Below are 55947 nucleotides of genomic sequence, written 5' to 3' on the forward strand. Positions count from 1 at the left end.
AGCACCCAGACTTTCGAGCCGACCCGGGGCACCCAGTACGAAGCCGGTCTGAAGTATCAGCCGCCCGGCTGGAATGCCATGTTCACCGCATCGGTTTTCCAGATCACGCAGACCAATGTTCCGAAATCCCTGGGGACGGGGAAGGGGTACCGTCAGATCGGCGAGGTGACGAACAAGGGGCTTGAACTCGAAGCGGTGGCGAGCCTGGCCTCGGGCTGGGATATTCAGGCCGGCTTCACCTGGCTCGACAGCGAGGTGACCAAGAGCACCGAGCTGGATCTTCACCACCGCCCGACCATGGTGCCCGAGGTGACCGCGGCGCTCTGGACCCGCTACACCTTCCAGGCCGGCTTCGCTGAAGGGCTGGGGCTTGGGGCCGGCGTGCGCTATGTCGGCAGCACCTATGGCAATGACACCAACACCCTGAAGGTGCCGTCCTACACCCTGTATGACGCGGCGGTCAGCTATGACCTGGGTCGGGCGTCGCCGACGCTCACCGGTGTCGAACTGGCGGTCAATGCCTCCAACCTGTTCGACGAGACCTATGTCTCGGGCTGCGAGGTCGACAGGCAGTGCTATTGGGGCCAGGGCCGCACGGTGCTGGGGACCCTGAAGTATAAGTGGTGATCGCCATGCGGGGCGTTGGGCTGCGCCTGCTGGCGGCGGGGCCGGGGGGCTATCTGGTGGCGGCGTTGGCCGCCACCCTTGCCGTCCGGCTGCTGCCGGGGCCGGCGATCGAGACGGTGCTGGCCGGCAGCATGGGCAGTTTCCTGGTCTGGGTGGCGGTGGTGATCCGGGTGTTCGCCGTCGACGACCCCCGCCGCGCCCTGGCCGAGGTGGCGGTGCTGGCCGGGCTGATCGCCGCGGCGGGGGGCTGGCGATGAGCTTCCGTCAGAAGATGTCCTGGCTTCATACCTGGGCCGGGCTGGTGGTCGGCTGGCTGCTGTTCGCGATCTTCCTGACCGGTACGGCCTGCTATTTCCGGCCCGAAATCTCGGCCTGGATGCACCGGCTGGCGCCGATCGCTCTGCCCGATCAACCGAGCCAGGCGCGCCTGGCGGCGGCATGGCTTCAGGCCGAAGCGCCCGATGCGGTCAGCTGGCTGATCGATTTCTCCGACGGGCGGGAACCGGTGCTGAAGGTCGCCGCCGGCCGGCCGCACGGCTATGTCGCCCAGAGGCTCGATCCGATGACCGGCGCGCCCGAGGCCGGGCCCGAGACGGTCGGCGGCGACTTCCTGTTCTATGTTCATTTCACCCTGATCATGTCCGACTGGGGCCGGATCCTGGGCCGCTATCTGGTCGGGATCTGCGCGATGATCATGGGGGTGGCGATCGTGACCGGGGTGATCGTCCACAAGCGGATCTTCAAGGACGCCTTCACCTTCCGCCCCCGTGCGGCCGCCCAGCGTGCCTGGCTGGACGGTCACAACCTGCTGGGCGTGATGTCGCTGCCCTTCCATCTGATGATCACCTGGAGCGGGCTGATCACCTTGATGCTGCTCTATATGCCCTGGGCGGTGGATGCCGGCTATCCGGGTGGACGGGCTGGTTATGCCGCCGATCTGGACGGGATCGCGGCGGCGGGGGCGCCTGCCGGACCGGCGCAGCCCGCAGCACTCACCGATCTGGGGCAGGTGGTGGCGGCGGCCAGTGCCGCATGGTCGGCCGATGGCCGCGACATCCGGGTCGGGCGGGTCGAGGTCGACCGGCCGGGCACCACGGCCGCACGGCTGACCCTGACACCCCAGGATGCCGACCAGCTTGCCCGTCTGCCGGAGGCGCTGGTCTTCGACGGCACCACCGGCCGGTTGATCGCGGATGGCCGCGGGCAAGGCGGGGCGGCGGCCGCCGTTCATCACACGCTGTACGGCCTGCATCTGGCGCGCTTCGCCGGGCTGCCGCTGCGCTGGCTGTTCTTCGCGGCCGGTCTTGCCGGCACGGCGATGATCGCAACCGGGCTGGTGCTCTGGTCGGTCAAACGCCGGCCGAAGACCGGCGCGGCGGGCCGCGGGCGCGGCCACCGGCTGGTCGATGCGCTCAATATCGGCTGTCTGGTCGGCCTGCCGGCGGCGATCGCCGGCCAGTTCCTGGCCAACCGCCTGTTGCCGGCCGATATCGCCGGCCGTGCGGTGCTGGAACCCGCCGCCTTCTATCTGGTCTGGCTGGCTTTTCTGCTGGCGGGGGCGTGGCGGTCCGACGGGTCAGGCTGGATGCGGGCGCTGCTCGCCGCGGCGCTGCTCTGGGCAGCGGTGCCGGTGGCGGATGTGCTGGTGACGGGCCGGGATCCGCTCGGTGCTCTGGCGGCCGGCGACCGGGTGTTCTGGGGCCTGCAGCTCGCCTGCCTCGTCATGGCGCTGGCGCTCGGCCGGCTGGCGATGATCCTCAGGGCACGCAGCCGGCGGGGAGGGGCGGCATGATCACACTGGTGATCCTCGCCATCGGCATCTCCGCCGCCACGGCACTCGCCCTCGCCATGACGCGCCATCACGAGCAATGCTACGGCCGCAATGCGGCGGCCCGACGGCAGCCGGTCCGGCGTCGCCTGGAAGGCTGGGGGCTGATCCTGATTGCAGCCGGCCTTGCCGTCTTTACCGACGGCTGGGGCCGCGGTCTGGTTCTGGTCGCGGGCGTGGTCGGCCTTGCCGCGCCGCTGGCAGCCGGTCTCTTCGCCTGGCGCCCGGCCTGGGCGGGGCGGGTGATCGCAGCCGGTTGGCTGGCCGTCGTGGCCGGGCTTTGCGGTCTGGTCTTCGGCTTTGCCTGACGCCTGACGCCGGACGTGAAACGGCCCGCCTCTCCATCCCGGAAAGGCGGGCCGTTCGGTCATCAGACGTCGTCAGTACCGGATCAGCGCACGCCGACCTGGCGGGCGTCGATGCCCTGGCCGTTCAGGTATTCGCTGAGTTCACCGGTCTCGAACATTTCCGAGACGATGTCGCAGCCGCCCACGAACTCGCCCTTCACATAGAGCTGCGGGATGGTCGGCCAGTTCGAGTACTGCTTGATACCCTCGCGGATCCCGCCATCGGCAAGGACGTTCACGTCGCGGAAGGGCACGCCCATGTAGTTCAGCACCTGAACCACCTTGGCGGAGAAGCCGCACATCGGCCGGTCGGCGGTGCCCTTCATGAACAGCACCACGGGCTCGGCGTCGATATGGGACTGGATCTCGGCGAAAACCGGATTGGACTGGTCGGTCATGATATCCTCGGACCTTGAAGGCATTCATTCCTGGACGCCGGCCCTCTGGCGCGGCCGGCGGCCCGCCTCAATCGGCGGGGGCGGAGGTCTGGAGGGCAAGGGCATGGAGCACGCCGCCCATGCGGCCCTGCAGCGCCTGATAGACCATCTGGTGCTGCTGCACGCGCGTCTTGCCCTTGAAGGCCGAAGAGACCACCCGCGCCGCATAATGATCACCGTCGCCGGCGAGGTCTTCGACCAGCACCTCGGCATCCGGCAGGGCGTCCTTGATCAGGCGCTCGATCTCGTTCTGGTCCATCGGCATCCGCGTCTCTCCCGTCACACGCGATCTTTGTGTCGCTGAACCGCGCCCCGGGGTCGCCGGAGCGCGGTCCCGCCGGTGATCAGGCCGGCGTCGACATCAACCCCGGCAGCCATCCCTCGTGGGCGCTGCGCAGCGTCTCCAAGGATATCGTGCCGGCCCCGGTCAGAGTCAATTCGGTGCCGCCGGTCACGCCGATCTGAGCGGCCGGCACGCCGGTCACCCAGGCCTGGGCGATGACGGCATCGGCCGCGGCCGCCGGGGCGGCGATCACATAGCGGCCCTGATCCTCGCCGAAGGCCCAGGCGAGCGGCGCCTGGAAGGCCGGCGGATCGATCTTCGCACCGATGCCCGAGGCCAGCGCCATCTCGGCCAGCGCCACCATCAGGCCGCCGTCGGAGACGTCGTGGACGGTGCTGATCAGCCCTTCCGAGATCAGCGTGCGGACAAAATCGCCGTTGCGGCGCTCCACCGACAGATCGACCGGCGGGGTTTCGCCGTCCTCGCGGCCCAGAACCTCGCGCAGATAGAGCGACTGGCCCAGATGGCCGCGGGTTTCGCCGATCACGATGATCGCGTGATCCTGGCCCTTGAAGGCGATGTCGGCCCGGCGCGAGACGTCGGCGATCAGGCCCACGCCGCCCACGGCCGGGGTCGGCAGGATGCCGGTGCCCTGGGTTTCGTTGTAGAGCGAGACATTGCCCGAGACGACCGGGAAGTTCAGCGCCCGGCAGGCTTCGGCCATGCCCTGGATGCAGCCGACCAGCTGGCCCATGATCTCGGGCTTTTCGGGGTTGCCGAAATTCAGGCAGTCGGTGATGGCCAGCGGCTTCGCACCCGTGGCGGTCAGGTTGCGCCAGGTCTCGGCGATCGCCTGACGGCCACCCTGATAGGGATCGGCATAGCAGTAGCGCGGCGTGACGTCGGTGGTGATCGCCACCGCCTTCTGGGTGCCGTGGATGCGCACCACCGCCGCATCGCCGCCGGGGCGGCCGACGGTGTCGCCCATCACCATGTGGTCGTACTGTTCCCAGATCCAGCGCCGGGAGGCGAGATCGGGCGAGCCCATCAGCTTTTCCAGCGTCGGCAGCACGGTGTCCAGATCGTCGCGGCCGCGGGGCAGCACGATCGGCCGGCGCTGGGGCGTGGGCGTCCACGGGCGGTCATATTCCGGGCTGCCATTGGCCAGCGGCTTGATCGGCAGATCGCCGGCCACGGCATCGTGGAACTTCAGCACCATGCGGCCGGTATCGGTCACCTTGCCGATGACGGCGAAATCCAGCTCCCACTTCTCGAAAACCCGCCGGGCCTCGTCCTCGCGGCCGGGCTTCAGCACCATGAGCATGCGCTCCTGGCTTTCCGACAGCATCAGCTCGTAGGGCGTCATGCCCACTTCGCGGGTCGGCACCTTGTCGAGCCACAGCTCGATGCCGGCATCGCCCTTGTCGGCCATCTCGAACGACGACGAGGTCAGGCCCGCTGCACCCATGTCCTGGATGGCGACGATGGCGTCCGACTTCATCAGCTCCAGGCAGGCCTCGATCAGCAGCTTTTCGGTGAAGGGGTCGCCCACCTGCACCGTCGGCCGCTTCTGCTCGGCATCCTCGCCGAATTCGGCCGAGGCCATCGAGGCGCCGTGGATGCCGTCGCGGCCGGTCTTGGAGCCGACATAGACCACCGGGTTGCCGATGCCGGCGGCGGCCGAATAGAAGATCTTGTCGGCATCCGCCAGGCCCACGCACATGGCGTTGACCAGGATGTTGCCGTTATAGGCCGGGTGGAAATCGGTCTCACCACCCACCGTCGGCACGCCGACGCAGTTGCCGTAGCCGCCGATGCCCGACACCACGCCCGAAATCAGGTGCTTCATCTTCGGATGCGACGGATCGCCGAAGCGCAGTGCGTTCATCATCGCGATCGGCCGCGCACCCATGGTGAACACGTCGCGCAGAATGCCGCCCACACCCGTCGCCGCGCCCTGATAGGGCTCGATATAGGACGGGTGGTTGTGGCTCTCCATCTTGAAGATGATCGCCTGGCCGTCGCCGATATCGACGACACCGGCATTCTCGCCGGGGCCGCAGATCACCCAGGGGGCGGTGGTCGGCAGGGTCTTCAGCCACTTCTTCGACGACTTGTACGAGCAGTGCTCGCTCCACATCGCCGAGAAGATGCCGAGTTCGACCAGGTTGGGCTCGCGGCCCATGATCTGGCGGATCCGCTTGTATTCGTCGCGGGTCAGCCCGTGCTCGGCGACGATCTCGGGGGTGATCTTGGTTTCGGCCGTCATCGGTCGCGATTCCCGTCAGTCTCGGAAACTTGGGGCCCGGCCATGCCGGGCTTCGGAGGCTGGAACTCCGGGGCGGTTCAGGAGAGCCCGCCCAGCAGCGAGCGGAACATCTGAGCCCCGTCGGTGCCGCCCAGCGCCGGGTCGGCCAGACGTTCGGGATGCGGCATCAGCCCCATCACATTGCGCGCCTCGTTGTAGACGCCGGCAATGTTGCGGGCCGAGCCGTTGGGGTTCGCCGCCCCGGTCGGGTTGCCGCCGGCATCGACATAGCGGAAGGCGACCAGGCCTTCGCCCTCGATCCGCGCCAGCGTCTCGTCGTCGGCGAAATAATTGCCCTGGTGATGGGCGACCGGGAACCGCACGACCGCGCCCTGCTCATAGCCCGCGGTGAAGGGCGTGTCGTTGCGCTCCACCTTCAGCAGCACGTCGCGGCAGACGAATTTCAGGCCGGCATTGGTCATCAGCGCGCCCGGCAGCAGCCCGGCCTCGATGGCGATCTGGAAGCCGTTGCAGATGGCGAGCACCCGGGTGCCCTTTGCGGCGGCGGCCTTCACCTGCGCCATGATCGGCGAATTCGCGGCGATCGCGCCCGAGCGCAGATAGTCGCCATAGGAAAAACCACCCGGAAGGACGATCAGATCGACCTTGGGCAGTTCATCGGCACGGTGCCAGACCATGTGCGGCGCACGGCCCAGCGCCGCCTCGACGGAAACGGCCACGTCGCGGTCGCAGTTCGAGCCGGGAAAGACGATGACGGCGGCATCCACGGGCTTGGATTCCCTGATTTCGGATCGGGTCGGCAGGGGCTGAAACATCGCCGGCCCGGGCGGGTGGCCCGGGCCGGCGGCGGGATCAGTCCGCGATCTCGATCGCGTAGTTCTCGACCACGGTGTTGGCGAGCAGGCGCTCGCACATCTCGGCGACGCGGCTGCGGGCGGTCGCCGCATCGGCGGCGTCGACGTCCAGCTCGATATACTTGCCGAGACGAACCTCGCCCGCTTCGGCATAGCCGAGGCCGTGGAGCGCGTTGGCGATGGCCTTGCCCTGCGGGTCGAGCACGCCGGGCTTCAGGGTCACGTGAACGCGGGCCTTCATCATGCGTCCTCCTCGGTCGGGGTCTCGGCCGTGTCGCGACCCGGATCCTCGGGCAGGATGCCGAGCCGGCGGGCGACCTCCTGATAGGCTTCCTCGACGCGGCCCATATCGCGGCGGAACCGGTCCTTGTCGAGCTTCTCGTTGGTCTTGACGTCCCAGAGCCGGCAGTTGTCGGGGCTGATCTCGTCGGCCAGGATGATCATGTCCTGGTCCTCGTCGAAGACCCGGCCGAATTCCAGCTTGAAGTCGACCAGCTTGAGGCCGATGCCGAGGAACAGGCCCGACAGGAAGTCGTTGACCCGGATCGACATGTTCAGGATTTCGTCGATCTCGGGGATCGTGGCCCAGCCGAAGGCGGTGATGTGCTCTTCGGTCACCATCGGATCGTTCAGATGGTCGGCCTTGTAGTAGTATTCGACGATCGAGCGCGGCAGCCGCTCACCCTCTTCGAGGCCGAGGCGGGTGGCGAGCGAACCGGCGGCGACGTTGCGGACCACCACCTCGATCGGGATGATCTCGACCTGCCGCACCAGCTGCTCACGCATGTTCAGGCGCTTGATGAAGTGGGTCGGCACGCCGATTTCGGCCAGCCGGGTCATCAGGTATTCGGAGATGCGGTTGTTCAGCACCCCCTTGCCGGTGATGACACCCTTCTTCTTGTTGTTGAAGGCGGTCGCGTCGTCCTTGAAGTACTGGATCACGGTGCCGGGCTCCGGACCCTCGAACAGGATCTTGGCCTTGCCTTCGTAGATGCGCCTGCGGCGGGACATGGGCGTCCTCCGGGGAGTTCGGACGGGCGGTACGCCGTCGACGGGTCCGCACAGCCGGGGATCGACCCGGGAGCGTCGGATCTCGACGAGCTGAGCCCAGGTCCGTGAGCAAATCGGGTCCATGAGCAAATCAGTCGGGCCGGGCCGACTGGGCGGTCGGTCCGGCGCGCGCGAAACATAGACAATCCGCTCCGCCAAGACAACGGCTTCCGACGCGACCCGGCCATGCGGTTTCGCCCGCTGCGCGAGCCTGGCAGGCCTGCCCCGGCAGGCCCGGCGGACTCTGCGCTCGCGATTGTCATGCTGCAGGTGCACACTGCCGTTTAGCAGATGCAACCACGGAGTCGCTTCAGATGACCACCACCGCCGTCCCCGGGCCGCTGGCCGGCCGCAAGGGCCTGATCGCCGGCATCGCCAACGAGCATTCGATCGCCTGGGGCTGCGCGAAGGCGTTTCGGGCGCTGGGCGCGGATCTGGCCATCACCTATCTGAACGACAAGGCGCGCCCGCATGTCGAGCCGCTGGCGCGCGAGGTGGATGCCCAGCTGCTGCTGCCGCTGGATCTGCGGGTCGACGGCGCAGTGGAAGCGGTGTTCGAACAGGTCGAGGCCGATTGGGGCCAGCTCGATTTCCTGGTCCATTCGATCGCCTTTGCGCCGGTCGAGGATCTGCACGGCCGGCTGACCGACTGTTCCAAGGCGGGTTTTCTGCAGGCGATGGACGTGTCCTGCTGGTCGTTCATCCGCATGGCGAAACTGGCCGAGCCGCTGATGAAACAAGGCGGCACCCTGGTCTGCATGAGCTATTTCGGCGCCCAGATGGTGGTCGACCATTACAACGTCATGGGCCCGGTCAAGGCGGCGCTTGAATGCGCGGTCCGTTATCTGGCGGCTGAACTCGGGCCCAAGGGCATCCGCGTCCATGCGGTGTCGCCCGGGCCGCTGGCCACCCGCGCGGCCTCGGGGCTGACCGGGTTCGACGATCTTCTGGCCAAGGCCCATGAAAAGGCGCCGATCTCGTCGCTGCTGTCGATCGAGGATGTGGGGGCCGCGACCGCGCATCTCGCCACCGACGCCGCCCGGCTGATGACCGGCCAGACCCTGTTCGTCGATGGCGGCTACCATATCATCGACTGAGCGGCCATATGATCGGGAGGATACCGGCCGGTTGCGCTAGGCATGGCCGCCCGCTGCTGGTATGAGAGGGGGCGACGGGGCCGTCGCGCCGCGAGATGGCAAACGCTGCCGCGGCAGACTGGCCGGAGCCGGGTCCGCACCACCGATCAGGTTTTGCAGGAGTAGTCCAGCGATGAGCACCTTCGACAACCGCGAGCGCGCCGAAGAAAACCGCTTCGCCCACGACCAGGAACTGGCCTTCAAGGCCCGCGTGAAGCGCGCCCGGCTGCTCGCCGCCTGGGCCGGGCCGCAGATCGGCCGCACCGACATCGCCGCCTATGGCGACGAGCTGATCGATGCCGACATGAAGGAGCCGGGCGACGAGGACATCATCGCCCGTCTGCTGGCCGATTTCGCCGCCGCGAATGTCGAGACCTCGCGCCATGTCGTCGAGATCCAGCTTCAGCGCCTGGGCGAGGAAGCCAAGGCGGCGGTGCTCGCCCAGGGCTGATCGCCCGGGCACCGAGACCGACTTCAGCGAACCCGCCCGGGCCCGGCCCTGGCGGGTTTTCTGCATTCGGGGAGAGGGGCTGCGTCAGATGGTGAGCAGGGCGAAGTCTTCCGAAAGCCCTTCCTCGGGATAGCCCCACTGGCGGGCGACCACGCGGGTCCGGCCGACCCGGTAATCGACATCGTGATGGGTGTGGCCATGCAGCCAGAGCGCCGGCTCATGCGCCTGCATCAGATCGGTCATGTCCGAGACGAAGGCGGGGGAGAGGGGGCTGCCCGCGAAGCGTTCGGCCACCGAAGCCGCCGCGGGCCCGTGATGGGTGACGACCACGGTCGCCGACGGATCCGAGGCGGCGAGTTCCCGCGCCAGCCAGGCCCGGAAATCCAGATGCAGGCCGCGGGCATCTTCCGGGCTGAACGGGCGGTCGCCCTCGCGGATGCGCTGATGGTCGTAGAGCACCTGGCCCGCCAGATCCATGGCCGTGCCGGCGGCGGCATCGCCATAGAGCCGGTAATCGGTCCAGGCCGTGCCGCCCAGAATGCGGACCCGGCGGTCCCGGGCGTCGATGTCGATCGCATCACCGTCCAGCACGCGCAGATTGCCGGCGGCCGTCGCCGCCCGGCGCATGTCCCGGATCAGCGGCGCCCGGTCATGGCCGTAGAATTCGTGATTGCCCGGGATATAGAGCACCGGCAGATCGCCGAAATTCCGGCCGGCCCAGTCGATCCCGCCGGTACCGTTGGCGATGTCGCCGGCCAGGATCACGAGATCGGCCCCGGCATCCCGTGCGGCATCGGCCGTCCGGCGCCCCAGATCGTCGATCGCCGCCAGGGCGGCCTCCGGTTCCAGGCCGGCGCGTTCCAGCCGTCGGCGCCTGACGTCGAGATGAAGGTCCGAGAGAAGGGCGAGGCGGAGATCGGTCATGGGGGGAGAACTCGCATGGGGTCGATGATGGCATATCATAACATGACGCGGCGGACGGGCCGATGACACAGCCTGTACGGGACGGGAATTCGCGGATCGTTCGAAAGAATTGACGCCTTGATCCCGTATGATAGCGTGTGCGGAGAGAGTTACCTTTCCCGAGTGCCCCGCCTCATGGACACCTTCAATCTCCAGACTTTCGAAACCTTGGTCGAGACTCACGACTACGGGTTTCACAAGAGCATCCCGATCGAGACCCTGGCCGAGTGGCTGGAGATGGAGTATCGCGAGGCGCTCGAGACCGCCAAGCGGATCGAGGCGCTGACCGACTGGCAGCTGGTGATCGGCCGCCGTGGCCAGAAGACCCGGCTGGTGAAGCGCGATGCCGCCGCGATCGCGGCCGAGCCGCAGACGGTCGCCGCTTCTGACGCGGCAGCGCCGGCCCAGCCCTTCTATGCCGTCCGCACCCGCACCGGCGGCCCCCGCACGACCGAGACGGTCGAGGTCTATTTCCCGATCCGCCTCGGCCAGAACGTCGCGCTGCGCCTGCCGGCCGATGTGACGCGCGAGGAGCTGGACCGTTTCGCGCTGTTTCTGAAGAGCCTGCCGGTCCGCGAACCTCTCAACGACGACTGACGCATGAAAAAACCCCGCAGCAGCTGCCGCGGGGTTTTCTCTGACGTCTGGTGTCGTGGTCGGGATCAGGCCCGCCCGAACACCCGCCGGAAGATCGTGTCGACCTGCGCCATGTGATAGCCCAGATCGAACAGCCCTTCGATCTCGGCGTCGGAGAGGCGGGCGGTGACCTCGGGGTCGGCCTTCAGCAGGTCGATGAACTGGCCCTCGCCGCGCCAGACCGGCATGGCGTTGCGCTGCACCAGGCGATAGGCGTCCTCGCGGCTGACGCCCTTCTGGGTGAGGGCGAGCAGCACGCGCTGCGAGTGGACCAGGCCGCCCAGCGCATCCAGATTGGCCATCATCCGCTCAGGGTAAACCACCAGCTTGTCGACCACGCCGGCCAGGCGGTTGAGCGCAAAATCGAGCACGATGGTGGCGTCGGGGCCGATCATCCGCTCCACCGAGGAATGCGAGATGTCGCGCTCGTGCCAGAGCGCCACATTCTCCATCGCCGGGGTGATATAGCCGCGCACCACGCGGGCCAGACCGGTCAGGTTTTCGGTCAGCACCGGGTTGCGCTTGTGCGGCATCGCCGACGAGCCCTTCTGCCCGGGCGAGAAATACTCTTCCGCCTCGTAGACCTCGGACCGCTGCAGATGGCGGATTTCAACCGCCAGCCGCTCGACCGAGCTTGCCACCACGCCCAGCACCGCGAAGAACATCGCATGGCGGTCGCGCGGGATCACCTGGGTCGAAACCGGCTCGGGCTTCAGGCCCAGCTTTTCGGCCACATGCTCTTCGACCCGGGGGTCGATATTGGCGAAGGTGCCGACGGCGCCCGAGATGGCGCAGGTCGCGATCTCGTCACGCGCCGCCACCAGCCGGGCGCGGGCGCGCTGGAATTCGGCATGATAGCCGGCAAGCTTCAGGCCGAACGTCACCGGCTCGGCATGGATGCCGTGGCTGCGGCCGATAGTGGGGGTGTCCTTGTATTCGAAGGCGCGGCGTTCCAGTGCGGCCAGCACCTTGTCGACATCCTCGATCAGCAGATCGGCGGCCTGCTTCAGCTGCACGGCGAGGCAGGTATCCAGCACGTCCGACGAGGTCATGCCCTGATGCACGAAGCGGGCTTCCTCGCCCACATGCTCGGCCAGGCTGGTCAGGAAGGCGATGACGTCGTGCTTCACCTCGCGCTCGATCTCGTCGATGCGCGGAATGTCGAAGGCGCCGCGCTCCCACACCGCCTTCGCGGCTTCCTTGGGGATCACCCCCAGCTCGGCCTGGGCGTCGCAGGCATGGGCTTCGATCTCGAACCAGATGCGGAACTTGTTCTCCGGTTCCCAGATCCGGACCATCTCGGGGCGGGAATAGCGCGGGATCATCGCTGGGCTGTCCTTCGCAGGCGAAACACACGCGAACCGGAGCCGTCCGGCCGCTTCGGGCAGGGTTATAGCCCGTGGCGCCCGCCGGGCAAAGGGCAGATGACCGGGGGCGGGGCCGCGGCGCGCGCAAAGCTGCTGCGCCGGGCGCCGTCGTGGCTTAGTCTGGGTGGCGGTGGCCGTCATGAACATGTCTTGAAGCAGATGGCCTTACGAGGTCGACAAGGCCACACGGCCGCCCAATATCCAGAAAAGCACCGTATGCACCGGTGTGGCGGGCAGGCTGTCGGGTGAGAGCAGGCTGTGGGTGAGAGGTAGGGGGGCATGACGGAAGCGACCGCGCAACGCCTGCGCAACGCGCTGGGCTGGCTGGGTTTCCCGCTCGCCGGCATGCTCTGCGGCCTCATCTTCGGCATTCTGGAAGGCAAGGACGACACCTGGATCGCCATGGTCTATGGCTCCGGCGTGGGCGGGGTGATGATCGCCTTCGCCATGGGGCGGTTGTTCCCCAGGGTCAGCCGCTGGCTGCGCGCCCAGGCGGCACCGATCTATGTCGGCGGCACCATGCTGGTCTGGTCGGCGCTGTCCTTCGTCTCTTACGCCGTGATGGGGCTGCTGCTGATGGTGGCGGATCAGTGGTTCGGGATCCTGGCCGGCCATCAGGATCACGGTCCGGTGATGTGGCTGGTGCTGCGTTTCGACGTGCTGCTCTTCTCCATGGGCGTGTCGGCCGTGGGCGGCCTGCTGTTCCGGATCCGCGACCTGATCGGCACGCGGGTGTTCCTGGCCCTGCTGGTCGGCCGCTATCATCGCCCGACGCGTGAGGAACGCATCTTCCTGCTGGTCGATGTCGCCGGCTGGACCAGCACCGCCGAACGGCTGGGCGAGCTGGGGGCGACCGATTATCTGGGCCAGATCCTGTTCACCATGGGCTCACCCGTGCGCCGCAACCGGGGCGCCATCGACCGCTATGTCGGCGACCAGGCGATCATCTCCTGGAACATCAGCTGCGGGGCGCGTCAGGCCGCGCGTCAGGCGGCCCGGGCGATCACCTGCACCTTCGACATTCTGGAGGCGGTGGAGCGGGCCGGGCCGGACTTCATCCGCCGTTTCGGAGAGGCGCCGCGGGTCCGGGCGGTGATGCATGTCGGCACCGTGGTGGTGGCCGAACTGGGCGACGCCAAGCACGAGATCGCCTTCATCGGCGACACGATGAACACCGCCGCCCGGCTTGAAGGCCTGGCCAAGACACTGAAAGTGCCGGTGCTGGTGTCGGAAGCGGTGCTGGCGCTGGCGCCGCTGCCGGCCGGGGTCGATTCCCGGCCGTTGGGCGCGCATATGCTGCGCGGCCGGACCGAGACGGTCGATGTCTATGAACTCTCTCGTCCGGCACAGCGCCCGGCCCGTGCACCTACCGAGCCGCCGGCAAGGGCGGTGCCGCAGCTGGCGGTCGACGTTACCCCGGCGGAGTGAGGCCTGCTTCAGCGCAGGCGAAATTCAGAGCAACCCCAGGGCCTTGAAGCTTTTATAGCTGCGCCGGCCGATGATGATGTGGTCGTGAACCGAGATGCCCAGATGGCGCGCGGCCTCGACCAAGCGGCGGGTCAGGTCGATATCGGCGGGCGAGGGGGTGGGATCGCCCGACGGGTGGTTGTGGACCAGAATCAGCGACGAGGCGGCGTGTTCCAGCGCCCGCTTCACCACCTCGCGCGCATAGACCGGCGTGTGATCCACCGTGCCCTGCTGCTGGACCTCGTCGGCAATCAGCCGGTTCTTGCGGTCCAGGAACAGCACGCGGAACTGCTCTACCCTGAGATGGCCCAGATCGGCCATCAGATAGTCCATCAGCGCCTGCCACGAGGCGAAGAGCGGCCGGTCGATGACCTCTTCGCGCATGGAGCGGATCTTCAGCCCCTCGGCCAGCTTGATCTGCGCCAGCACCGCCGGGCCCACGCCCTCTACCGCCTTCAGCCGGGCCGGCTCGGCATGCAGCACGTCGCCCAGGCTGCCGAAGGTCTGAAGCAGGCGCTTGGCGATCGGCTTCACGTCGCCGCGCGGAATGGCGGCGGCGATCAGCAGTTCCAGCAGTTCATAATCGGCCAGTGCATCGGCACCCCGCTCCAGCAGCCGGTCGCGCAGGCGCTGGCGATGGCCGTGGTAATGGGGCTTCGCGGTGCCGTTTTCAGGCGAACCTTCCGGTGCCGGCCGGACGACCCGGCCCGAGGCCTCGTCCAGGCCGGGCGCCGATCTTCGCACCGGGCCCGCCTCCTGCCACCAGGGCATGGATTCCACGTCCAGCACCGGCGGTTGCGGTGCGGCCGAGGCTGCCTCGGGCGCCTCTTCGGCGGGCCGCGCCGCCGCGCGCGCGATCATGTCGGCGGCGCGGGCGAAACCGGTCACCGGCGCCGCGGCGGTCTGGTTCGGGTCGGGGCGGCGCCGGTCGGTCATCGCGATCGTGGATCCCCTGCGGGTGCCGTGGTCAGGCGGCGATGTCGGTGCGATAGGGCGGCCGGTCGAGGCCGAGGGGGGAGCCGGTGAAGATTTCGTAGCCGGTCTCCGTCACCGCCACCGTGTGCTCGAACTGGGCCGAGAGCTGGCGGTCGCGAGTGACGGCGGTCCAGCCGTCGGACAGGATCTTCACGTCGGGCCGGCCCAGATTGACCATGGGCTCGATGGTGAAGAACATGCCTGGCTTCAGCTCTTCGCCGTCGCCGCGGCGGCCGTAATGCAGCACGTTGGGCTGATCGTGGAAGACCCGGCCGATGCCGTGGCCGCAGAAATCCCGCACCACGGAGCATTTCTGCTTTTCCACGAAGCTCTGGATGGCATGGCCGATATCGCCGAAGGTGGCGCCCGGCTTCACCGCCGCGATGCCCAGCATCATCGAGTCATAGGTGATCTCGATCAGCCGCTCCGCCTTGCGGGAGATCTTGCCGACAGGGAACATGCGGCTGGTATCGCCGAACCAGCCGTCCAGGATGACGGTAATGTCGATGTTGATGATGTCGCCTTCGACCAGCGCCTTCTGATCGGTCGGGATGCCGTGGCAGACCACGTGGTTGACCGAGGTGCAGATCGACTTGGGGAAGCCCCGGTAGTTCAGCGGCGCCGGGATGGCGCCATGATCGAGGATGAAGTCGTGGCACAACTGGTCGAGGCGTTCGGTCGTCACTCCCGGTTGTACATGCGGAGTGATGAAGTCGAGGACGTCGGCGGCCAGACGGCCCGCCTTGCGCATGCCCTCGAAATCCTCGGGCGCGTGGATCTTGATCATCGTTTCCTGCTTTCCCCCGGCGTCATCCGCCGGACCGAACCGGGTGTTCTGCGCGACCGGGTGTTCTGCGCGATGGCTGCTTTGACTGCATAGATATTACACCAGCGGCCATCCGGCAATCGCGGGACATGCGCGTTTTCGTGACATGGGTCATCTGCCGCTTGCAGAACCGGCGACCGGCAGCAGCCCCGTGAAGCCGATGCCCCGGGGCGTGGCCTCGAAGCCGAGTGCCAGAACGCCGACCCCGGCCGCGCGGGCGGCCTCCAGTGCCGCGGCATAGGCCGGGTCGATATCGGCCGCGACGTCGACGCGTGTCGCATCACCGCGCATCACCGCATAGATCAGCATGGCCCGGGCGGCGCCGCTCTCTGCCAGCGCCGCCAGTTCCGCCAGATGGCGGGCGCCGCGGGCGGTGCGGGCGTCGGGAAACTCCCCCAGCCCCGGCCGGCGTGACAGCGTGACCGATTTGACCTCGACATAGACCGGCAGGCCGCCCGACCCCGGGGCCGGGTCGACCACAAGGTCGACGCGTGAGGCCTGGCCATAGCGCACCTCGCGGCGGAGCGTCGCGCCGTCACCGCCGAGGCCCGGAACCAGCCCGGCGCGGATCACATCCGCAACCAGCCCGTTGGCGCGGCCGGTGTCGACGACCACATGGGCGCCGCCTGCCACGTCGACCAGCACCCAGGACAGCGGCAGCTTGCGCTTCGGATCGGCCGATCGCTGCAGCCAGATCCGGGAGCCGGGCCCGGCAAGGCCTGCCATGCTGCCGGGGTTGGCGACATGGGCGGTGGTCTCCGTGCCGTCCTCGAAGACGATATCGGCCAAAAAACGCTTGTAGCGCCGCACAAGGCGTGCGGGTTCCAGCGGCGGCGTGAAGACGAGGCCGGGATGGTCGGTATCGGGAAGGGCCGCCATCGGCCGGGGCAGGGTGTCGGTCATGGCGTCAGACTAGGCGCGGGCCTGCCATGGCGCAAGCGGTCGCCGGATGGCCTGCGGACTGGAAGCCTGCGGCGACCGCGGTCATAATCGCGGCCGAACGCCATCGATCGGTCGGATGTGTGACGGGGACGAGCATGAACAGGCGCGGTTCGGGAACACAGATGCCGCGGCGCGCCGTGGTGACCGGGGCGGGCGGCATGCTCGGCCGGCACGTGGTCGCGCGGCTGACGCAGGATCCCGGCTGGGCGGTCACCGCCTTCATCCGCCCCGAAACCCCGGCAGAGGCGCGCGGCTGGCTGGAGGCCCGGGGCGTGCAGCTGATCGAGGCGCCGCTGACCGATGCCCATGCCATGGCGGCGCAGACGCCCGATGATACCGATGTCTATCTGCATCTGGCGGCCGATACCTCCACCGACCCGCGCGACAGGGCCCGGCAGTGGCAGACGAATGTGGCGGGCACCGCGGCGGTGGCCGAGGCGGTGCTGCTGACCCGCGTCCGTCGGCTGGTCCATGTCTCCTCGGCCTCGGTCTACGGCTTCGATCGCCGGCGGGTCGACGAGCATTGCCCCAAGGTCGGGGCCGATCATCCCGTGGGTTACGTGGCGAGCAAGGCGGCTGCGGAAGAGGCGGTGCAGGATGCGATCGCCCGCGGCGTGGATGCGGTGATCCTGAACCCGGGCCATATGCTGGGCGCCTGGGACCGGCATAACTGGGCCGGGCTGATCCGGCTGGCCGCCCGCGGCCGGCTGCCGGCGATCCCGCCCGGCGGCGGCAGTTTTGCAGGCGCCGCCGCGGTCGCCGATGCCGTGATCGCCGCCGCCGATCGCGCGATGATCGGTGAGAACTATCTTCTGGGCGGGCCCGAGGCGAGCTTTCAGGAGCTGATCCGCCGGGCCGGCGACATTCTGGGCCGGCGGCTGACCGACCGGGTGGCGCCGCCCCGGCTGCTGATGGCGGTGGCACAGACGCTCGGCCTGGTCTCGCCGCTGACCGGCCTGCGCCCGACCATCACGCCCGATGCGGCGCGGATCACCTGCCACATGGTCGCGATCGACAGCGACCGGGCGAAGCGCGACCTGGGATATGCGCCGCCGCCGCTCGACAGCATCCTGCGCGAGACCATCGACTGGCTGATCCAGGCCGGCGAGATCGACGCGCCATCTTCAAGCACGGGACCCGTCCGATGACCGAGACCACCCCCACCTCGTCCATTGCCGCCGACACCAGCCCCGCCACAGGGGGCGGCTCCCGCACCGCCGCGGTGCTGGTCATCGGCAACGAGATCCTGTCGGGCCGGACCCAGGACGTGAATGTGCGGATGATCGCAACCAAACTCGCCCCGGCCGGCATCCGGGTGATCGAGGTGCGGGTGGTGCCCGATGTCGAGGCCGAAATCGTCGACGCCATCCATGCGCTGGAGGCGAAGGCCGATTACGTCTTCACCACCGGCGGCATCGGCCCCACCCATGACGACCTCACCGCCGAGGCGGTTTCCAAGGCCATGGGCGTGCGGCTGGTCCGCCATCCTGAGGCCGAGCGCCGGCTTCAGGCCTATTACCCGCCCGACAAGCTGACCGAGGCGCGGCTGCGCATGGCCAACACGGCCGAGGGCGCGACGCTGATCGACAATCCGGTCTCGATCGCCCCCGGCTTCCGGATCGGCAAGGTTCACGTCCTGGCGGGTGTGCCGCAGATCGCGGCCGCGATGATGGACAATGTCGTGCCCACGCTTGAAGGCGGTGCGGTCACCCGCGCCGTCACCCTGGTGGTCGACGGCGCCGAAGGCGAGATCGCCCAGCGTCTGGGCGAGGTTCAGGACCGCCATCCGACCGTCGAAATCGGCTCCTACCCCGCCTTCCGCGGCGGCAAGCCCTCGGTCAGCCTGGTGCTGCGCGGCACCGACGATGCCGAGCTCGATGCCGCCGAGGCCGATCTTTCCACGGTGTTGGGCGAGATGGCCGTTCCCGTCCTCTTCCGGGAAGGGTAACGAGATGGCACCCGGAGGTACTGGACAGTGAAAGCCATTCCCGGTATTGGTGCTTCCGCAGCGCACGGGTTACAATGTGCCTACCCTCGCGCGCGGACGTGGCGAAACCGGTAGACGCAGCGGACTTAAAATCCGCTTCCGTGAAGGAGTGCGGGTTCAAGTCCCGCCGTCCGCACCACTCTTCCTGACGGCATGCAAATTGCGACATCCCGCCCCGACCGGTTTCAGAATATCGGGGACGTGACATCATGGATGTGCAGGCGCGGGGTGCGGGCGGGTTGTCCGCCCAGCTTTACAGGCAGATAGGCAGCGCGGAACTGCTCGCGCGACAGACCGGGCAGGCGGCAGGATCTGCAGCCCCCGCGGCAGGATCTGCCGCCCCGGCGGCGCCCCCGGCACAATCTGCCGGGCGGGCATCTTCTGCGGGATTGATGGCGCCGGCCGCAGGCGGGGCGAATGCCACCAGCCAGACGCTGTTCAATGCTCAGATGATCGGTCAGTCGGACGAGCCGGAGCTGGCCGCGGCCGACGAGGCTGCGGAGACACCCGAGACCGCAGGCGCGTCGTCCGGGGAGGTGACCGCCTCTGACGACGATAACGGCTGGTCGGCGGCGGAGCAGGCCTTCATGGACTTCATGTCCATGACCCCTGCCGAACGCTATCGCCAGATGTTCCTGGCCGATGAGGGCCTGACCGAGGAAGACCTGGCGGCGATGTCGCCCGAGGATCGGGCGAAGATCGAAACCAAGATCCGGGAGCGGATCGACGCGGCCGTCAAGGATCAGGCGACCGAGGGCGTGGGTGACACGGCGTCCGCCGAGGCCGGCGCTGCACCGCAGGCGCCGGCAGCAGCGGCTGCGCCGCCGCCGCCGCAGGTTGCCGGCGCTGATGCCGTACCGGGGACCGGTGCCCCGGGCGACGCCCTCGGTTTCGGTGACGGCAGCGACCTGGATGAGATGATCCGGCTCGCTACGCGGGCCTGATCGCGGGCCCGGCGCGGTTGTGGGCCTGGCGCGGTTGATCGGGATGAGGCCGGGGGGCGCCCTCGAACAGCTCGCCTTCCGCCCGGTCCAGATCCTCCAGCCCCTTGGCGAGGCTTGCGCCCCAGACCAGATGTGCCGCAATCATCAGCAGGTTGCGGCGCCAGGGATGGCGGGTGGCCGGTTTCAGGATCCGGGCGGCCGGGATCCAGCCCAGATAGCTGGCTGCCCAGACGGCGACGCCATAGCCGGCCCCCGCCGCCAGCCCGCCCCGCGGGCGCAGCAGGGCGAAGACCGCGCCCGAGGCGGCGCCGAAGGCGAAATGGGCGAGCAGGGTCTGGCGGCGCCGGGCCTGCTCGTCATCTGCCCTCCCTGTGCCGGCCTTCCCTTCGCCAGGCCGCCCGGCAGTGCCGTCGATGATCTCACGCGGGGGCAGGGGATAGCTGTCTTCTTCGGGCAGCAGCGGCCGCATGCGGCGCATGGCGGCGGTCATCGCCACGGTGGCCATGACCCCGGCGATGGCGCCCAGCAAGGGGGTGTCCAGACGGGAGGTCGACATTCTGTCCTCCCTCCGTCACGCGCGGGCCGGGCGGCCGCGCCGATGGCGCCCCGCCAGCCAGAGGCCCAGAACCAGCCCGCCCGCCGCCAGCGCCGCCATGCGCATCTGGCGTCCGGTGCCGCCGCCCTCCGCCCAGCCGCCACGGACGGCATGGCTGTGCCGGCCGGGGCCGAACACCGCCGGATCGCGGCGGTCGACGGCCCGCCGGTTGCGGGTCACCTGCGCCGCCCGGCCGAACCGCCCGGTCAGCCGGTCGGCCAGCCCCGGCATCAGCCGGTTCACAAGGCCGAGCCCGCGGGTGGCACGGCCGACCCAGGCGGTCCGCCTGCGCCGGGTGACCGCCTCCCAGATCGCCTCCGCCACTGTCTCGGGCGGGTAGACCGGCGGTGTCGGGCGGGGGACGCCTTCGGCCAGGCGGGCCCCGGCATGGGCGAAGAAGGGGGTGTCGGTGGCGGGCGGATGCACCAGCGCCAGATGGATCTGGCTGCGATCGTGGATCAGCTCGGTCCGCACCGCCTCGGTGAAGGCGGCGACGGCCGATTTGGCGGCGGCATAGGGCGCGAGCAGCGGCATCGGGCGCAGGGCCACCACAGAGCCGATATTGACGATCACGCCCTGGTTGCGGGGGCGCATGCGGGCGAGGGCGGTGCGGGTGCCGTTGACCACCCCCAGATAATCCACCTCTGTCACCCGCCGGAATTCCTCTTCCGCCACGTCTTCGAAGGGCGCGTAGAACCCGACCCCGGCATTGTTGATCCAGGCGTCGATCCGGCCATAGCGGTCCTCGATCGCCGAGGCGGCGGCATCCAGGCCGCGGGCGTCGGAAACATCGGCCACGGCGGCCACCGCCTCGCCGCCCTCGCGCAGGATGTCGTCGCGGGCATCGGCAAGGCCGTCGGCGCTGCGGGCGATCAACCCCACCCGCCAGCCGCGGCGGGCGAACAGCAGCGCGGTGCAGCGCCCGATCCCCGATGACCCGCCGGTGATCACCACCACCGGGGCCGTCTGGTCCCGGTCGCCTGCCTGCGGATGCCGTCTCGTCGTTTCGCGCATCGTCAACTCCGTCTCGCCCTGGTAGAACAGGATATCATGTCACCGACCATGGCATTGCAGTGGCCGGGGAACGGTCAACCCGTTCCGCCTCGGCGGGTTCCGGTGGAACTGGCGGCGTCTGCCGTCGTTGTCGACGGTGTTGGCGGCCCTTGAAGGAACAAAATCGCGTGCATGTGCTCGTCACCGGCGCCACCGGCCTGATCGGATCGGCCGTGGTCGCCAGACTGGTTACCGAAGGCCACGACGTCACCGGCATGGCCCGCGACGATGTCCGCGGCCGGCGGAGCCTGCCTGCCGTGCGCTGGCACGCGCTCGACATGGCGACCGTCACCGGGCCCGATGCCTGGGCGCCGCATCTGGCGGGCGTCGATGCGGTGGTCAATTGTGCCGGCGTGTTCCAGCAGGGCCGGGGTCCGCGCGGTGCGGGCGACGATCTGGCGGTGCATGAAACCGGTGCCGATGCGCTTTTCGCCGCGGCCGAAGCGGCCGGCATCCGCCGGGTGATCCATTTCTCGGCCATGGGGGTCGACCGGGCGACGCCGAGCAGTTTTTCGGCCAGCAAGCGCGCCGGCGACCAGGCGCTGATGGCCCGCGATCTCGACTGGGTGATCCTGCGCCCCTCGGTGGTGCTGGGGCCGGGGGTCTATGGCGCCGGTGCGCTGATGCGCGGGCTTGCCGCCCTGCCGGTGCTGCCGGTTCTGCCCGATACCAGGCCGCTGCAGGTCGTGCAGCTGGATGATGTGGTCGAGACGGTGCTGCGCCTGCTCGATCCCGCTGCGCCGGCGCGGCTGGCGCTCGATCTGGCGGGGCCCGAACCGCTCGGCTTCACCGATATCGTGCTGGCCCATCGCCGCTGGATGGGCTGGGCGCCACCCCGGCTGCGGCGCCTGCCGCCCAGACTCGCCCGGCTGGTCTGGCGGGCAGGCGATGCGGTGGCGCGGCTCGGCTGGCGGCCACCGCTCAGGTCCAATGCCCGGCGGGAAGTGGTGCGCGGCGCGACCGGCGATCCCGGCCCCTGGATCCGGGCCACCGGCATCACACCCCGCAAGCTGGGGCAGGCGCTGGCCGCGCGGCCGGCGACGGTTCAGGATCGCTGGTTCGCCGGGCTCTATCTGCTGAAGCCGCTGATCTTCGGTGTCTTTTCGGCTTTCTGGATCACCACGGCGCTGCTTTCTTTCGGCCCCGGCTACGATATCGGCGTCGCGCTGATGCTGGAAGGCGGCGTCGGTCCGCTCGCCGGTCCCTCGGTCATCCTCGGTGCCCTGGCCGACCTGCTCATCGGTCTTGGCATCGCCTGGCGGCGCACCACCCGTACCGCCCTTTTTGCAGCGCTCGGGATCTCGATCTTCTATGTCGTCGCCGGCACCATCCTGGTGCCCCGGCTCTGGGAAGAGCCGCTGGGACCGCTGGTCAAGATCTGGCCGATCATGATGCTGAACCTCGCCGCCCTCGCCATTCTGGAGGACCGGTGATGCTCTATTTCGGGCTCAAATTCCTGCATGTGATCGGGGCCGCCGTGCTGCTCGGCACCGGTGCGGGCATCGCCTTCTTTCTGGTCGTCGCCCGCATGACCGACGATGCCGTCCGCATCGCCGAAGTCGCCCGGATCGTCGTGATCGCGGATTTCGTCTTCACCCTCACCGCGGTCATCGCCCAGCCGGTGACCGGCGTGGCGCTGGCGATGCATCTGGGCCTGCCGCTCACCCAGGGCTGGATCCTGCTCTCGATCCTGCTCTATCTGCTCACCGGGCTGTTCTGGCTGCCGGTGGTGTGGATGCAGCTTCGCCTGCGCGACATGGCACGCGCGGCGGCGGCCCGCGGTCTGCCGCTGCCCGCGGCCTGGGCCCGGCTCTACCGGATCTGGTTCGCCTTCGGCTTCCCGGCCTTCTTTGCCGTGCTCGGGATCGTCTGGCTGATGATCGCGAAACCGGTGATCCCCTGGATCGACGGCTGAGAGCCCCGTGGCGATGGGGGCCCCTGCGTGCGGGCAGCCCCACCGCTATGGGGCTGCCCGTCTCCGGTCAGCGCAGCTCGATCTCGACGAAGGCGAAGGGTTCGTCGCCGTCATTGATCACATTGTGATCGGTACCGGCCATGCCGGTATAGGATGCGCCGAAAGACCGCTCCACCGTGCGGGCGGCGCCGTCGGGGCCTTCGATGCGCAGCCGGCCATTGGCCAGCGGCACGACCACATAGTCCAGCTCGTGGCGATGCGATCCCGTCTCGGCGCCGGGGGCGAAGCTCCACAGCGTCACCCGCACCCGGTCGTCATCGACCTGAAGGGTGGGCACGGCCTGGGGGCGGGCGGGGGTGGTGGCGTCGGTCATGGTGGCTGGCACTCCCTGTCTGTCGCCCGTCCGGGTCTCTCCCGCGGGCCGGGCGCGTCTTCCGATCCGGCCAGCATACGACGGCGCGCCATCCTGCCGCATCTGCCGATCACGTCTCCGGATGAAGTGCCGCACTCAACACGGCCCGGATCAGCGGTTCCAGCCGCTCGCGCCGGTCATCGCCCACCAGATCGATCTTCAGCACCTGGCGGAACAGCACGATGCCGGTCATGCAGGCGGCGGCAAGGGCGGCGCGTTCATTGATCGCTTCCGATGTCAGCGCCGGCCTGCCTGCGTCGCGCTGCACATCCGCGGTGCGCGCCGCGATCGGGCCGATCACGTCTTCCAGAATGAAGTCGCGCAGGATCGGTGCCGCCTGGGTGCTGGACAGCGACTGGACGACGATATCCATCGGGTCGACACGTCCGAACGTCCGGTCGAGCAGCGGGTCGAAAATCTCGCGGGCGAAGGCCTGCTCCGGCGGGTCGGTCTGTTCCTCGATGCTGGTGCGGGCCTGAAAGGCGGCGCGCACCACCTCGACGAACAGCTGCTCCTTGGATCCGAAGGCGCGGTGGACCATGGCGACGTCGATCTCGGCATCGGCTGCGATGTCGCGCAGCCTGGCGTCTTCATAAGGGTGCCGGGCGAAGCGGATCATCGCAGCCTGCAGGATGCGTTGGCGTGTGGCAGCGGATGATCGCTGGGCGGGTTCCGGCATAAGGCGCCTCCTTCATGACGATGCCTGACGCGGCAGGCTTCCCCAGAAGATACGCCGGTTTTTATCGGTGACCAGAGGTGGACATGAGAAGGGGGTGACGACGCAAAATGGGTCACATTTCTCGGTATGCAGCCCGTCAGACGGGTTTCGCCATCCGCATCGCCCGCCAGACCCGCTCGGGCGTGGCCGGCATGTCTATATGACGCACGCCCAGGTCGTGGAGGGCGTCTGCGATCGCATTGATCACCGCCGCCGGCCCGGCGATGGCCGAGGCCTCGCCGCAGCCCTTGGCACCCAGCGGGTTGGTGGTGCAGAGGGTTTCCATGGCGACCAGCTCCACCGGCGGCACGTCGGTCGCCCGTGGCATGGCGTAGTCCATGAACGATCCGGTCAGCAGCTGGCCGCTCTCGGGGTCGTAGCGGCAGACCTCCATGCAGGCCTGGCCGATCGCCTGGGCGGCACCGCCATGGATCTGGCCTTCGACGATCAGCGGGTTCACGATGCGGCCGAAATCATCCACCGCCAGATAGCGGTCGACCCTGGTGGTGCCGGTCTCGGGGTCGATCTCGACCTCGACGATATGGCAGCCATAGGGGAAGGTGAAGGCTTCCGGGTCGTAATAGGTGGTTTCGTCGATGCCGGGCTCCATCCCCGGCGGATAGTCGACCGGGGCATAGGCGCGGCCGGCGACCTCGGCGAAGGTCAGGCTGCGATTGGTCGTGCGCATCCGGAAGATGCCGTCGGCCAGCGTGATCTCTTCGGGCGTGGTGCCCAGCATATGGGCGGCGATGCGGGTCATCTTGGCCACCACCTTGTCGGTGGTCACCGCCAGCGCCGAGCCGCCGACCGACAGAGAGCGCGAGCCATAGGTGCCGACGCCATAGGGCACCTTCGCGGTGTCGCCATGGACGATCTCGATCAGGGCGGGGTCGATGCCGGTTTTGTCCGCCACGATCTGGGCGAAGGCGGTCTCGTGGCCCTGGCCGTGGGAATGGCTGCCGGTCAGAACCATGATGCCGCCGGTGGGCCCGACCCGGACGGTCGCCACCTCGAACTGCCCGCCGCCGAGCCCGGCCTCGATCAGCAGTTTAGACGGTCCCATGCCGCAGGCCTCCATGTAGAAGGCGACACCCATGCCGCGGCGCAGGCCCTTCGCGGCCGACGCCGCCCGACGGGCGTCATAGCCATCCGGATCGGCGGCCTGACGGGCCAGATCCATCAACGCCGGCAGATCGCCCGAATCATAGGTCCACAGAAACGGCGTGCGGTAGGGGATGGCCTCGGGCGGGATGGCGTTCATCCGCCGGATCTCGAACGGATCCATGCCCAGCTCCCGCGCGGCCGTTTCGACGATCCGCTCCATCACATAGGTCGCCTCGGGCCGGCCGGCGCCGCGATAGGCATCGACGGGCGTGGTGTTGGTGAACACGCCCTCGACATGGACATAGACGTCGCGCAGCGCATAGGGGCCGGGGAAGGGGTTGGCATAGAAGAAGGTCGGGATCGAGGGCGCGAAAGTGGAGAGATAGGCGCCCATATTGGCCAGCGTGTGCACCTTCATCGCCCGGAAGCGGCCGTCCTCGTCCAGGCCGAGCGACACCGTCGTCACATGGTCGCGGGCATAGGTGTCGGCCTGGAAGGCCTCCAGCCGGCTTGCGATCCAGCGCACCGGCCGGCCGGTGCGTTTTGCCGCCACCAGCACCAGCACCTCTTCCGAATAGTGATAGATCTTCATGCCGAAGCCGCCGCCGACATCGGGCGAGATCACCCTGAGCTTTTCCTCGGGCACTTTGAGCGTTGCGGCCGACAGCGTCACCCGGATCGAATGCGGGTTCTGGCTGGAGGTCCAGAGCGTATAGTCGCCATGGCCGCGGTCATAGACGCCGAGCGTGCCGCGGGTTTCCATCGGGCTGGCATTCACCCGGTTCTGGATCAGGTCCAGCGTCACCACCCGCGGGCTGGCGGCCAGGGCGGCGTCGACCGCGGCCTCGTCGCCCAGATCCCAGTCGAAACAGCGATTGGTCGGGATCTCCGACCGGACCCGGGCGGCATGGGGGCCCAGAGCGGTGCCAAGATCGGTCTGGCAGGGCAGGGGGTCGTAGTCGACCTCGATCGCTTCCACCGCCGCATCGGCCTGGGCCTCGGTTTCGGCCACCACCGCCGCCAGCGGGTCGCCGACATGCAGCACCCGGTCCACCGCCAGCACGGGATGGGGCGGGTGGATCATCGCCGAGCCGTCACGGCTGGTGACCGGCCAGGCGCAGGGCAGGCCACCGATGCCCATCTTGTCCAGATCCGCCCCGGTGATCACGTCGAGCACGCCGGGCAGGGCACGGGCGGCGCCGGTATCGATCGCCCGGATCAGGGCCGCGCCATGGGGCGAGCGCAGGATGCGCATATGCGCGGCACCAAGCTGCGTCGCCGCGTCGGCGACATACTGACCGGCCCCGGTCAGAAAGCGGGCATCTTCCTTCCGGCGAAGCGGTCGACCGATCTGTCCCATGGGCGTCCGGACCTTCCCTGATTGATCTCTCCCTGCCCGATGGCCGGTCACGGCGCAAATCTCCCCTTGCCGGATACCGCGCATGCGGTCTCCGGAGGCCGTATTCTCGGGTCATATCGGGCTATGCAGGCGTTCTGCCGTCAATCAGGCTCACCCGGCGGCGGCCGGGTGTAAAATAGAATTAATCGTCCGCAGGTATCGGCTTTTCTGATGACCGGAGCGGACGCCGGGCGGCGGGGGCGAGCGGCACGGTCAGGGCGAAACGCGCGCCCTCTCCGGGGCGGCTGTCCAGCGTCAGCTCGTGTTCCAGGATCTGGGCCATCCGCCGCGCGATCGACAGGCCGAGGCCGACCCCGGCCGAGCGGTCGCGGCGGGCATCGTCGATCTGGGTGAACTCGGCGAAGATCCGCTCCTGATCGGCCGGATCGATGCCGGGGCCGGTATCGGCCACGGTGAAGCGCACCGCCGGCCGGCCGTCGAGCTCGGCCGGGCCCGCGGTCAGCGTTACCGATCCGGCGGCGGTGTAGCGCACGGCGTTCGACAGGAAATTGCGCAGGATCCGGCCGGTGATCACCGGATCGGTGCGGATCCGCAGGCCCTCCGCCAGCGAAATCCCGACGCCGAAGCCCAGCCCCTTGTCTTCCGCCACCGGCTCGAATTCGCGGGCGAGATCATCCACCAGGGCGGCCGGATCGACATCCTGAAGCTGCGGCGTGACCGATCCGGTATCGAGCCGGGCGGTGTCGAGCAGATTGCCGAGCAGGCCGCGCATGCCCGAGAGCGCCTTGCGCATGTCGTCGAGCGGCGAAGCGAGGGCCGGATCGCGATTGCGGCGGGTGATCGATCCGGCAAGCAGGCGCAGCGATTCGATCGGTTGCAGCAGGTCGTGGCCGGCGGTGGCGAGGAAGCGGGCCTTGGCGACATTGGCCCGTTCGGCGTGCTCTTTGGCCTTTTGCAGCTCCACGGTGCGGGCGGCGACCTCTCCCTCCAGCCGCTCGGCCGCGGCCTTGAGCGCCAGGGAGGCGTTCTCAAGCTCGCGGATACGGCGCCGGGCCGCCGTGGCCATCGGCTGGAAGATCAGCAGGGCTTCCAGCGCCAGGGTCAGCAGGGTGGCGATCAGCAGGGCGATATGCAGGTCGTGCAGCCGGTCGACGGCGGCCTCGCCTTCGGCCTGGAAGCGGGCGACGGCATGGTCGAGCACGTCGAGCAGGGGGCCCGGCCCTTCGCGCAGCACCAGCGCCACGGCCGGCGCATCGCGCGGGATCGGCGCGCGCGGGTCGGTGAGCACCGCCTCCATCGCCGCCAGATATTCCCGCACCCGCCGGTCGATCGCCGAGGGCTCGTCGTGGAACAGCCGCGCCATCGCGGGCGAGAGGCCGATCGCCTCGCCCGTGCCCGATCCGCCCTTCAGCAGTGCCTCGTGATTGCTGCGCATCTGGGCGATCACCTCGGCCAGATGCTGGCGGGCGTCCTGCTGATCCTGGGCCGGAACCGGATAGGTCAGCCGGCCGACGAACAGGGCGCCGCGCTGCGACAGGAAGCGTTGCTGGCCGCTGACATTGATGATGCCGGCGGTGGCCCGTTCACGGCTGATCACCTGCGTCAGCACCAGGAAGGAGCCGATCGCAAGCGCTGCGACCAGCCCCAGGGCCAGCCGGTAGCGCCAAGCCATCCGTGTCGGGTCGCCGCCGTCGATCCTCATCGCCGCCGGTGGCTCCAAAGGCTGCGGGCAAGGGCGTCGGCCGCCCATGGCGTCGAGGCACGGCCGGCGATGCGCAGCGCCACGGCCGCCGTGCCGATCACCGTCGCCTCGCCTTCGGCATCCTCGGCCTCGCCCCGCCAGAGGGCGGCGAGGCGGGCGGGGTCGTCGGGGCTGTCGGCCGGTGCCGCCGCCAGCAGGGCCGGCCAGTGCTCGACCTTCGATGTCCCCTGTTCGACCAGGCGCAGATCGACCGGCTTATGCGGCCGGCGCTCCCCCTCGCCACCCGCCCCTTTGACCACACCAAGCCAGCGCCCGGCATCCAGCAGCAGCGAGGCCTCGGCATGGCTGTCGAGATAGTTGGGATGAAAGACCCCGATCAGGGTCGCGGGCGCATCCAGCGGGTTCAGATGGCGGACCAGCGTGTTCACCGGCGAGCGCAGCCCCAGCACGCTGCGCAGATCGAGCAGCCGCTTGAGATCGGGCGAGAGCCCGGCCAGCGGCAGATAGACGAAACCCTCGCGCCCCAGCCGGTCGGCGGCCTCGGACAGATCCGCCGCCGGGGACAGTCCCAGGGCCGAAAGCCCCTGCAGCGCACCGACACCGCCGGTCTGAAGATCGTTGTCGCCATGCATCAGCACCGGCACGCCGGCCTCGCCCAGCAGCCGGGCGGCGAGCAGATACCAGGGCAGGCCACGGGTGCGGCCCGCGGCATAGCTCGGCCAGTCGAGCGCCGGCCGGAGCCTGCCACCTGGTGCCGTGCCGACGGTGGTGCGGGCAATATGTATTCTGGCGGCATCGACCAGCCCGGCCAGTTCCTCGGCCGTTTCGCCGCGATAACGCATCAGCAGCAGGAAGGCCCCTGCCTGGATATCGAGTGCCGTGCCCGCAAGCAGGGCCGCGAAGGCATCGCGGGCCTCGCTGCGGGTCAGCGGTCGCGACCGGCCGGGGCCGCGGCCGATGATGCCGAGGGCCTGGGCGAGGGTGGCGACGGCGTCGGATGTGGTGTCGGTCATCGGCATTCCGCTGCGGAAGGTCAGGCGGCGTCGCGCCCTTCCGCAGCGGCCGGGCGGGCAGCGGTTGCGGAAACGGCGATCGCCTCTCCCACCAGTATCGTCACCGGGCCGTCGGCGTCGAGCCCTACCAACGCATCGGGCAGCATGGCGAGCGGCACGCTGACGGATCGGGCCTGCGGGCGCCCGGCCCATTCGACCGCGGCGGCGGGTTCCGCCGGGTCGCGCCCGGCGGCGATCAGCGCCGCCACGATCGCCGACGCCCGGTCGCGGCCCATATAGATCGCGAGCGTGCCGTCGGCAGCGGCAAGCCGGTCGATCGCCCCGGGCAGGTCGCCCGCCAGATCATGGCCCGCCACCAGCGAGACCGAGCGTGCCGCGCCCCGCAGGGTCAGCGGCCGGCGGAGATGGGCGGCGGCCGCGGCTGCGGCGGTCACGCCCGGAATGATCCGGGCCGGAATGCCGGCCGCGTCGAGCGCCCCCAGTTCTTCGTCGAGCCGGCCGAAGATCGCCGGATCGCCGCCCTTCAGCCGCACCACATGCAGCCCGTCGCCCGCCAGCCGCACCATCAGCGCCGATATCGCCGCCTGGCGCATGGCATGGGCGCCGCAGCGCTTGCCGACCGGGATCCGCCGCGCCTCGCGCCGCGCCAGTTCCAGGATCGCGGGATCGATCAGGGCATCGTAGAGCACGACGTCCGCCGCCTCGATCGCGCGGGCGGCATCGCGGGTGAGCAGACCGGGGCCGCCGGGACCGGCGCCGACCAGATCCACCCGGCCCGCCTGGACCGGGATGGCGTCGGCCGGCAGGTCATCGATCGGGATCTCGGGATGGTCCAGCAGCCGGGCGGCCAGGTCGCGCCAGAAGCGGCGCCGCGCGGCCTGGTCGGTCAGACGCCGGGCGATCTCGGCGCGCCGGCTGCCGGCCGCGGTGACGGCGGCACCAAGGCCGGTCGGCAGCAGCGCTTCCAGCCGCTGGCGCAGGACGGAGGCCAGCGCCGGAAACCGGCCGCCGGTGTGGATCGCGATCTGCAGCGGCCCACGCCGCACCAGGGCGGGCAGGGTGACGTCGGACAGGGCCGGCCGGTCGACCGCATGGACCAGGGCGCCGGCTGCGGCCGCGGCCTCGGCGATCTGGGCGGTGGTCGCATCATCGATCTCGGGCGCGATCACCACCAGCCGGGTGCCGGCAAGATCGGGCAGGGGACGGAGCGGCCGGATCACGCGGCCCGCCAGTTCTGCGCAGGCGGGCGCATCGTCATGGATCCGGATCCGGGCGCCGGTGTCGTCGAGCAGGGCGAGCTTTGCCGCCGCCCCCGGCCCGGCACCGAAGACCACCACCCGCCGGCCGGCGAGACGGATGGCGAGGGGCAGGCCGTCGGCGGTGTCAGGCTGGTTCGACATGGGGCGTGGCCTCGCTGAGGATGGATCTGATCTGGTGGCGGCAGGATCCGCAGCCGCCGCCCGCGCCGGTGGCCTCGGTCACCCGGGCCAGTCTCTGGTCGAGCGGGCCGGTGCCGGCTGCGGCGAGGATGGCGCTTCGGCCCACGCCCGCGCAGGCGCAGATCGCGGGGTCCGGGCGTTCATCTCCGCCATCGGGATCGTGATCGGCCAGCAGCGCCAGGCGCAGGGCGGCGGGGGCGGCGGCGCCGCGATCTTTTGCGGGGTCGAGCAGACGGGCGAGTGCGGTGGTGTCGGGCAGGGCATGGGGTTGCCGTGCAAGCGCGATCACCGCCACGATCCGCCCGTCGGCGCCGGTCCAGGCGAGCCGCAGCCGGCCGCGGGCGGCATCGATCAGCTCGATCGCCGGCCCCGCATCGATGGCGGCGCCGAAGCCGCGGGCAAGGCGGGTGGCAAGCTGGCGCCAGTCTTCCGCCCCGGCCGGCGTTTCCTCCCCGGCCAGGATCACCGCCCGGCCGGCCTCGACCGCATGGCGGACCCAATAGGCGGGCAGGCGCACACCGCGGCGCAGCGGCCCGCGGGTCGCGCGATCGACCATCACCCCCGACCAGCCCGGCCGCCAGGGGGCGAGGCGGATAACCGCATGCTTCAGCTCCGGCTGGCCCGAGAGGGGGTCGGTGGCGGGGGAGGCGAGGTGGCCGATGGCGGCCTCGGCGGCGAAGGCGTCGGACCAGTGCAGGGGGGCGAAGACCTCGCCCCGGCGCTGCCCCGGATCGATCGTCACCTTCAGCAGCGCCGTGCCGCGCCGGCCGGTGATCCGGGCGAAGCCGCCCTGGTCGAGCCCGGCATCCCGTGCATCGGACGGGTTGACCGCCAGCAGCGGCTCGGGCGCATGGCCGGCAAGCCGGGCGGCCCGGCCGGTCCGGGTCATGGTGTGCCACTGGTCGCGCAGCCGGCCGGTGTTGAGCACCAGCTCGCCCGGCTGCGTCGGCCGTTCCACGGGCGGGCGATGATGCAGGGCGATCAGGCGCTGGGACGGCACCACCCGCGCGGTTCCGTTCCGGCTGCCGGCCGGCACCGGCCATTGCACCGGCTCCAGCGCGTCATATTGCTGGCGGGAGAGGCCGGCGAGGCCGGCGATGTCGAAATGCCGGCCGAAGCGGGCGGCGGCGGCGCCCGACAGCCGGGCGTGTTCATCGAAAATCTCCGCCGGGTGGCGCCAGGCGAAGGCATGGCCGAAGCCCAGCCGCCGGGCGACCTCTGCGATCAGCCACCAGTCGGGCCGGGCATCGCCCGGCGGCGGCAGCACCGCGCGTTGCCGGCTGATCCGACGCTCGGAATTGGTGACGGTGCCGTCCTTTTCCGACCAGCCGGAAGCGGGCAGCAGCACATGCGCCAGCGCCTGGGTGTCGGTGCCGGTCACGCAATCCGAGACCACCACCAGCGGGCAGCGGGCCAGCGCCCGGCGGAAGCGGCCGGCATCGGGCAGGCTGACGGCGGGGTTGGTGCCGATGATCCAGAGCGCGCCGATCTTTCCCGCCTCCAGCGCATCGATCAGCTCCACCGCCTTCAGCCCGGGGCCGACGGCCATATCGGTGGCCTGCCAGACATCGCCGACCAGCCGGCGCTCGGCGTCGGAGAAACCCAGATGTGCCGCCAGCTGATTGGCCAGCCCGCCGACCTCGCGTCCGCCCATGGCATTGGGCTGGCCGGTCAGCGAGAACGGCCCGGCGCCCGGCCGGCCGACACGGCCGAGCGCGATCTCCAGGTTCAGGATCGCATTCACCTTGTCGGTGCCGGCGCTCGACTGGTTGACGCCCTGGCTGAACAGGGTCAGGCAGCGCGGCGTCGTCAGTACCATGTCCGCAAGACGGGCCAGATCGGCAGGGGCCAGATCGGTCAGCGCCGCGCAGGCGGCGATGTCGGGGCAGTCGGTGCGGGCGGCCTCGATCGCGGCGGGGAAGCCTTCGGCCGCGCGATCGGCCAGGCCGCGGCGATCGGCCTCGACCAGCAGGAACTGCCAGAGGGCGGCATCGCTGCCCGGGCGGATGGCGAGATGCAGATCGGCGGCACGGCTGGTGTCGGTGGCGCGCGGATCGATGACCACCAGCCGCGTCCCCCGGGCGGCGCGGGCCTCCATCAGCCGGCCGAACAGCACCGGATGGCACCAGGCGGCGTTGGAGCCGACCAGCACCGCCAGATCGCAGAGATCCAGATCCTCGTAAGCCCCCGGCACAAGATCCTCACCGAAGCCGCGGACCTGGCCGGCGACGGTGGAGGACATGCAGAGCCGCGAATTGGTGTCGACATTGGCGCTGCCCAGGAAGCCCTTGGCCAGCTTGTTGGCGGCGTAATAATCCTCGGTCAGCATCTGGCCCGACAGATAGAAGGCGATGCCGCCCGGGCCGCGTTCGGCCCGCGCCCTGCGGAAGCCGTCCGCCACATGGTCGAGGGCGGCATCGAGCGGTACCGGCCGGCCGTCGATCCGCGCCCGGGTCAGCCGCCCGGCGCCGCCCAGCGTGTCGGCGAGGCTGGCGCCCTTGCCGCAGAGCCTGCCCAGATTGGCCGGATGGGCCGGATCGCCCGCCACCGGCAGCAGCCCGCCCTGCCCATCCGGCCGTGCCAGCACGCCGCAGCCGACCCCGCAATAGGCGCAGGTGGTGCGGATGGCGGCCGGTGGCGGCAGGGCGGTCATTCCGCCGCCTCGGCGATCAGGCCGGCACCGGCAGGCGCCGCCGGGCTCAGCGGCCGCAACCGCACCAGCACACGGCCCTCTGCGGAGACCGTGACCGGGTAGCGGGCAACGCAGTCGCGGTCGGGCGCCGCCGCCCGGCCATCATCCAGGCTGAACACCCGGCCATGCAGCGGGCAGGTGACCGCCCGGCCATGGACCAGCCCGTCCGCGAGCGGCCCGCCCTTGTGCGGGCAGGCATTGGCGATGGCGGCAGGCGGGCCTTCGGCCGGGCGGAACAGGGCGATGCTGCCGCCCTGGTGGCGGATCACCCGGGCACCGCGCAGCGGCAGGTCGTCGAGCGTGCCGCAATCGATCCAGTCGGTGCCGTCGCCAGGGACCGCGGTCATATCGGCGAGGATGGTCATGGGCTCGCGCCTCCTCACTCGGCCGCCCGGCGGGCGGGAACGTCGATGGTTGCGAACTCGGCACCGGGGGCGGCGGCGAGGCTTGCCCAGGGGTCGACCCGGGCATGGGTCTGGGAGGCCAGGAACCGGGCGCCGAGCGCCTGGCGGGCGGCGGTATCCGTCACCACCACCGCCTTCACGCGGTCGAGACCGATGCGCTCGATCCAGGGCGCCGTGCGCTCCAGATAGCGGGCGTCCTCGCGATAGAACTGGATGAAGGCGAGGCAGATCTCGATCACCTCGGCTTCGGTCGAAACCTTGGTCAGCGGGTCGGTGCCGCGCAGATGGATGCCGCCATTACCGCCGACCACCAGCTCGTAGCCGCTGTCGACGCAGATCACGCCGAAATCCTTGATCGTCGCCTCGGCACAGTTCCGCGGGCAGCCCGACACCGCCATCTTGAACTTGTGCGGCATCCAGGCGCCCCAGGTGATCCGTTCGAGTTTGACGCCCAGCCCGGTCGAATCCTGCGTGCCGAAGCGGCACCATTCGGATCCGACGCAGGTCTTCACCGTGCGCAGGCCCTTGGCATAGGCATGGCCCGAGACCATGCCGGCGGCGTTCAGATCGCGCCAGACCGCCGGCAGATCCTGCTTGCGCACGCCCAGCAGGTCGATGCGCTGGCCGCCGGTCACCTTCACGGTCGGGATGTCGTAGCGGTCGACGATATCGGCGATGGCGCGCAGCTCCGTGGCCGAGGTCAACCCGCCCCACATCCGCGGCACGACCGAGAAGGTGCCGTCCTTCTGGATGTTGGCGTGCACGCGCTCGTTCACGAAACGCGAGGCCGGGTCGTCGACACCGGCAGCCGGATGGGCGCAGAGCAGGTAGTAGTTGAGCGCCGGCCGGCATTTCGAACAGCCTTCGGGCGTTTTCCAGCCCAGTACCGCCATGGCCTGGATCGCGGTCATGGCCGGCAGATCGCCGAGCCGTGCGCGAACCGCGTCATGGCCGAGGTCGGTGCAGCTGCAGATCGCCGGATCGGCATCCTCTGCCTCCGCCGGTGCCGACCCGCCCAGGCACAGGCCGAGCAGCGCCTTCACCTGGCCGCTGCACGACCCGCAGGAGGCGGAGGCCTTGGTATGGGCGCGGACCTCGTCGAGGCTGGTGAGGCCCTGGCCCGCGATCGCCGCGGTGATCGTGCCCTTGCACACGCCGTTGCAGCCGCAGATTTCGGTATCGTCGGCAAGGGCGGCCACGGCGGCGGTCGCGGCATCGGCACCCGTGGCCGAGGGGCCGGCCGCGAAGGCCGGGCCGAAGATCAGCCGGTCGCGCAGGGCGCCCAGCGGCTCCGCCTTGCGCATGGTTTCGAAGAACCAGGGGCCGTCGGCGACATCGCCATACATGACCACGCCGTCCAGCCGGTCGTTACGGATCACCAGCTTGCGATAGCTGCCGCGTGCGGCATCGCGCAGCGTGATCTCTTCGGCATCCGCGCCGCCCAGACTGCCGGCCGAGAACACGTCGACGCCCGAGACCTTGAGCCGGGTGGCGGTGGGGCGGACGGCGAAGCCGTCGCCGGGCCGGCCGGCCAATGCGCGCGCCAGCACCTTCGCCTGATCGTAGAGCGGCGCCACCAGGCCGAAGCACTGACCGTCGAATTCGACGCATTCGCCGAGTGCGGCGATCGCCGGATCCGAGGTGCCGAGCCGGTCGTCGACCAGGATGCCGCGGCCGACCTCCAGCCCCGCCGCGCGGGCGAGGCCGGTTTCTGGCCGGATGCCGACCGCCATCACCAGCAGCTCCGCCGGCAGCACCCGGCCGTCGGCGAGTTCCAGCCCCGCAACCCGGCCGGTGCCGTCGTCCAGGATCGCCCGGCTGTTCGCGGCGGTGACCGTGGTGATGCCGCGGGCGGCGAGGGCATCCGCCAGCATGCCGCCGGCCTCGGCATCCAGCTGGCGTTCCATCACATGGCCGGCCAGGTGGACCACCGTCACCTTCATGCCCCGCCCGGCAAGCCCGGCCGCGGCTTCAAGGCCGAGCAGCCCGCCGCCGATCACCACCGCCGGTGCGCCGGGCCGGCCCAGGGCCAGCATGGTGTCGACATCGCCGAGGTCGCGGAAGGTGACGACGCCCTTGAGTGCCGCCCCGGGCAGGGGCAGGCGGATCGGCTGCGATCCGGTGGCCAGCACCAGCCGGTCATAGTCCAGCTGCCGGCCGGCGGCGGTGGTGACGCGCCGTGCCACCCGATCGATGCCGGTTGCGGCGTCGCCGGCCAGGAAGGTCACGCCGTGGCGATCAAGGAAGTCGTCGTCCAGCAGGCGGATCGCCTCTGCCGTCTTCTCTCCCGCCAGCACGGGCGAGAGCATGATCCGGTCATAGGGCGCATGGGGTTCGGCGCCGATCAGGGTGATGTCGCAGGCGCCGGGCGCCAGCGCGACCAGCTCCTGAACCAGACGGGTGCCGGCCATGCCGGCGCCGATGACGAGGATGCGGTCTCGGGGCGTGTTCATCGGGCGGCCTCCGCTCATTCCGCCGCGACGGCGAGCATCGCCGCCGCATCGGCATCCTCCACGGCATCGCCGTGCAGGAAGGACAGCATCTGGACCCGCGCCTCGATGAAGGCGGGATCGCGGAGCACCTGGGCGCGGCGGCGCGGGCGGGCGAGGGGGATGTCGACGATCCGGCCGATCCGCGCGGCCGGGCCCTCGGTCATCATCACCACCCGGTCGGCGAGCAGGGCGGCCTCGTCGACATCGTGGGTCACCATCATGACCGTCATCGACAGATCGGCCTGGATGGCCATCAGCTCGTCCTGAAGCCGGGCGCGGGTCAGCGCGTCGAGCGCGCCGAAGGGCTCGTCCATCAGCAGCACGGCCGGGCGCATGGCCAGCGCCCGGGCGATGCCGACCCGCTGGCGCATACCGCCCGACAGCTCGTGCGGCCGGCGCGCGGCGGCATGGTCCATGCGCACCATCGCCAGATGTTCGTCGATCAGCTGCGCGCGGGCGGCGGCATCCATCGTCCGGCGATGCACCTGATCCACCGCCAGCGCCACATTCTCGCGCACCGTCAGCCAGGGCAGCAGGGCATGGGACTGAAAGACCATCGCCCGGTCGGGGCCGGGGGCATCGACCACTTTGTCGTCGAGCAGGATGGCCCCCCGCTCGGGCGTGATCAGCCCGGCCACGATGTTGAGCAGGGTGGATTTGCCGCAACCGGAATGGCCGATCACCGCCACGAATTCACCACGGGCGATCTTCAGATCGATGCCGCGCAGGATGGGTCGGACACCGTCGCGGGTGCGAAAGTCGAGATCGACGCCTTCGATCGACAGATGCGGTCGGTTGGTCATCGGGATCGTCCCTCTCAATGGGCCCTCTGAAGGGGCGCCCTCAATGGGAAAGGCGGCGCTGAACGGCGGCCATGGCGGCGTCGAGCGCGATGCCCACCAGCCCGATCAGGACGATCGCCACCAGGATGCTGGGGACCGAGAGGTTGTTCCACTCGTCCCAGATGAAGAAGCCGATGCCGACCCCGCCGGTGAGCATTTCTGCTGCCACGATCACCATCCAGGCGGTGCCGAGCGACAGCCGCATGCCGGCCAGCACATAGGGCAGGGCGGCGGGCAGCAGGATGCGGCGGAACATGGCAAGCCGGCCCAGGCGCAGCACGCGGCCGACCTGGACGTAATCGGCCGGCACGGCGCGCACGCCGGCGGCGGTATTCAGGATCACCGGCCAGATGCTGGTGATCAGGATCACGAAGATCGCGGAAGGATCGACCGCCCGGAACAGCAGCAGGCCGATCGGCAGCCAGGCGAGCGGGCTGACCGGGCGCATCACCTCGATGAAGGGGGTGAAGGCGCGGGACGCCGCCTGGCTGGTGCCGATCAACAGGCCCAGCGGCAGGCCGATCAGGCAGGCGAGGCCGAAGCCCGCCAGCACCCGGCCCAGCGAATAGAGCAGCTGCCAGAAGATGCCCTGGTCGTTGGGCCCCGCGATGTAGAACGGGTCGGAAAACAGCTCGATACCGCGGGCGAGGGTTTCACCAACGCCCGGCAGGTCGGTCGCCACCGTCTGCTGGATCAGCGTCCAGCCGCCGAGGGCGACGGCGAGGGTCAGAAGCGGCCAGACGATGCGCTCGGCCACAAGGCCGAGGCGCCGTCCGATGCCGGTGCCCTTTGCGGCACCGTCGAGGGAGATGTCGGCCATGGGAACGGGCTCCTGGCTCAGGCGGCGCTGGCGCGCGGGGTGGTCTGGGCGGCGGCCAGTGCGGTCAGGTCCACGGCCGGGGCCTTGATCGCGAACTGGCGGATATAGCCGACCGGGTCGGCCGGATCGAAGCGGGTGCCGTCGAAGAACACATCCGGGCCCATGGCGATCGGCCGGGTCGCGCGGGTCAGGGTCCAGGCGGAGGTGTTGATACCTTCGGGCTTGCGATCGATGGTCGGTGTGGCAATGTCCATCTGGGCCGCGACCTTGCGGTAGAGATCGGGTCTGTAGACCGCGGCCGCGGTGGCGGCGATGTCGACCGGCCGGTCGATCTGGCCCCAGCGGATCATCTGGGTCAGCGTCCATTCGGCATGGCTGATCCAGGGGAAGTTGGCGGCATAGCGGCTGAAGACGTTGAAATCGGGCAGCGGGCGCGGCGCCTCGTCGGCGGCATAGCGGAAGGTGCCGGTCATCGACATCCGCACCACCTCGGCCGGCGCATTCACATAGGCGCGGCCGGCGATGATGTCGGCGGCCTCCGCCCGGTTCGCCGGATCGTCCAGCCACTGGCCGGCGGCGATCACCGCGCGCAGCATCGCCTCGTGGGTCGCGGGGTTCTTCTCCGCCCAGTCGGCGGCGACGCCCAGCACCTTTTCGGGCTGATTGGCCCAGAGCTCGACGCTGGTGATCGCGACCTTGCCGATGCCGGCCTCGACCGCGCGTTCGTTCCAGGGTTCGCCCACGCAATAGCCGTCGCAATTGCCGGCACGCAGATTGGCGACCATCTGCGGCGGCGGGATTACGATGATGCGCAGATCGGCATCCGGATCGATCCCGGCCGAGGCCAGCCAGTAGCGCAGCTCGTACATATGCGACGACACCGGGAAGACCGCGGCAAAGGTCAGCGGCGCCTTGCCGGCGGCCTTGTCGGCATCGATCACCGCCTTCAGCGCCCGGGCGGTCATCGGCCGTTCGGCCATCGCCGCCGGGTCGGCCGCAACCATCCGGTCATGGAGCGCGTTGGACAGCGTGATCGCATTGCCGTTCAGGTCCAGCGACAGGGCGGTCACCTGCGCCTGGGGAATGGCGCCGAGACCCAGGGTCGCGGCGATCGGCATGCCGGCCAGCATATGGGCGGCATCCAGCGCGCCGATGGTCATCTTGTCGCGGATATTGGCCCAGGACGCCTCTTTCGACAGGGTGACCTTCAGGCCTTCGCGCTTGAAGAATCCCTTCTCATGGGCGATGACCAGGGGGGCGCAATCGGTCAGCGGAATGAAGCCGATGGCAAGGTCGGTCTTCTCGGGCGCCGCACCGGTCGCGGCGGCAAAGGCGCCGCCCGGCAGCAGCAGCCTTGCGGCGGCCAGCGTCGCGGCGGCCCCCAGCAGCCCCCGCCGGCTGATCCGGAAGCGGCGCGCATCCGCGGCGGCGGAGGCGTCGGGAGAGGCGGGCGGAATGATCTTGTCGGTCATGGGCTCAGGCTCTCGCAGATGGCGGCAGCAGGCGGGGGTCTCTTGGTATCGACACCAAGGTATCTACAAGTTCCGTGCCAAGCCCTGCATTCCGGCTGTATCCCGCGCTGCACAACGCTTTTGGTGCGGCGCATGTGGGGCGGGCTTGAGCGGTCTGATGCGGAAAATGCCTGATTTATAGGCTATTAGTCTTTTGTGCCTACTAAATGGTCAACTTTGAGCTTCGAATAGGGTCTTTCGGGTCTAAAACAGGTCTGTGGATCGACCCCGACTTGCCAACCGGCGGCGTGACGGGTATGCGGAACGGATCAGCCGGATCGGGGAGGGGACATGCGGATCATCGGCCTGGTGGGGCCCGGCAACAGCGGCAAGACCACGCTGATCGAGGGGCTGATCCCGCTGCTTGCGGCCGGGGGGCGGCAGGTGGTCACCGTGAAGCGCAGCCATCACCGCCCGGATCTGGATCGGCCGGGCAAGGACAGCGACCGTCATCGCCGGGCCGGGGCGGCCGCTGTGGTGGTGGGCGGCGGCGGCCTGGTCGGTGTGCTGCGGGAAGAGCCGGCGACCGCGCCGGACGGCGTTTCGGAACCCGATCCGGCGGACCAGCTGCGCCGCTGGCTCACCCTTGCCGGGCCGGCGGATATCGCCATCGTCGAAGGCTTCGCCGGCGCCGGCCATCCGCGGCTGGAGGTGCTGGCCCCCGGCCGGCGCGATGCGCGCTGGCCGCTCTATCCGCGCGACGACCGGATCCTGGGCGTCGTCGTGCCCGACCCGGCAGCCCTGACCTGCGCGGCCCTCGACCGCGACATGCTGGGTGGGCGGCCGATCTTCGGCCGCGACGATCTGCATGCCGTGGCAGGTTTCGTGCTGTCTGAGGCGTGGCCCTCCTGGTCCTGATAAACCATCGGTTTAGTCGATGGAAACGTCATGACATTCGCGTGGAACGCTTGCGCCGGCGGCCCGTATGGCGGAAAGTGCGGTCCTCTCCCCAGCCGTCTCCGGGACCCCATCCCTTGCCGCTCGCTTCGCTCTCCGCTGCCCTCATCGCCGCCCTGGTCGGCTTCGGCGGCACCGTCGCCCTGATCGTCCAGGCCGGCCAGGCCCTGGGCGGCACACCTGATCAGATCACCTCGGCGGTCACCGCCCTCTGTCTCGGCATTGCGCTGCCCGGTGCGCTGCTCAGCTTCCGGCTGCGCATGCCGGTGGTGCTGGCCTGGTCGACACCGGGGGCGGCCCTGCTCGCCGCCTCGACCCTTCATGCCGGCTGGGCCGAAGCGACCGGCGCCTTCATGGCGGCTGCGCTGATGATGATCATCCTGGGGTTGGTGCCGGCGCTGGGCCGGCTGGCCGCCAGGATCCCGGCGGCCGTCGCCGCCGCCATGCTCGCGGGCGTGCTGCTGCCCTTCTGCATGTCGCTGTTCCGCGCCTTGCAGAGCGATGCCCTGCTCGCGGGGCTGGTGCTGATCGTCTTCGTGGTCGCCCGGCAGCGCGCGCCCACTTTCGCCCTGCTGATCGTGCTGGTGGTGGCGGTCGCGGCGGTGGTGCTGGGTGGCAATTTCACCGCACCGCATGACGGCGACCTCTTCGGCAGTCTGGTGCCGGTGATGCCGGTCTTCGATCCGGCGGTGATCATCAGCCTGGGCCTGCCGCTGTTTCTGGTGACGCTGGTCTCGCAGAACCTGCCGGGTTTCGTGGTGCTGGCCCAGGCCGGCTATACCGCGCCCACCCGGCCGGTGCTGACGCTCACCGGCCTCGCCTCGCTGCTGCTGGCTCCGATGGGCGCCCATGCGGTCAATCTGGCGGCGATCACCGCCGCGATCTGCACCGGCCCCGATGCCCATCCCGACCCGCGCCGACGCTGGGTCACCGGCATCGCCTATGCGGGTTTCTATGTGCTGCTGGCCCTGTTTTCGGCACCGCTGGTCGATCTGTTCATGGGGCTGCCGCGCGACACCATCCAGATCATCACCGGCGTGGCCCTGCTCGGCCCGCTCACCGGGTCGATCGCGGGCATGCTGTCGAACCCCGACGACCGAGAGGTGGCGGTGATGACCTTCGCCGCCACGGCCTCGGGTGTCACCCTGTTCGGCATCGGCTCGGCCTTCTGGGGGCTGGTGACCGGCTTCCTGGTGCTGGCGGCCCGGCGCCTGCTGGCCCGGCGGCGCGACGTGGTGCGCGGTTCCGCATGACCGGGGCTGTCAGGGTTGCAGCATGGGCGCGTGTGCGCACCGTCTTCGCGCGCTAAGGTTTGCGGCGTCATCCGTCAGCGGAGAGCCGGAACGCCGTGTCAGCAGAACTGTCCAGCCCCCCTGAGCCCGGTTCCGGCGCGCGCCCGCCCCGAACCCTTCGCATGATCGCCGTGATGTGCCTGTGCGAGGTGCTGTCCATGGCGGCCTATGGGTGCTATCCGGCCCTGTTGCCGCTGCTGCGCGACGACTGGCGCCTCAGCAACGGCACGGCCGGCTGGATTTCTTCGGCCTTCTTCGTGGGCTATGTCGCGGCGGTGCCGGTGCTGACCGGTGCCACCGACCGGGTCGATGCCCGGCGGGTCTATATCGGCTCGCTCACCCTGATCGCGCTGGCCACACTCGGCTTCGGCAGTTTTGCCACCGGGCCACTGTCGGCCGGCCTGTTCCAGGCGCTGGCCGGTGCCGGTTTCGCCGGGTCCTACATGCCCGGCCTCAAGATCCTGAGCGATCATGTCCGCGGCCCCAAGGCCAGCCGGGCGGTCGCCAGCTATACCGCCTGCTTCTCGCTGGGGGCCGGGCTGTCGGTCTGGCTGGCGGGGCTGGTGGCCGCCGCCGGCGGCTGGCAGGCCGGGTTCTGGTCGGCGGGGGCACTGGCGGCCACGGCGCTGGTGCTGGCGCTGATCGCGGTGCCGGCAACACCGCCGCCCGCGCCGGCCGCCGGCATCCGCCATCGCTCCTGGTGGATGCCGCCGGATTTCCGGCCGGTGCTGCGCAACCGCCGGGCCATCGCCTATACGCTCGCCTATGCCGGCCATTGCTGGGAGATGTTCGGCCTGCGCAGCTGGCTGGTGGCCTTTCTGGTCCATGCCGGCGCCGCGGCCGCCTGGGCCAGCAGCCTGGGCGGCGCGATCATCGCCTCGGGGATTCTGACCAGTTTCTTCGGCAACGAGATGGCGATGCGGCTTGGTCGTCGGCGCTGGATCACGGTCGCGATGTCGGTGACGGCGGTGCTGGCCGGCGTGACCGCGGCGGTCGCCGGCGCACCGCTCGCCCTCGTGCTGGTGGTGGTGGCGGTCTACAATCTGATGGTCATGGCCGACAGCGCCTCGCTGACCGCGGGCGCGGTCGCCGAAAGCGATCCGTCGGTGCGCGGGGCCGCGATGGCCATGCATGCGCTGCTGGGCTTCGGCGGCGCGATCCTGTCGCCGATCACCTTCGGTCTGGCGCTCGACGGGGCAGGGGGCGACGGCGACCCGCTGGGCTGGGCGGCGGGTTTCGCGGTGCTGGCGGCGGGCGGGCTGATCGGCCTTGCCGCCTTCCGCAGGATCGGCAGGGACGGCCCACCTCCGCCTGTGATGATTTCGGGGGAGGACCGTGGCAACGGTTGATCCGTCATGCACGTGCCCCATATTCTGGCCATGATCCGGGCAGCAGCAGGACCGATGATCGGAGGACACCATACCTGATCTCGCATCCATAGATCCGGTCTGGCTGGGCCTGGGCGGCAGCCTGCTTGCAGGCCTTGCGACCGGTCTCGGCGCGCTACCCGTGCTGGTGATCCGACGGCCGGGCATCCGGCGGGAAAACCTGCTGCTGGGCGGTGCCGCGGGCGTGATGCTGGCCGCCGCTCTGTTGTCGCTGCTGGTGCCGGCGCTTGGAAGCTCGGTCGCCCGCTATGGCGCGCTCTGGGGCGCCCTCGGCATCGGGGTCGCCATCGGGCTGGGGGCCGCGGCGATCGCGGCCCTGCACGCCGTGGTGCCGCATCTGCATGTCCAGCAGGATGACGAGGCGGTCGACCACACCCTGCGCAGCCCCCATGGACCCGGCAGCCCGGCCATGGTCGCGGCGGGCGGCGATGCGCTTCTGGTGGTCGATGGCGGCGGAATGGCGGCGATCGATGCCCGGCGGATGGCGCCGGCCCTGCTGATGGTGCTGGCGATCGCGCTCCACAATCTGCCCGAAGGTCTGGCGGTCGGCGTCGGGCTCGGCGGCTCGGGGGCCGAGGGCGGCGGCGATCTGGGCCAGGGCATTGCGCTGGCGATCGGCATCATGATCCAGAACCTGCCGGAAGGCTTCGTCGCGGCGGTGGGCATGATGATGACCGGGGCCAGCCGTATGACGGCACTTCTGGTCGCCTTCGGCACCGGCGCGCTGGAAATCATCGGCGGCGGCCTGGGCGTCGCCCTTGCCGGGCTGGGTGCCGGGGTGCTGCCCTGGACCATGGCGTTCGCGGCTGGCGCGATGATCTTCGTCGTCAGCCATGAGATGATCCCCGAAACCCATCGCCATGGCCAGGAGATGGGGGCGAGCTGGGCACTGATCGCCGGCTTTGCCGTTATGACCGCAATCGCCGCCGGCTTCGGTTGAGGCCGGCTTGGGTTTGACGCCGGCTTCGGTTTGACGGCTGTGGTGGCAAAAAAACCGGGACCACGGAAACACGAAGCGGCGGCCCTGCAGACCGCTGCCCTGGACGAGATGGCGCCGGCCGACCGGCGCGACGAAACGAAGAAGGAGACGAGCAGATGGCCGGAGAGGTCCTGCATGCCCCGCGCGAGAAGCTGAGCCGCCACACCCTGGCGCTCCATCATGCAATCTCGTCGCTGATGGAAGAGCTGGAGGCGGTGGACTGGTACCGCCAGCGGGCCGATGACTGCGAGGACGACGAGCTGCGCGAGATCCTGCTGCACAATATGCGCGAGGAAATCGAGCACGCCATGATGACGCTGGAATGGCTGCGCCGGAACGACGGCGACTTTGCCGAGCAGATCAAGACCTATCTGTTCACCGAAGGCCCGATCACCGAGGTGGAGGAAAGCGCCACCGGCGGCGGTGACGAGACGGGCGGTGGCGGAGAGGGCGGCGGCGGTGACGGCCTGACCATCGGCCGCATGAAGAAGCGCCGCTGATCCGGCCCCGTCTGTCCCTTGCCGTCTATTGCCAGGAGTTTCACGAGATGGATTACCTGAACCGTTCCCAGGCCCCCTTCGGCACCGATCTCTGGCGCCGGATCGACGAGGCGGCGATCGATGCCGCCCGCGACGCGCTGACCGGCCGCCGCTTTCTGGAGGTCGACGGCCCCTATGGTGTGGGCCTGACCTCGATCGAGATCGGCAATGACGACTATTGCCGCGACCCCGGCCCCGACGAGGCCGGCGCGGTGATGAGCCGCGCGATTTCGGTGCCGATGCTGCGCAAGGGCTTTCGGCTGAGCGTGCGGCGCATCGCCTCTTCCACCGATCAGGGCCAGCCGCTGAACCTCGACCCGGTCGAGGATGCAGCCGAGGCCGTGGCCGCGCGCGAAGAGGAGATGATCTATTACGGCAACCCCGATTTCGGCCTCGAAGGCCTGTTGAGCGCCCGCGGCCGCCACGAGATCGAGGGCGGAGACTGGGCGAATATCGATCAGGCGCTGCAGGACGTGCTCGCCGCGGTGAACAGGCTGGATGAAAGCGGCCTGCGCGGCCCCTATGCGCTGGCCCTGTCGCCCCGGCTCTACAACTCGCTGTTCCGCCGCTATGACGGCAGCGACGTGCTGCAGCTGGAGCATATCTCCCGCGTTTGCACCGTCGGCATCTTCAAGGCGCCGATCGAAGGCGGCGTGCTGGTCGATCCGCGGGTCGGCGTGCTGGTGATCGGCCAGGATCTGCGTGCCGGCTATGGCTCGCATGACGGCATTCACCATCACCTCTACCTGTCGGAAAGCCTGGTGCTGCGCATCGACGATCCCAAGGCGATCTGCACCATCGGCGCCGATGTCGGCAAGGTGCCCGCCGGTAAGTGATGCCCCGGCAAGTGATGCCGCTGCGGCCGTCCGAGGCCGGAGCTGAACGACGAAACGCCGCCATCCGGACCCGGATGGCGGCGTTTCGTATGATAACCTCAGGTCTTAAGGTCTGGCCGCTTACTTCTTGACCAGCGGGCACTCACCCTTGTCCATGGGGCGGAAGGCCTGATCGCCCGGGATGGTGGCCAGCACCTTGTAATAGTCCCAGGGGCCCTTCGACTCCTCGGGCTTCTTCACCTCGACAAGATACATGTCGTGCACCATGCGGCCGTCGGGGCGGATATGGCCGTTCTTGGCGAAGAAGTCGTTGATCGGGGTCGCCTTCATCTGGTCGGCCACGGTCTTGCCGTCATCCGAACCGGTGGCCTCGATCGCCTTCAGATACTGGGTGACGCCCGAATAGATGCCCGCCTGGAGCATGTTGGGCATCTTGCCGGCCTTCTCCTGGAACCGCTTGGCGAAGGCGCGGGTCTCGTCGTTCATGTCCCAGTAATAGCCGGTGGTGACCACCAGCCCCTGGGCGACCTGCAGGCCGAGCGCATGGATGTCGTTGATGAACACCAGCAGGCCGGCCAGCTTCTGCCCGCCCTGGGTGATGCCGAATTCCGACGCCTGCTTGATGGAGTTGACGGTATCGCCGCCGGCATTGGCCAGGCCGATCACGTCCGCGCCCGAGCCTTGCGCCTGGAGCAGGAAGGACGAGAAGTCGGTGGTCGGGAAGGGCGCGCGCACACCGCCCACCACCTCGCCGCCCGCGGCATTCACCGCGTTGGTGGTGTCACGCTCCAGCGCGTGGCCGAAGGCATAGTCGGCAGTGATGAAATACCACTTCTTGGCGCCCTGACCGACCAGCGCCGAACCGGTGCCGGTCGCCAGCGCATAGGTGTCGTAGACGTAGTGGATGCCGGTGGGCGAGCAGGCCTTGCTGGTCAGGTCCGAGGTGCCGGCACCGGCGTTCAGGTGCAGCTTGCCCTTTTCCTTGGCGATATTCTGAACCGCCAGACCCACCGACGAGGTCGGAACGTCGACGATCACGTCGACGCCGTCGCGGTCGTACCACTGGTTGGCGATGTTGGACCCGATATCCGGCTTGTTCTGGTGGTCGGCGAAGATCACCTCGACCGGCACGCCCTTGACCTTGCCGCCGTAATCCTCCACCGCCATGCGGGCGGCGATGACCGAGGCCTGGCCGGTGACGTCGGCATAGATGCCCGACTGGTCGTTGAGCACGCCGATGCGCACGACATTGTCCGAGATCTCGGCCTGAGCCGCCCCCGCGGCGAGGCCGGTCATGGTCGCAAGAACCGCGGCAGCGATCGCGTTCCTGGTGTTCATCTGTATCCTCCCTGGGCGGATCGGGGCCGACGGCCATGGTCCCCGCGTGTTCCCGGCGGGTCTGCGACGGCCTGCTCTCCCTGCAGGAACGCCACTGCCCGACATGCCCGCCGCAACCCGCTCCCCAGCGCGTCGGTCAGGCATGTCACGATCCGGAATGATCCGCATCCTTTGATCTGATCGGGAGATGTTTCATAGAACATGAAACCTCACTCCCGGGCCGTCTTGGGAAAGATGATGCTGTATTCGAGGGGCTGCATGAAAGGAAAAAACGCCGTTACCGCCCAAAAGCGGTAACGGCGTTCGTGACTTCAACCAAGGGCGGGTTTCACGCCGCGCGAATATCGCCGAGGAAGCGATCGACCACCTGCTTCAGATCATCGGCCTGACGATTGAGCCGCCCGGCGGCATCCCGCACCGTGCCGGCCGTGGCACCCGTCTGGTTCGCGGCGGTGCCGACCGCGGCGATGCTGCCGGTCACCGCTTCCGTCGCCTGGGCGGCGGCCTGGGTGCTGCGAGCGATGGACAGGGTTCCGGCGCCCTGTTCCTGCACCGCGGCGGCGATGTCGCCGGCAATCTCGCTGATCGAGCTGATGATCTTCGCAATGCCGTCGATGGCGGTGACGGCCCGGCGGGTTTCTTCCTGTACGGCGCCGATCTGGCGCGAGATGTCTTCGGTGGCGCGGCCGGTCTGGCTTGCCAGGTTCTTCACTTCCGAGGCGACGACCGCGAAGCCCTTGCCGGCATCACCCGCCCGCGCCGCCTCGATGGTGGCGTTCAGCGCCAGAAGATTGGTCTGGTCGGCAATGGCATCGATCAGCACCACCACCTCGCCGATCCGGTCGCCGGTATCCGACAGGCCGCGCACGATTTCGGTGGTGCGCCGCGCCTCTTCGGTGGCCCGTGCGGCGATGTCGGCGGCCTGGGTCACCCGGCGGGCGATGTCTTCGGTAGAGGTCGACAGCTCTTCCGCCGCCGCGGCGATGGTCTGGACATTGGCATCGGCCTGGTTGGCGGCGCCGACCATGGTGTCGGCCTGGCGGCCGGCCTGGTCTGCGGCCTCGGTCAGTTCGGCGGCGGCCCGTTCCATGGCGCGGGCCGCATCCAGCACCACCGACAGGGACTGGCGGGCATCGTCGTCGAAACGGCCGGTCAGTTCGTCGACCCGGTGGCTCCGCTGCAGCCGGGCCGCCTGTTCGGCCTCGCGCTGGCGGGTCAGCTCGTCGGCGGCGGCCAGCCCCTCGCGGACCACGCCGAAGGCCCGGACGATCGCGCCGATCTCGTCGCGCCGCCCGGCCCCCTTCAGATCGATGCTCCGTTCGCCCTGGGCCAGACGCTCCAGCCCCCGCGTCACGGCCTTCAGCGGCGGCACGGTGGAGCGGAACACCAGCAGGGCCAGCAGGCCCAGCACAAGCGCCGCCGCGGCGGCGATACCGCCCAGGCGCAGCGCCTGGGCCTGGAAGGCCGCCTCGATGTCGTCGGTATAGACGCCGGTGATCACACCGACATCCGTGCCGGGCACGCGCTGGATGAAGGACAGTTTGGGCTCGGGGTCGCCACCTTTCTGACGCGGCCACAAATAGGCGAAGGCGCCCTGTCCGGTGGTGGTCGCAATCTTGATGGCGTCCTGCACATAGGCGACGCCGTTGCTGTCCTTGGCGTCGATCATGTTGCGGCCGACGATGTTCGGGAACTTGCCGTTCATCCGCATCACGCCGGTCATGTCGATCGCCGAAAGATATTCCTCGCCGTCATAGCGCACCGGCTGCAGCAGGGCGAGCCCGGCTTCGATGGCCGCCGCCCGGTCGCCGCCGGCCGCCTCGGCACGGGCGATCTCGTCGGAGACGATGGACACACCCACCTCGACCAGGGCTTCCAGCTTGGCCTGACGGTCGGTGTAAAGGGTTTCGCGCAGGGTGGTGAGGGAAAGATAGATCGTGGCCGCTACGCCGATCAGCGCAGCGATGATCAGGATGCCCAGCTTGGCACCCGTCGACAAATTCTGCATCGGCCGGAACTCCGAAACACCTCGGGGCCCGGGAAGGGCGCCGGATCGGAAGAGTGTAGGGAGGTTGCATTAATTAATGGTTGAAGTTCCTGGTCAAAAAACGAGTCAGGCGCGATTCATGGTTAACGGCGGCCACAAAAAAAAGCCGCCATGCCCGGTGGGGCATGGCGGCGTTTGCGGTGTTCGTTGAACGACAGGCGGCGGATCAGGATTTGCGGCTGCGACGCCGTTCCATGAAGGCCAGGTATTCGCCGACGATGCCGCGGCGGAACAGCAGCACGCAGGCCACGAAGATCCCGCCCTGGATGATCGTCACCCAGGCACCGACCTGCGCGAAATAGTTCTGGATGCCGGTAACCAGGAAGGCGCCGACGGTGGGGCCGAAGACGGTGCCGACGCCGCCGAGCAGGGTCATCAGCACCACCTCGCCCGAGGCGTGCCAGTGCACGTCGGTGAGCGTGGCGATCTGGAAGACCAGCGCCTTGGTCGAGCCGGCAAGGCCGGCAATGGCCGAGGACAGCACGAAGGCCAGCAGCTTGTAGCGGTTGACGTCGTAGCCGAGCGAGATCGCGCGCTGCTCGTTTTCGCGGATCGCCTTCAAGGTCTGGCCGAAGGGCGAGTGGATCACGCGATGGATGAACAGCAGGCCGAGCACGAAGATCACGAAGACGACGTAGTACATGGTCATGTCGTCATGCAGGCTGATCAGGCCGAACAGCATGCCGCGCGGGATGCCCTGGATGCCGTCTTCACCGCCGGTGAACGGTGCCTGAAGCGCCAGGAAGAAGACCATCTGCGCGAAGGCCAGCGTCACCATGGCGAAGTAGATGCCCTGGCGCCGGATGGCGAGCCCGCCGATGACGAAGCCCAGCGCCGCACCGGTCAGCGTGCCGAGCAGGATGCCGATTTCCGGCGACAGCCCCCAGACCTTGACCACATGGCCGCAGATATAGGCGGCGAAGCCGAAATAGGCGGCATGGCCGAAGCTGAGCAGGCCGACATAGCCCAGCAGCAGGTTGAAGCCCGAGGCGAAGAGCGCGAAGCACAGCGCCTTCATCAGGAAGACGGGGTAGATGACATGCGGGGCCGCGAGGCCGACCAGGATCGCGATTGCGACGCCGATCATGGTGAGGCCGGCGGCCTTCTGGCCGCGGGTGCTGCGGGCAGCGGGAACGGTATTGACGCTCATGGGATCACGCCGCCTTTCCGAACAGGCCCGCAGGCTTGATGAGGAGCACGATGGCCATGACCACGAAGATCACGGTGCTGGAGGCTTCGGGGTAGAAGACCTTGGTCAGGCCTTCGAGCAGGCCCAGGCCGAAGCCGGTCACCACCGCACCCATGATCGAGCCCATGCCGCCGATGACCACCACCGCGAACACGATGATGATGAGGTTGGAGCCCATCAGCGGGCTGACCTGGTAGGCCGGGGCGGCCATGACGCCGGCGAAGGCGGCCAGCGCCACGCCGAAGCCGTAGGTGAGGGTGATCAGCAGCGGCACGTTGATGCCGAAAGCCTGCACCATGGTCGGGTTCTCGGTCGCGGCGCGCAGATAGGCGCCGAGCCGGGTCTTTTCGATGATCGCCCAGGTCGCGATGCAGACGGCAAGCGAGGCGATCAGGATCCAGGCCCGATAGGTGGGCAGGAACATGAAGCCCAGATTGGTGCCGCCCTGCAGCGCCGCCGGGATGGCATAGGGCTGACCCGAGATGCCGTAGAGCTGGCGGAAGAAGCCCTCGATCATCAATGCGAGGCCGAAGGTGAGCAACAGCCCGTAAAGATGATCGAGGTTGTAGAGCCGGCGGATCAACAACCGTTCAAGCACCACGCCGAACAAACCGACGATGATGGGGGAGATGATCAGGGCGGCCCAGTACCCGATCCCGGCGTACTGCAGCACCAGCCACGCCACGAATGCGCCCATCATGTACTGGGCGCCGTGGGAGAAGTTGATGATGTTGAGCAGGCCGAAGATAAGGGCCAGGCCCAGGCTGAGCATGGCGTAGAAGGCGCCGTTGATCAGCCCGAGAAGCAGCTGGCCGAAGAGGACCTGCGGCGGAATGCCGATCAATTCCATCATGAAGGATGTGCCCCTCGTGTCGGCGTCGGATGTGATGGGTGACGGTTGTTCAAAGGCTGATCACTTCGCGACCAGCGGGCATTCGCCCTTGTCCATCGGACGGAAGGCCTGGTCGCCCGGGATGGTGGCGAGCAGCTTGTAATAGTCGTAGGGGCCCTTCGACTCCGCCGGCGACTTGATCTGCATCAGATACATGTCGTGGACCATGCGGCCGTCCTCGCGGATGGTGCCGCCCTTGGCGAAGAAGTCGTTGACCGGGGTCTTCTTCATCTGGTCGACCACGGTCTTGCCATCATCCGACTTGGTCGCTTCGACCGCCTTCAGATAGTGCATGACCGAGGAATAGATGCCGGCCTGGACCATGGTCGGCATCTTGCCGCCATTGCGCTCGCCGAACCGCTTGGCGAAGGCGCGGGTCTCGTCGTTCAGATCCCAGTAGAAGCCGGTGGTGAGCACCAGGCCCTGCGAGACTTCAAGGCCGAGCGAGTGCACGTCGGACAGGAAGACCAGCAGCGAGGCCAGCTTCTGGCCGCCCTGGGTGATGCCGAATTCGGCCGCCTGCTTGATCGAGTTGACGGTGTCGCCGCCGGCATTGGCCAGGCCGATCACGTCCGCGCCCGAGCCCTGAGCCTGGAGCAGGAAGGACGAGAAGTCGGTCGACGGGAAGGGCGAGCGCACGGTGCCCACGACTTCGCCGCCCGCGGCGGTGACGGCGTTGGAGGTGTCACGCTCCAGCGCGTGGCCGAAGGCATAGTCGGCGGTGATGAAGTACCACTTCTTGGCGCCCTGTTCGACCAGCGCGCGGCCGGTGCCGTTGGCGAGCGCATAGGTGTCGTAGGTCCAGTGGATGCCGGTCGGCGAGCAGGCCTTGCCGGTGAGGTCCGAGGTGGCCGCACCGTGGTCGATCATCACCTTGCCCTTTTCCTTGGCGATGTTCTGCACCGCCAGGGCCACGGACGAGGTGGGCACGTCGAAGATCGCATCGACGCCATCGCGGTCATACCACTGGTTCGCGATGTTGGAGCCGATATCGGGCTTGTTCTGGTGATCGGCCGAGACCAGCTCGATCTTGGCGCCGGCGACGGTGTCGCCGAAATCCTCGATCGCCATCCGGGCCGCATCCACGCCGCCGGGGCCCGACAGGTCGGTATAGATGCCCGACTGGTCGTTCAGCACGCCGATGCGCACCACATTGTCGGTGATCTGGGCCTCAGCCGCGCCGGCCGAGAAGGCGGCGACGACGGCGGCGGTCACGGCTGCGAGGGTCAACTTAAACGTCATGGCTTGAAAACTCCTCCCCTGAGGTCTTCTGCCTGAGGCGGTGATTACGTTCGCGGGACAGTTGAGGTCGGGTCACGTGCAACCGGTCCGGCCCGGCCGGCATCGGTCCTGGAACCGGCCGGGCGCGGGCGCGAACGCCGCGTGCGGACTCTTGGCGGGAGACAGGGCCTCGATCGGACCGGCAGACCTTCTGGATGGGTCCGTCACGTTCCGGAGGCGCGCCGCCGCGACCTTCTCTGGCCCGACGTCACAAGCGTGACGCCGAGAGTCGTGCCGGGACAGGCCCGGCCCCGGCGCCGGTCAGACGCCGAGATACTGCTTGAGCTTGTCCTGGCTGGTCGCGATGTCGTCAGCGGTCAGCATGTCGACCACATGACCTTCCTCGACCACATAATGCCGATCCGCAACCGTCGAGGCGAAATGAAAGTTCTGCTCCACCAGAACGATGGTGAAGCCTTTCGCCTTCAGGGCGCGGATGATCTCGCCGATCTGCTGCACGATGACCGGCGCCAGACCTTCGGTCGGCTCGTCGAGCAGCAGCAGATTGGCGCCGGTGCGCAGGATGCGGGCGATGGCGAGCATCTGCTGCTCACCACCCGAAAGCTTGGTGCCCTGGCTGCTGCCGCGCTCTTTCAGGCGCGGGAACAGGCCGAAGACCTCCTCCACCGACATGCCGCCCTGTTTGATCACCGGCGGCAGCATCAGGTTCTCGATCACGTCGAGGCTGGAGAAGATCGCGCGCTCTTCCGGGCAGAAAGCGATGCCGGCGCGGGCGATCTGGTTCGAGGACATGCCGATGGTCTCGCGGCCCTCGAAGGTGATGCTGCCCTTGCGGCTGCGCACGATGCCCATGATGCATTTGAGCGTCGTGGTCTTGCCGGCGCCGTTGCGGCCGAGCAGGGTGACCACCTCGCCCGGATTGACGTCGACATTGATGCCGTGCAGCACGTGGCTCTCGCCGTACCAGGCGTTGAGATCGCGGACGGTGAGAAGGGGGGCGGCCGACGTGGCGGCCATCTTGCGGGCGGGCTCAGCCATGACCGGTTCCCATATAGGCCTGGACGACTTCGGGGTTCTCGGACACCTCGGCATAGGTGCCCTGGGCCAGGATCGCACCGCGCTGAAGCACGGTGATCGTGTCCGACAGGTTCGCCACGACCTTGAGGTTGTGCTCGACCATCAGCACCGTCCGGCCCTTGGCCACGCGCTTGATCAGCTCGGCGATGCGGCCGACGTCTTCGTGCGCCATGCCCGCCATCGGCTCGTCCAGCAGCAGAACCTTGGGCTCCAGCGCCAGCGTGGTCGCGATTTCGAGCGCACGCTTGCGGCCGTAGGGCAGCTCGGCGGTGATGGCCTCGCCATAGCCTTCCAGGCCGACATCCGACAGCAGCTCGTCCGCACGATCGTGCAGGCCGGTCAGCACCCGGTCGGAGCGCCAGAAATGGAAGGAGTTGCCGAGTTTGTGCTGCAGGGCGATCCGCACATTCTCGCGCACCGTCAGATGCGGGAAGACGGCGGAAATCTGGAACGACCGCACCATGCCCCGGCGCGCGATCGCGGCCGGCTGCTCGCTGGTGATATCCTGGCCGTCATAGAGAATCTGACCCGAGGTGGGGATCAGGAACTTGGTGATCAGGTTGAAGCAGGTGGTCTTACCTGCCCCGTTCGGACCGATCAGGGCGTGGATGGTTCCGCGCCGCACCTGAAGGTCGACATTGCTGACCGCCGTGAAGCCCTTGAACTCCTTGGTCAGTCCCTTCGTCTCGATGATGATGTCCTGAGCCATGCATCTGTAAGCGTCCACGCCCACATGCGGCACGGCAACGCCATCGCGCAGACCTTCGGCCTGCGTGCGCGTGCACGACCCCGTGTGTTCACGGACGGCTCACTCCTCCCCTAGATGAGCGCGCGTTGACCGGGTGTTTCGGGAGACAGCGTCCGGTCGCAGCGAGGATCGGGTCCCTGTGTTCTTTTTGTAATTATATTTTATGTCGCAAGTCTTATCGGAATTCCGCAAGGCGGTCAAGGCGTCCGCGTTCCACGATTTGCGCCCCGGGGGGAGGTTGGCGCTTCCTGCGTGAACGCGGACGCCGCGCATCAAACCCGAGGTGGTGTGATGCGGTTCCGGAGCCGCCCGATGCCGTCGATTTCCAGTTCGACGACGTCACCCGGATCAAGGAGTTGGCCGGTTTCGATGCCGCAGCCATTGCCGACCGTGCCCGAGCCGATGAATTCACCGGCATGCAGGGTCTCATCCCGCGAAATATGGGCGAGAATCCGGTCGAACCGGTGCTGCATGGAGGCGCTGGAGCCCTCGCCCCGCAGCTCGCCATTGACGCGCACCCGCATGCCGAGGGCGTAGGGATCGGTCATCTCGTCGGCGGTCACGATCCAGGGACCGATGATGTTGCCGGTGTCGAAATCCTTGCCCTTCGCCGGCCCCAGACTGCCCTGCATTTCGGTGAACTGGGTGTCGCGGGCGGTCATGTCGTTGAAGATCGTATAGCCGAAGATGTGGTCATGCGCGGTCTCTGCCGGGATGTCGCGGCCGCCTTTGGCGAGCACGATCCCCAGTTCGAGTTCGTAATCCATCAGCTTCGAATGGCTTGGCCAGCGCACCGGCTGTTCATGGCCGATGACGCTGAACCGGTTCGCCTTGTAATAGATCGGCTGTTCGTACCAGACCTGCGGCACGGTGACGGGCGGCAGGCCCAGCGCCTCGGGCGTGGTGCCCTTCAGCCCGGCCAGCAGGCGACGGCCGCCTTCCATGGCCTGGATCAGATGGGTTTCAAAGACCAGGCAGTCGCGCATCTGGCGCGGCCGGGGCAGGGGGCTGCGGAACGAGATCGCGTCGAGCGCGACCACCGCGTCCGCCGCCGCGCCGCCGCGTTCGGCTTCGGCGAGCAGCTCGGCCGCGCGGCCGAGCCCGTCGGCGCCGGCATCGATCAGGGCGAGCATCGAGGCGGCGAAGCCGGCATCGGCGCCCATGCGGGCGGTGGCTGCGGTGGTGAGGTCGATCACGCGACCGCCATCGGCCATCAGCGCGCCGATGCGGCGGGTCTCGCCCGGTGCGGTTTCAAAGGCGCCGGCGCCGGGCACGAAGGTGAGCAGTTTCATCGGCAGGATCCGTGAAGGGGGAGGGGGAGAGGCAGGGAAGGGGGCGATCGGGCGGGATCAGTCCTCGAAGATCGCCACCGCCCGGGTCCAGCCTGCCGAGGCGCCGCGGATCTTCACCGGGAAGCAGGCGACGGTGAAGCCGGTGGCCGGCACGGATTCCAGGTTGTGCAGCTTCTCCAGATGGCAGTAGCCGATGTCGCGGCCGGCGCGATGGCCTTCCCAGATCAGCCCGGCATCACCGGTTTCCAGATATTTCTCGCGGGTATGGGTGAAGGGGGCGTCCCAGCTCCAGGCATCGGTGCCGGTGACCCGCACGCCGCGCTCCAGCAGGTAGAGCGTCGCCTCGCGGCCCATGCCGCAACCGGCATCGACATAGTCGTCCTGGCCGTAGCGGCTGCCGGCGCGGGTGTTGACCATCACGATGTCGAAGGGCTGAAGCGTGTGGCCGATGCGGGCCAGTTCGGCCTCGACCTCGGCGGCGGTGACGACATGGCCGTCGGGCAGATGGCGGAAATCCAGCTTCACGCCCGGGCGGAAGCACCAGTCCAGCGGCACCTCGTCGATGGTGATCGCCCGCTCGCCCTTGTTCATCGTCGAGGCGAAGTGATAGGGCGCATCCAGATGCGTGCCGTTATGGGTGATCAGGTTCACCTGCTCCACCGCCCAGCCCTCGCCGTCGGGCAGATCCTCGGGCTTCAGCCCGGGAAAGAAGGCGGTGATCTGCGCCGGC

53 protein-coding genes and 1 tRNA gene (2 of these 54 cut by a window edge) are annotated in these 55947 nt (G+C 69.0%); 20 read left to right on the forward strand and 34 right to left on the reverse strand.

The genetic code is table 11. The features are described from left to right. The 4 genes in view from WI697_RS17755 to WI697_RS17770 are tightly spaced (at most 14 nt apart) and all read left to right on the forward strand, a layout consistent with a single transcriptional unit that may run on beyond the window. A protein-coding gene (locus WI697_RS17755; protein WP_345959377.1) for a TonB-dependent siderophore receptor crosses the window boundary here: on the forward strand, positions 1-627 show its 3' end. The gene continues 1854 nt to the left of window position 1, outside the view; 627 of the gene's 2481 nt are visible here — the last part of the coding sequence; its start codon lies beyond the left edge, outside the window; the stop codon is at positions 625-627. Positions 628-632: 5 nt separating this feature from the next. Beyond that, positions 633-884, forward strand: coding sequence for an iron transporter (locus WI697_RS17760; protein WP_345959378.1), 252 nt, complete (start codon positions 633-635; stop codon positions 882-884). Positions 885-898: 14 nt separating this feature from the next. Continuing rightward, positions 899-2419, forward strand: coding sequence for a PepSY-associated TM helix domain-containing protein (locus WI697_RS17765; RefSeq protein WP_345959379.1), 1521 nt, complete (start codon positions 899-901; stop codon positions 2417-2419). Continuing rightward, on the forward strand, positions 2416-2763 hold the full coding sequence (locus tag WI697_RS17770; protein WP_345959380.1) for a DUF3325 domain-containing protein: 348 nt from the start codon (positions 2416-2418) through the stop codon (positions 2761-2763). Before WI697_RS17765 ends, WI697_RS17770 begins: the two co-directional genes overlap by 4 nt. An 83-nt stretch (positions 2764-2846) precedes the next feature. Here WI697_RS17770 and grxD read toward each other — a convergent pair whose 3' ends face one another. From grxD to purC, 6 genes are all read right to left on the reverse strand, one after another. Continuing rightward, a complete protein-coding gene (gene grxD, locus WI697_RS17775) occupies positions 2847-3200 on the reverse strand; it encodes a Grx4 family monothiol glutaredoxin (protein WP_014745778.1) in 354 nt (117 codons plus the stop codon). A 67-nt stretch (positions 3201-3267) separates the two neighbouring features. After that, positions 3268-3504, reverse strand: a complete 237-nt coding sequence (locus tag WI697_RS17780; protein ID WP_014745777.1) for a BolA family protein — start codon at positions 3502-3504, stop codon at positions 3268-3270. 79 nt (positions 3505-3583) lie between these two features. Beyond that, positions 3584-5791 carry a phosphoribosylformylglycinamidine synthase subunit PurL gene (gene purL / locus WI697_RS17785; RefSeq protein ID WP_062762033.1) on the reverse strand — a complete coding sequence of 736 codons (2208 nt, stop codon included), beginning with the start codon at positions 5789-5791 and terminating at the stop codon, positions 3584-3586. 77 nt (positions 5792-5868) lie between these two features. Continuing rightward, positions 5869-6558, reverse strand: a complete 690-nt coding sequence (gene purQ, locus WI697_RS17790) for a phosphoribosylformylglycinamidine synthase subunit PurQ (protein WP_062762031.1) — start codon at positions 6556-6558, stop codon at positions 5869-5871. Between the two features lie 85 nt (positions 6559-6643). Continuing rightward, positions 6644-6886, reverse strand: coding sequence for a phosphoribosylformylglycinamidine synthase subunit PurS (gene purS / locus WI697_RS17795; protein WP_041604930.1), 243 nt, complete (start codon positions 6884-6886; stop codon positions 6644-6646). Then, the gene (gene purC, locus WI697_RS17800; protein WP_062762029.1) at positions 6886-7656 is read right to left on the reverse strand and encodes a phosphoribosylaminoimidazolesuccinocarboxamide synthase; all 771 of its coding nucleotides are present in this window, start codon (positions 7654-7656) and stop codon (positions 6886-6888) included. Before purC ends, purS begins: the two co-directional genes overlap by 1 nt. A gap of 353 nt (positions 7657-8009) precedes the next feature. On the opposite strand from purC, the gene fabI reads away from it, so the two are divergent. Next, positions 8010-8792, forward strand: coding sequence for an enoyl-ACP reductase FabI (gene fabI, locus WI697_RS17805; RefSeq protein WP_062768399.1), 783 nt, complete (start codon positions 8010-8012; stop codon positions 8790-8792). 172 nt (positions 8793-8964) lie between these two features. Continuing rightward, positions 8965-9282 carry a DUF1476 domain-containing protein gene (locus WI697_RS17810; protein WP_014745770.1) on the forward strand — a complete coding sequence of 106 codons (318 nt, stop codon included), beginning with the start codon at positions 8965-8967 and terminating at the stop codon, positions 9280-9282. An 84-nt stretch (positions 9283-9366) separates the two neighbouring features. Here the strand turns inward: WI697_RS17810 and WI697_RS17815 are convergent, their stop codons facing one another. Then, entirely contained in the window at positions 9367-10206 is an 840-nt protein-coding gene (locus WI697_RS17815) for a metallophosphoesterase (RefSeq protein WP_345959381.1), read from the reverse strand. Positions 10207-10380: 174 nt separating this feature from the next. On the opposite strand from WI697_RS17815, the gene WI697_RS17820 reads away from it, so the two are divergent. Continuing rightward, positions 10381-10842, forward strand: coding sequence for a hypothetical protein (locus WI697_RS17820; protein ID WP_298652272.1), 462 nt, complete (start codon positions 10381-10383; stop codon positions 10840-10842). 65 nt (positions 10843-10907) lie between these two features. On the opposite strand, the gene purB is transcribed toward WI697_RS17820, so the two are convergent. Further along, complete coding sequence (purB, locus tag WI697_RS17825) at positions 10908-12206, reverse strand: adenylosuccinate lyase (protein ID WP_345959382.1); 1299 nt, start codon at positions 12204-12206, stop codon at positions 10908-10910. Between the two features lie 321 nt (positions 12207-12527). Here purB and WI697_RS17830 point away from each other — a divergent pair, with 321 nt between their 5' ends. Continuing rightward, entirely contained in the window at positions 12528-13676 is a 1149-nt protein-coding gene (locus WI697_RS17830; protein WP_345959383.1) for an adenylate/guanylate cyclase domain-containing protein, read from the forward strand. A gap of 24 nt (positions 13677-13700) precedes the next feature. On the opposite strand, the gene radC is transcribed toward WI697_RS17830, so the two are convergent. From radC to sfsA, 3 genes are all read right to left on the reverse strand, one after another. Continuing rightward, entirely contained in the window at positions 13701-14651 is a 951-nt protein-coding gene (radC, locus tag WI697_RS17835) for a RadC family protein (protein WP_345959384.1), read from the reverse strand. A 31-nt stretch (positions 14652-14682) separates the two neighbouring features. Then, on the reverse strand, positions 14683-15477 hold the full coding sequence (map, locus tag WI697_RS17840) for a type I methionyl aminopeptidase (protein ID WP_062768413.1): 795 nt from the start codon (positions 15475-15477) through the stop codon (positions 14683-14685). Positions 15478-15627: 150 nt separating this feature from the next. Next, complete coding sequence (sfsA, locus tag WI697_RS17845; RefSeq protein WP_345959385.1) at positions 15628-16419, reverse strand: DNA/RNA nuclease SfsA; 792 nt, start codon at positions 16417-16419, stop codon at positions 15628-15630. 161 nt (positions 16420-16580) lie between these two features. On the opposite strand from sfsA, the gene WI697_RS17850 reads away from it, so the two are divergent. From WI697_RS17850 to WI697_RS17865, 4 genes are all read left to right on the forward strand, one after another. Next, positions 16581-17606 carry an NAD-dependent epimerase/dehydratase family protein gene (locus tag WI697_RS17850; RefSeq protein ID WP_345959387.1) on the forward strand — a complete coding sequence of 342 codons (1026 nt, stop codon included), beginning with the start codon at positions 16581-16583 and terminating at the stop codon, positions 17604-17606. Beyond that, complete coding sequence (locus tag WI697_RS17855) at positions 17603-18406, forward strand: competence/damage-inducible protein A (protein ID WP_345959388.1); 804 nt, start codon at positions 17603-17605, stop codon at positions 18404-18406. The genes WI697_RS17850 and WI697_RS17855 overlap by 4 nt, the downstream gene beginning before the upstream one ends. 92 nt (positions 18407-18498) lie before the next feature. Continuing rightward, positions 18499-18584 (forward strand) — tRNA-Leu (locus tag WI697_RS17860). Between the two features lie 253 nt (positions 18585-18837). Further along, positions 18838-19389 (forward strand): hypothetical protein, encoded by a 552-nt coding sequence (locus tag WI697_RS17865; protein WP_345959389.1) that lies wholly within the window; start codon positions 18838-18840, stop codon positions 19387-19389. Here WI697_RS17865 and WI697_RS17870 read toward each other — a convergent pair. Beyond that, complete coding sequence (locus WI697_RS17870) at positions 19376-19945, reverse strand: hypothetical protein (protein ID WP_345959390.1); 570 nt, start codon at positions 19943-19945, stop codon at positions 19376-19378. The two genes, WI697_RS17865 and WI697_RS17870, sit on opposite strands and share 14 nt — an antisense overlap. Positions 19946-19960: 15 nt before the next feature. Further along, positions 19961-20998 (reverse strand): SDR family oxidoreductase, encoded by a 1038-nt coding sequence (locus WI697_RS17875; RefSeq protein ID WP_345959391.1) that lies wholly within the window; start codon positions 20996-20998, stop codon positions 19961-19963. Between the two features lie 167 nt (positions 20999-21165). Between WI697_RS17875 and WI697_RS17880 the strand changes: the two genes are divergently transcribed. Together WI697_RS17880 and WI697_RS17885 are read left to right on the forward strand one after the other, a co-directional pair. Next, positions 21166-22470: an SDR family oxidoreductase gene (locus WI697_RS17880; protein ID WP_345959392.1), complete on the forward strand. Its 1305-nt coding sequence runs from the start codon at positions 21166-21168 to the stop codon at positions 22468-22470. Next, positions 22470-22952, forward strand: coding sequence for a DUF2269 family protein (locus tag WI697_RS17885; RefSeq protein ID WP_345959393.1), 483 nt, complete (start codon positions 22470-22472; stop codon positions 22950-22952). Before WI697_RS17880 ends, WI697_RS17885 begins: the two co-directional genes overlap by 1 nt. Before the next feature lie 67 nt (positions 22953-23019). Here WI697_RS17885 and WI697_RS17890 read toward each other — a convergent pair whose 3' ends face one another. The 12 genes from WI697_RS17890 to WI697_RS17945 form a co-directional block, all read right to left on the reverse strand. Further along, positions 23020-23325, reverse strand: coding sequence for a cupin domain-containing protein (locus tag WI697_RS17890; protein ID WP_345959394.1), 306 nt, complete (start codon positions 23323-23325; stop codon positions 23020-23022). 109 nt (positions 23326-23434) lie between these two features. Then, positions 23435-24043, reverse strand: a complete 609-nt coding sequence (locus tag WI697_RS17895; RefSeq protein ID WP_345959395.1) for a TetR/AcrR family transcriptional regulator — start codon at positions 24041-24043, stop codon at positions 23435-23437. Between the two features lie 136 nt (positions 24044-24179). Further along, complete coding sequence (locus tag WI697_RS17900) at positions 24180-26546, reverse strand: xanthine dehydrogenase family protein molybdopterin-binding subunit (protein ID WP_345959396.1); 2367 nt, start codon at positions 26544-26546, stop codon at positions 24180-24182. A gap of 181 nt (positions 26547-26727) precedes the next feature. After that, positions 26728-28248, reverse strand: coding sequence for an ATP-binding protein (locus tag WI697_RS17905; protein WP_345959397.1), 1521 nt, complete (start codon positions 28246-28248; stop codon positions 26728-26730). Further along, a complete protein-coding gene (locus tag WI697_RS17910; protein WP_062768533.1) occupies positions 28245-29261 on the reverse strand; it encodes a glycosyl transferase family protein in 1017 nt (338 codons plus the stop codon). The genes WI697_RS17905 and WI697_RS17910 overlap by 4 nt, the downstream gene beginning before the upstream one ends. A 20-nt stretch (positions 29262-29281) precedes the next feature. After that, on the reverse strand, positions 29282-30661 hold the full coding sequence (gene cobA, locus WI697_RS17915) for a uroporphyrinogen-III C-methyltransferase (protein ID WP_345959398.1): 1380 nt from the start codon (positions 30659-30661) through the stop codon (positions 29282-29284). Then, entirely contained in the window at positions 30645-33353 is a 2709-nt protein-coding gene (locus tag WI697_RS17920) for a nitrate reductase (RefSeq protein WP_345959399.1), read from the reverse strand. The genes cobA and WI697_RS17920 overlap by 17 nt, the downstream gene beginning before the upstream one ends. After that, positions 33350-33757 carry a nitrite reductase (NAD(P)H) small subunit gene (locus tag WI697_RS17925; protein WP_345959400.1) on the reverse strand — a complete coding sequence of 136 codons (408 nt, stop codon included), beginning with the start codon at positions 33755-33757 and terminating at the stop codon, positions 33350-33352. Before WI697_RS17925 ends, WI697_RS17920 begins: the two co-directional genes overlap by 4 nt. Before the next feature lie 14 nt (positions 33758-33771). Beyond that, positions 33772-36249: a nitrite reductase large subunit NirB gene (nirB, locus tag WI697_RS17930; protein WP_345959401.1), complete on the reverse strand. Its 2478-nt coding sequence runs from the start codon at positions 36247-36249 to the stop codon at positions 33772-33774. A gap of 14 nt (positions 36250-36263) precedes the next feature. Further along, positions 36264-37091 carry an ABC transporter ATP-binding protein gene (locus WI697_RS17935; protein ID WP_345959402.1) on the reverse strand — a complete coding sequence of 276 codons (828 nt, stop codon included), beginning with the start codon at positions 37089-37091 and terminating at the stop codon, positions 36264-36266. 40 nt (positions 37092-37131) lie between these two features. After that, entirely contained in the window at positions 37132-37950 is an 819-nt protein-coding gene (gene ntrB, locus WI697_RS17940; RefSeq protein ID WP_062768457.1) for a nitrate ABC transporter permease, read from the reverse strand. 17 nt (positions 37951-37967) lie between these two features. Continuing rightward, positions 37968-39422 (reverse strand): CmpA/NrtA family ABC transporter substrate-binding protein, encoded by a 1455-nt coding sequence (locus WI697_RS17945; RefSeq protein WP_345959403.1) that lies wholly within the window; start codon positions 39420-39422, stop codon positions 37968-37970. 330 nt (positions 39423-39752) lie between these two features. On the opposite strand from WI697_RS17945, the gene mobB reads away from it, so the two are divergent. From mobB to WI697_RS17975, 6 genes are all read left to right on the forward strand, one after another. After that, a complete protein-coding gene (gene mobB / locus WI697_RS17950) occupies positions 39753-40319 on the forward strand; it encodes a molybdopterin-guanine dinucleotide biosynthesis protein B (RefSeq protein ID WP_296708384.1) in 567 nt (188 codons plus the stop codon). Positions 40320-40435: 116 nt separating this feature from the next. Beyond that, on the forward strand, positions 40436-41611 hold the full coding sequence (locus WI697_RS17955; RefSeq protein ID WP_345959404.1) for a benzoate/H(+) symporter BenE family transporter: 1176 nt from the start codon (positions 40436-40438) through the stop codon (positions 41609-41611). A gap of 161 nt (positions 41612-41772) precedes the next feature. Beyond that, positions 41773-42999 carry an MFS transporter gene (locus tag WI697_RS17960; RefSeq protein ID WP_296708379.1) on the forward strand — a complete coding sequence of 409 codons (1227 nt, stop codon included), beginning with the start codon at positions 41773-41775 and terminating at the stop codon, positions 42997-42999. 121 nt (positions 43000-43120) lie between these two features. Further along, on the forward strand, positions 43121-43978 hold the full coding sequence (locus WI697_RS17965) for a ZIP family metal transporter (RefSeq protein ID WP_345959413.1): 858 nt from the start codon (positions 43121-43123) through the stop codon (positions 43976-43978). 155 nt (positions 43979-44133) lie between these two features. Further along, the gene (locus WI697_RS17970; protein ID WP_296708375.1) at positions 44134-44517 is read left to right on the forward strand and encodes an encapsulin-associated ferritin-like protein; all 384 of its coding nucleotides are present in this window, start codon (positions 44134-44136) and stop codon (positions 44515-44517) included. Between the two features lie 47 nt (positions 44518-44564). After that, positions 44565-45392, forward strand: coding sequence for a family 1 encapsulin nanocompartment shell protein (locus tag WI697_RS17975; protein WP_062768473.1), 828 nt, complete (start codon positions 44565-44567; stop codon positions 45390-45392). A gap of 120 nt (positions 45393-45512) precedes the next feature. Here the strand turns inward: WI697_RS17975 and WI697_RS17980 are convergent, their stop codons facing one another. The 9 genes from WI697_RS17980 to WI697_RS18020 all read right to left on the reverse strand — a co-directional run. Then, positions 45513-46730 carry an ABC transporter substrate-binding protein gene (locus tag WI697_RS17980; RefSeq protein WP_062768476.1) on the reverse strand — a complete coding sequence of 406 codons (1218 nt, stop codon included), beginning with the start codon at positions 46728-46730 and terminating at the stop codon, positions 45513-45515. Between the two features lie 328 nt (positions 46731-47058). Then, complete coding sequence (locus tag WI697_RS17985; protein ID WP_345959405.1) at positions 47059-48738, reverse strand: methyl-accepting chemotaxis protein; 1680 nt, start codon at positions 48736-48738, stop codon at positions 47059-47061. A 205-nt stretch (positions 48739-48943) separates the two neighbouring features. Further along, positions 48944-49927, reverse strand: coding sequence for a branched-chain amino acid ABC transporter permease (locus WI697_RS17990; RefSeq protein ID WP_372050841.1), 984 nt, complete (start codon positions 49925-49927; stop codon positions 48944-48946). Between the two features lie 4 nt (positions 49928-49931). Continuing rightward, the gene (locus WI697_RS17995; protein WP_014745650.1) at positions 49932-50819 is read right to left on the reverse strand and encodes a branched-chain amino acid ABC transporter permease; all 888 of its coding nucleotides are present in this window, start codon (positions 50817-50819) and stop codon (positions 49932-49934) included. A 60-nt stretch (positions 50820-50879) separates the two neighbouring features. Further along, a complete protein-coding gene (locus tag WI697_RS18000) occupies positions 50880-52100 on the reverse strand; it encodes an ABC transporter substrate-binding protein (RefSeq protein ID WP_345959406.1) in 1221 nt (406 codons plus the stop codon). A 300-nt stretch (positions 52101-52400) separates the two neighbouring features. Continuing rightward, the gene (locus WI697_RS18005; protein ID WP_041604912.1) at positions 52401-53138 is read right to left on the reverse strand and encodes an ABC transporter ATP-binding protein; all 738 of its coding nucleotides are present in this window, start codon (positions 53136-53138) and stop codon (positions 52401-52403) included. Further along, the gene (locus tag WI697_RS18010) at positions 53131-53886 is read right to left on the reverse strand and encodes an ABC transporter ATP-binding protein (RefSeq protein ID WP_345959407.1); all 756 of its coding nucleotides are present in this window, start codon (positions 53884-53886) and stop codon (positions 53131-53133) included. Before WI697_RS18010 ends, WI697_RS18005 begins: the two co-directional genes overlap by 8 nt. Before the next feature lie 311 nt (positions 53887-54197). Next, positions 54198-55217 (reverse strand): fumarylacetoacetate hydrolase family protein, encoded by a 1020-nt coding sequence (locus WI697_RS18015; protein ID WP_345959408.1) that lies wholly within the window; start codon positions 55215-55217, stop codon positions 54198-54200. A gap of 57 nt (positions 55218-55274) precedes the next feature. Then, positions 55275-55947, reverse strand: the 3' portion of a protein-coding gene (locus WI697_RS18020; protein WP_062768493.1) for a cyclase family protein. It continues 104 nt past the right edge of the window; only the last 673 of its 777 coding nucleotides appear in the window; its start codon lies beyond the right edge, outside the window; it ends in the stop codon at positions 55275-55277.

This window comes from Tistrella mobilis (genome assembly GCF_039634785.1).
In the GTDB taxonomy this organism is placed as follows: Bacteria; Pseudomonadota; Alphaproteobacteria; order Tistrellales; family Tistrellaceae; genus Tistrella; species Tistrella mobilis.

What these genes read in the sequence shown, in the direction of transcription:
- WI697_RS17760 (WP_345959378.1), top strand. Translation starts at nt 633, where the DNA reads ATGCGGGGCGTTGGGCTGCGCCTGCTGGCGGCGGGGCCGGGGGGCTAT.
- WI697_RS17765 (WP_345959379.1), top strand. Translation starts at nt 899, where the DNA reads ATGTCCTGGCTTCATACCTGGGCCGGGCTGGTGGTCGGCTGGCTGCTG.
- WI697_RS17770 (WP_345959380.1), top strand. Translation starts at nt 2,416, where the DNA reads ATGATCACACTGGTGATCCTCGCCATCGGCATCTCCGCCGCCACGGCA.
- grxD (WP_014745778.1), bottom strand. Translation starts at nt 3,200, where the DNA reads ATGACCGACCAGTCCAATCCGGTTTTCGCCGAGATCCAGTCCCATATC.
- WI697_RS17780 (WP_014745777.1), bottom strand. Translation starts at nt 3,504, where the DNA reads ATGCCGATGGACCAGAACGAGATCGAGCGCCTGATCAAGGACGCCCTG.
- purL (WP_062762033.1), bottom strand. Translation starts at nt 5,791, where the DNA reads ATGACGGCCGAAACCAAGATCACCCCCGAGATCGTCGCCGAGCACGGG.
- purS (WP_041604930.1), bottom strand. Translation starts at nt 6,886, where the DNA reads ATGAAGGCCCGCGTTCACGTGACCCTGAAGCCCGGCGTGCTCGACCCG.
- purC (WP_062762029.1), bottom strand. Translation starts at nt 7,656, where the DNA reads ATGTCCCGCCGCAGGCGCATCTACGAAGGCAAGGCCAAGATCCTGTTC.
- fabI (WP_062768399.1), top strand. Translation starts at nt 8,010, where the DNA reads ATGACCACCACCGCCGTCCCCGGGCCGCTGGCCGGCCGCAAGGGCCTG.
- WI697_RS17810 (WP_014745770.1), top strand. Translation starts at nt 8,965, where the DNA reads ATGAGCACCTTCGACAACCGCGAGCGCGCCGAAGAAAACCGCTTCGCC.
- WI697_RS17815 (WP_345959381.1), bottom strand. Translation starts at nt 10,206, where the DNA reads ATGACCGATCTCCGCCTCGCCCTTCTCTCGGACCTTCATCTCGACGTC.
- WI697_RS17820 (WP_298652272.1), top strand. Translation starts at nt 10,381, where the DNA reads ATGGACACCTTCAATCTCCAGACTTTCGAAACCTTGGTCGAGACTCAC.
- purB (WP_345959382.1), bottom strand. Translation starts at nt 12,206, where the DNA reads ATGATCCCGCGCTATTCCCGCCCCGAGATGGTCCGGATCTGGGAACCG.
- WI697_RS17830 (WP_345959383.1), top strand. Translation starts at nt 12,528, where the DNA reads ATGACGGAAGCGACCGCGCAACGCCTGCGCAACGCGCTGGGCTGGCTG.
- radC (WP_345959384.1), bottom strand. Translation starts at nt 14,651, where the DNA reads ATGACCGACCGGCGCCGCCCCGACCCGAACCAGACCGCCGCGGCGCCG.
- map (WP_062768413.1), bottom strand. Translation starts at nt 15,477, where the DNA reads ATGATCAAGATCCACGCGCCCGAGGATTTCGAGGGCATGCGCAAGGCG.
- sfsA (WP_345959385.1), bottom strand. Translation starts at nt 16,419, where the DNA reads ATGACCGACACCCTGCCCCGGCCGATGGCGGCCCTTCCCGATACCGAC.
- WI697_RS17850 (WP_345959387.1), top strand. Translation starts at nt 16,581, where the DNA reads ATGCCGCGGCGCGCCGTGGTGACCGGGGCGGGCGGCATGCTCGGCCGG.
- WI697_RS17855 (WP_345959388.1), top strand. Translation starts at nt 17,603, where the DNA reads ATGACCGAGACCACCCCCACCTCGTCCATTGCCGCCGACACCAGCCCC.
- WI697_RS17865 (WP_345959389.1), top strand. Translation starts at nt 18,838, where the DNA reads ATGGCGCCGGCCGCAGGCGGGGCGAATGCCACCAGCCAGACGCTGTTC.
- WI697_RS17870 (WP_345959390.1), bottom strand. Translation starts at nt 19,945, where the DNA reads ATGTCGACCTCCCGTCTGGACACCCCCTTGCTGGGCGCCATCGCCGGG.
- WI697_RS17875 (WP_345959391.1), bottom strand. Translation starts at nt 20,998, where the DNA reads ATGCGCGAAACGACGAGACGGCATCCGCAGGCAGGCGACCGGGACCAG.
- WI697_RS17885 (WP_345959393.1), top strand. Translation starts at nt 22,470, where the DNA reads ATGCTCTATTTCGGGCTCAAATTCCTGCATGTGATCGGGGCCGCCGTG.
- WI697_RS17890 (WP_345959394.1), bottom strand. Translation starts at nt 23,325, where the DNA reads ATGACCGACGCCACCACCCCCGCCCGCCCCCAGGCCGTGCCCACCCTT.
- WI697_RS17895 (WP_345959395.1), bottom strand. Translation starts at nt 24,043, where the DNA reads ATGCCGGAACCCGCCCAGCGATCATCCGCTGCCACACGCCAACGCATC.
- WI697_RS17900 (WP_345959396.1), bottom strand. Translation starts at nt 26,546, where the DNA reads ATGGGACAGATCGGTCGACCGCTTCGCCGGAAGGAAGATGCCCGCTTT.
- WI697_RS17905 (WP_345959397.1), bottom strand. Translation starts at nt 28,248, where the DNA reads ATGAGGATCGACGGCGGCGACCCGACACGGATGGCTTGGCGCTACCGG.
- WI697_RS17910 (WP_062768533.1), bottom strand. Translation starts at nt 29,261, where the DNA reads ATGACCGACACCACATCCGACGCCGTCGCCACCCTCGCCCAGGCCCTC.
- cobA (WP_345959398.1), bottom strand. Translation starts at nt 30,661, where the DNA reads ATGTCGAACCAGCCTGACACCGCCGACGGCCTGCCCCTCGCCATCCGT.
- WI697_RS17920 (WP_345959399.1), bottom strand. Translation starts at nt 33,353, where the DNA reads ATGACCGCCCTGCCGCCACCGGCCGCCATCCGCACCACCTGCGCCTAT.
- WI697_RS17925 (WP_345959400.1), bottom strand. Translation starts at nt 33,757, where the DNA reads ATGACCATCCTCGCCGATATGACCGCGGTCCCTGGCGACGGCACCGAC.
- nirB (WP_345959401.1), bottom strand. Translation starts at nt 36,249, where the DNA reads ATGAACACGCCCCGAGACCGCATCCTCGTCATCGGCGCCGGCATGGCC.
- WI697_RS17935 (WP_345959402.1), bottom strand. Translation starts at nt 37,091, where the DNA reads ATGACCAACCGACCGCATCTGTCGATCGAAGGCGTCGATCTCGACTTT.
- ntrB (WP_062768457.1), bottom strand. Translation starts at nt 37,950, where the DNA reads ATGGCCGACATCTCCCTCGACGGTGCCGCAAAGGGCACCGGCATCGGA.
- WI697_RS17945 (WP_345959403.1), bottom strand. Translation starts at nt 39,422, where the DNA reads ATGACCGACAAGATCATTCCGCCCGCCTCTCCCGACGCCTCCGCCGCC.
- mobB (WP_296708384.1), top strand. Translation starts at nt 39,753, where the DNA reads ATGCGGATCATCGGCCTGGTGGGGCCCGGCAACAGCGGCAAGACCACG.
- WI697_RS17960 (WP_296708379.1), top strand. Translation starts at nt 41,773, where the DNA reads ATGATCGCCGTGATGTGCCTGTGCGAGGTGCTGTCCATGGCGGCCTAT.
- WI697_RS17970 (WP_296708375.1), top strand. Translation starts at nt 44,134, where the DNA reads ATGGCCGGAGAGGTCCTGCATGCCCCGCGCGAGAAGCTGAGCCGCCAC.
- WI697_RS17975 (WP_062768473.1), top strand. Translation starts at nt 44,565, where the DNA reads ATGGATTACCTGAACCGTTCCCAGGCCCCCTTCGGCACCGATCTCTGG.
- WI697_RS17980 (WP_062768476.1), bottom strand. Translation starts at nt 46,730, where the DNA reads ATGAACACCAGGAACGCGATCGCTGCCGCGGTTCTTGCGACCATGACC.
- WI697_RS17985 (WP_345959405.1), bottom strand. Translation starts at nt 48,738, where the DNA reads ATGCAGAATTTGTCGACGGGTGCCAAGCTGGGCATCCTGATCATCGCT.
- WI697_RS17990 (WP_372050841.1), bottom strand. Translation starts at nt 49,927, where the DNA reads ATGAGCGTCAATACCGTTCCCGCTGCCCGCAGCACCCGCGGCCAGAAG.
- WI697_RS17995 (WP_014745650.1), bottom strand. Translation starts at nt 50,819, where the DNA reads ATGATGGAATTGATCGGCATTCCGCCGCAGGTCCTCTTCGGCCAGCTG.
- WI697_RS18000 (WP_345959406.1), bottom strand. Translation starts at nt 52,100, where the DNA reads ATGACGTTTAAGTTGACCCTCGCAGCCGTGACCGCCGCCGTCGTCGCC.
- WI697_RS18005 (WP_041604912.1), bottom strand. Translation starts at nt 53,138, where the DNA reads ATGGCTGAGCCCGCCCGCAAGATGGCCGCCACGTCGGCCGCCCCCCTT.
- WI697_RS18010 (WP_345959407.1), bottom strand. Translation starts at nt 53,886, where the DNA reads ATGGCTCAGGACATCATCATCGAGACGAAGGGACTGACCAAGGAGTTC.
- WI697_RS18015 (WP_345959408.1), bottom strand. Translation starts at nt 55,217, where the DNA reads ATGAAACTGCTCACCTTCGTGCCCGGCGCCGGCGCCTTTGAAACCGCA.